Annotated in this window: 50 protein-coding genes and 9 pseudogenes; 26 read left to right on the forward strand and 33 right to left on the reverse strand. The window is 70.1% G+C overall.

What is annotated here, in order from left to right; genetic code table 11:
* The 17 genes and pseudogenes from AB0M97_RS26440 to AB0M97_RS26520 all read right to left on the reverse strand — a co-directional run.
* A partial coding sequence (locus tag AB0M97_RS26440) for an endo-1,4-beta-xylanase (RefSeq protein WP_365963481.1) occupies positions 1-518 on the reverse strand: 518 nt, incomplete at its 3' end.
* Positions 519-790: 272 nt separating this feature from the next.
* Positions 791-1,063 carry a pentapeptide repeat-containing protein gene (locus tag AB0M97_RS26445; protein ID WP_365963482.1) on the reverse strand — a complete coding sequence of 91 codons (273 nt, stop codon included), beginning with the start codon at positions 1,061-1,063 and terminating at the stop codon, positions 791-793.
* Complete coding sequence (locus AB0M97_RS26450) at positions 1,044-1,718, reverse strand: hypothetical protein (protein ID WP_365963483.1); 675 nt, start codon at positions 1,716-1,718, stop codon at positions 1,044-1,046. The genes AB0M97_RS26445 and AB0M97_RS26450 overlap by 20 nt, the downstream gene beginning before the upstream one ends.
* A 552-nt stretch (positions 1,719-2,270) precedes the next feature.
* On the reverse strand, positions 2,271-3,971 hold the full coding sequence (locus tag AB0M97_RS26455) for an alpha-amylase family protein (protein WP_365963484.1): 1,701 nt from the start codon (positions 3,969-3,971) through the stop codon (positions 2,271-2,273).
* Positions 3,962-4,966: a TIGR03885 family FMN-dependent LLM class oxidoreductase gene (locus tag AB0M97_RS26460; RefSeq protein ID WP_365963485.1), complete on the reverse strand. Its 1,005-nt coding sequence runs from the start codon at positions 4,964-4,966 to the stop codon at positions 3,962-3,964. Before AB0M97_RS26460 ends, AB0M97_RS26455 begins: the two co-directional genes overlap by 10 nt.
* Positions 4,967-5,554: 588 nt before the next feature.
* Positions 5,555-6,549, reverse strand: a pseudogene (locus AB0M97_RS26465) (IS256 family transposase); the annotation flags it as partial.
* A 510-nt stretch (positions 6,550-7,059) separates the two neighbouring features.
* A complete protein-coding gene (locus AB0M97_RS26470; protein WP_365963486.1) occupies positions 7,060-7,800 on the reverse strand; it encodes a hypothetical protein in 741 nt (246 codons plus the stop codon).
* A gap of 320 nt (positions 7,801-8,120) precedes the next feature.
* The gene (locus tag AB0M97_RS26475) at positions 8,121-8,447 is read right to left on the reverse strand and encodes a hypothetical protein (RefSeq protein ID WP_365963487.1); all 327 of its coding nucleotides are present in this window, start codon (positions 8,445-8,447) and stop codon (positions 8,121-8,123) included.
* Positions 8,448-8,965: 518 nt separating this feature from the next.
* Positions 8,966-9,459 (reverse strand): annotated as a pseudogene (locus AB0M97_RS26480) (IS701 family transposase); the annotation flags it as partial.
* Between the two features lie 522 nt (positions 9,460-9,981).
* Entirely contained in the window at positions 9,982-10,668 is a 687-nt protein-coding gene (locus AB0M97_RS26485; protein WP_365963529.1) for an MOSC domain-containing protein, read from the reverse strand.
* A 5-nt stretch (positions 10,669-10,673) separates the two neighbouring features.
* The gene (gene gntA, locus AB0M97_RS26490; protein ID WP_365963488.1) at positions 10,674-11,378 is read right to left on the reverse strand and encodes a guanitoxin biosynthesis heme-dependent pre-guanitoxin N-hydroxylase GntA; all 705 of its coding nucleotides are present in this window, start codon (positions 11,376-11,378) and stop codon (positions 10,674-10,676) included.
* Positions 11,379-11,476: 98 nt separating this feature from the next.
* Positions 11,477-13,351 (reverse strand): non-ribosomal peptide synthetase, encoded by a 1,875-nt coding sequence (locus tag AB0M97_RS26495; protein WP_365963489.1) that lies wholly within the window; start codon positions 13,349-13,351, stop codon positions 11,477-11,479.
* A complete protein-coding gene (locus AB0M97_RS26500; RefSeq protein ID WP_365963490.1) occupies positions 13,348-14,601 on the reverse strand; it encodes an MFS transporter in 1,254 nt (417 codons plus the stop codon). Before AB0M97_RS26500 ends, AB0M97_RS26495 begins: the two co-directional genes overlap by 4 nt.
* Entirely contained in the window at positions 14,598-15,473 is an 876-nt protein-coding gene (locus tag AB0M97_RS26505; protein WP_365963491.1) for an alpha/beta hydrolase, read from the reverse strand. The genes AB0M97_RS26500 and AB0M97_RS26505 overlap by 4 nt, the downstream gene beginning before the upstream one ends.
* Positions 15,470-15,889, reverse strand: coding sequence for a RidA family protein (locus AB0M97_RS26510; protein WP_365963492.1), 420 nt, complete (start codon positions 15,887-15,889; stop codon positions 15,470-15,472). Before AB0M97_RS26510 ends, AB0M97_RS26505 begins: the two co-directional genes overlap by 4 nt.
* A gap of 20 nt (positions 15,890-15,909) precedes the next feature.
* Positions 15,910-22,077 carry an amino acid adenylation domain-containing protein gene (locus AB0M97_RS26515; protein ID WP_365963493.1) on the reverse strand — a complete coding sequence of 2,056 codons (6,168 nt, stop codon included), beginning with the start codon at positions 22,075-22,077 and terminating at the stop codon, positions 15,910-15,912.
* Between the two features lie 287 nt (positions 22,078-22,364).
* A complete protein-coding gene (locus AB0M97_RS26520) occupies positions 22,365-23,663 on the reverse strand; it encodes an ATP-grasp domain-containing protein (protein WP_365963494.1) in 1,299 nt (432 codons plus the stop codon).
* Positions 23,664-24,312: 649 nt separating this feature from the next.
* Between AB0M97_RS26520 and AB0M97_RS26525 the strand changes: the two genes are divergently transcribed.
* Complete coding sequence (locus tag AB0M97_RS26525; protein WP_365963495.1) at positions 24,313-24,495, forward strand: hypothetical protein; 183 nt, start codon at positions 24,313-24,315, stop codon at positions 24,493-24,495.
* A gap of 37 nt (positions 24,496-24,532) precedes the next feature.
* On the opposite strand, the gene AB0M97_RS26530 is transcribed toward AB0M97_RS26525, so the two are convergent.
* From AB0M97_RS26530 to AB0M97_RS26555, 6 genes and pseudogenes are all read right to left on the reverse strand, one after another.
* Positions 24,533-24,826 carry a DUF4238 domain-containing protein gene (locus AB0M97_RS26530; protein WP_365963530.1) on the reverse strand — a complete coding sequence of 98 codons (294 nt, stop codon included), beginning with the start codon at positions 24,824-24,826 and terminating at the stop codon, positions 24,533-24,535.
* Positions 24,827-25,035: 209 nt separating this feature from the next.
* Positions 25,036-25,386: pseudogene (locus AB0M97_RS26535) on the reverse strand (DUF4238 domain-containing protein); the annotation flags it as partial.
* Between the two features lies 1 nt (position 25,387).
* Entirely contained in the window at positions 25,388-25,792 is a 405-nt protein-coding gene (locus AB0M97_RS26540) for a hypothetical protein (protein WP_365963496.1), read from the reverse strand.
* 54 nt (positions 25,793-25,846) lie between these two features.
* Positions 25,847-26,557 carry a hypothetical protein gene (locus tag AB0M97_RS26545; RefSeq protein ID WP_365963497.1) on the reverse strand — a complete coding sequence of 237 codons (711 nt, stop codon included), beginning with the start codon at positions 26,555-26,557 and terminating at the stop codon, positions 25,847-25,849.
* Positions 26,538-26,813, reverse strand: coding sequence for a hypothetical protein (locus AB0M97_RS26550; protein WP_365963498.1), 276 nt, complete (start codon positions 26,811-26,813; stop codon positions 26,538-26,540). Before AB0M97_RS26550 ends, AB0M97_RS26545 begins: the two co-directional genes overlap by 20 nt.
* Before the next feature lie 18 nt (positions 26,814-26,831).
* The gene (locus tag AB0M97_RS26555) at positions 26,832-27,452 is read right to left on the reverse strand and encodes a hypothetical protein (protein ID WP_365963499.1); all 621 of its coding nucleotides are present in this window, start codon (positions 27,450-27,452) and stop codon (positions 26,832-26,834) included.
* Between the two features lie 387 nt (positions 27,453-27,839).
* On the opposite strand from AB0M97_RS26555, the gene AB0M97_RS26560 reads away from it, so the two are divergent.
* Positions 27,840-28,058, forward strand: a complete 219-nt coding sequence (locus AB0M97_RS26560) for a hypothetical protein (RefSeq protein ID WP_365963500.1) — start codon at positions 27,840-27,842, stop codon at positions 28,056-28,058.
* Positions 28,059-28,273: 215 nt separating this feature from the next.
* Here the strand turns inward: AB0M97_RS26560 and AB0M97_RS26565 are convergent.
* A pseudogene (locus tag AB0M97_RS26565) lies at positions 28,274-29,091 on the reverse strand (IS5 family transposase).
* 235 nt (positions 29,092-29,326) lie between these two features.
* Here AB0M97_RS26565 and AB0M97_RS26570 point away from each other — a divergent pair.
* Entirely contained in the window at positions 29,327-29,632 is a 306-nt protein-coding gene (locus AB0M97_RS26570; RefSeq protein ID WP_365963501.1) for a hypothetical protein, read from the forward strand.
* Entirely contained in the window at positions 29,610-30,068 is a 459-nt protein-coding gene (locus tag AB0M97_RS26575; protein WP_365963502.1) for a hypothetical protein, read from the forward strand. The genes AB0M97_RS26570 and AB0M97_RS26575 overlap by 23 nt, the downstream gene beginning before the upstream one ends.
* Before the next feature lie 519 nt (positions 30,069-30,587).
* Here the strand turns inward: AB0M97_RS26575 and AB0M97_RS26580 are convergent.
* Positions 30,588-31,010 carry a pentapeptide repeat-containing protein gene (locus AB0M97_RS26580; protein ID WP_365963503.1) on the reverse strand — a complete coding sequence of 141 codons (423 nt, stop codon included), beginning with the start codon at positions 31,008-31,010 and terminating at the stop codon, positions 30,588-30,590.
* Between AB0M97_RS26580 and AB0M97_RS26585 the strand changes: the two are divergent.
* From AB0M97_RS26585 to AB0M97_RS26605, 5 genes and pseudogenes are all read left to right on the forward strand, one after another.
* Positions 30,900-31,134, forward strand: a pseudogene (locus AB0M97_RS26585) (hypothetical protein); the annotation flags it as partial. The gene AB0M97_RS26580 and the pseudogene AB0M97_RS26585 overlap by 111 nt on opposite strands.
* Positions 31,135-31,366: 232 nt before the next feature.
* Positions 31,367-31,753, forward strand: coding sequence for an ectoine synthase (locus tag AB0M97_RS26590; protein WP_365963504.1), 387 nt, complete (start codon positions 31,367-31,369; stop codon positions 31,751-31,753).
* Between the two features lie 8 nt (positions 31,754-31,761).
* Positions 31,762-34,389 carry a class I adenylate-forming enzyme family protein gene (locus AB0M97_RS26595; RefSeq protein ID WP_365963505.1) on the forward strand — a complete coding sequence of 876 codons (2,628 nt, stop codon included), beginning with the start codon at positions 31,762-31,764 and terminating at the stop codon, positions 34,387-34,389.
* Positions 34,386-35,588 carry an acyl-CoA dehydrogenase family protein gene (locus AB0M97_RS26600; protein WP_365963506.1) on the forward strand — a complete coding sequence of 401 codons (1,203 nt, stop codon included), beginning with the start codon at positions 34,386-34,388 and terminating at the stop codon, positions 35,586-35,588. The genes AB0M97_RS26595 and AB0M97_RS26600 overlap by 4 nt, the downstream gene beginning before the upstream one ends.
* Positions 35,589-35,697: 109 nt before the next feature.
* Positions 35,698-36,921: an MFS transporter gene (locus AB0M97_RS26605; protein WP_365963507.1), complete on the forward strand. Its 1,224-nt coding sequence runs from the start codon at positions 35,698-35,700 to the stop codon at positions 36,919-36,921.
* 82 nt (positions 36,922-37,003) lie between these two features.
* Here the strand turns inward: AB0M97_RS26605 and AB0M97_RS26610 are convergent, their stop codons facing one another.
* On the reverse strand, positions 37,004-37,336 hold the full coding sequence (locus tag AB0M97_RS26610; RefSeq protein WP_365963508.1) for a hypothetical protein: 333 nt from the start codon (positions 37,334-37,336) through the stop codon (positions 37,004-37,006).
* 337 nt (positions 37,337-37,673) lie between these two features.
* On the opposite strand from AB0M97_RS26610, the gene AB0M97_RS26615 reads away from it, so the two are divergent.
* Positions 37,674-38,177 (forward strand): hypothetical protein, encoded by a 504-nt coding sequence (locus AB0M97_RS26615; protein ID WP_365963509.1) that lies wholly within the window; start codon positions 37,674-37,676, stop codon positions 38,175-38,177.
* Positions 38,178-38,221: 44 nt separating this feature from the next.
* Here AB0M97_RS26615 and AB0M97_RS26620 read toward each other — a convergent pair.
* A pseudogene (locus AB0M97_RS26620) lies at positions 38,222-38,393 on the reverse strand (DUF2267 domain-containing protein); the annotation flags it as partial.
* Between the two features lie 448 nt (positions 38,394-38,841).
* Here AB0M97_RS26620 and AB0M97_RS26625 point away from each other — a divergent pair.
* The 5 genes and pseudogenes from AB0M97_RS26625 to AB0M97_RS26645 all read left to right on the forward strand — a co-directional run bounded on the left by AB0M97_RS26625 (position 38,842) and on the right by AB0M97_RS26645 (position 43,374).
* Positions 38,842-40,060 (forward strand): annotated as a pseudogene (locus tag AB0M97_RS26625) (IS110 family transposase).
* A gap of 61 nt (positions 40,061-40,121) precedes the next feature.
* Positions 40,122-40,325 (forward strand): annotated as a pseudogene (locus AB0M97_RS26630) (helicase associated domain-containing protein); the annotation flags it as partial.
* A 799-nt stretch (positions 40,326-41,124) separates the two neighbouring features.
* Positions 41,125-41,985, forward strand: coding sequence for a polysaccharide deacetylase family protein (locus AB0M97_RS26635; RefSeq protein WP_365963510.1), 861 nt, complete (start codon positions 41,125-41,127; stop codon positions 41,983-41,985).
* 262 nt (positions 41,986-42,247) lie between these two features.
* Positions 42,248-42,772, forward strand: coding sequence for a GNAT family N-acetyltransferase (locus tag AB0M97_RS26640; RefSeq protein ID WP_365963511.1), 525 nt, complete (start codon positions 42,248-42,250; stop codon positions 42,770-42,772).
* A gap of 56 nt (positions 42,773-42,828) precedes the next feature.
* On the forward strand, positions 42,829-43,374 hold the full coding sequence (locus AB0M97_RS26645) for a hypothetical protein (protein WP_365963512.1): 546 nt from the start codon (positions 42,829-42,831) through the stop codon (positions 43,372-43,374).
* Between the two features lie 102 nt (positions 43,375-43,476).
* Here AB0M97_RS26645 and AB0M97_RS26650 read toward each other — a convergent pair whose 3' ends face one another.
* The gene (locus tag AB0M97_RS26650; RefSeq protein WP_365963513.1) at positions 43,477-43,710 is read right to left on the reverse strand and encodes a NucA/NucB deoxyribonuclease domain-containing protein; all 234 of its coding nucleotides are present in this window, start codon (positions 43,708-43,710) and stop codon (positions 43,477-43,479) included.
* 289 nt (positions 43,711-43,999) lie between these two features.
* On the opposite strand from AB0M97_RS26650, the gene AB0M97_RS26655 reads away from it, so the two are divergent.
* The 6 genes and pseudogenes from AB0M97_RS26655 (at position 44,000) to AB0M97_RS26680 (ending at position 50,345) form a co-directional block, all read left to right on the forward strand.
* Positions 44,000-44,530: a hypothetical protein gene (locus AB0M97_RS26655; RefSeq protein WP_365963514.1), complete on the forward strand. Its 531-nt coding sequence runs from the start codon at positions 44,000-44,002 to the stop codon at positions 44,528-44,530.
* Positions 44,531-44,856: 326 nt separating this feature from the next.
* A pseudogene (locus tag AB0M97_RS26660) lies at positions 44,857-45,357 on the forward strand (transposase family protein); the annotation flags it as partial.
* 13 nt (positions 45,358-45,370) lie between these two features.
* Positions 45,371-45,733 (forward strand): tyrosine-type recombinase/integrase, encoded by a 363-nt coding sequence (locus AB0M97_RS26665; protein ID WP_365963515.1) that lies wholly within the window; start codon positions 45,371-45,373, stop codon positions 45,731-45,733.
* 564 nt (positions 45,734-46,297) lie between these two features.
* Positions 46,298-47,458 carry an acyl-CoA dehydrogenase family protein gene (locus AB0M97_RS26670; RefSeq protein ID WP_365963516.1) on the forward strand — a complete coding sequence of 387 codons (1,161 nt, stop codon included), beginning with the start codon at positions 46,298-46,300 and terminating at the stop codon, positions 47,456-47,458.
* Between the two features lie 41 nt (positions 47,459-47,499).
* The gene (locus tag AB0M97_RS26675; RefSeq protein WP_365963517.1) at positions 47,500-49,482 is read left to right on the forward strand and encodes a SpoIIE family protein phosphatase; all 1,983 of its coding nucleotides are present in this window, start codon (positions 47,500-47,502) and stop codon (positions 49,480-49,482) included.
* 446 nt (positions 49,483-49,928) lie between these two features.
* Positions 49,929-50,345: a DUF4259 domain-containing protein gene (locus tag AB0M97_RS26680; RefSeq protein ID WP_365963518.1), complete on the forward strand. Its 417-nt coding sequence runs from the start codon at positions 49,929-49,931 to the stop codon at positions 50,343-50,345.
* 3 nt (positions 50,346-50,348) lie between these two features.
* Here the strand turns inward: AB0M97_RS26680 and AB0M97_RS26685 are convergent, their stop codons facing one another.
* The 4 genes from AB0M97_RS26685 to AB0M97_RS26700 all read right to left on the reverse strand — a co-directional run bounded on the left by AB0M97_RS26685 (position 50,349) and on the right by AB0M97_RS26700 (position 52,897).
* Positions 50,349-50,759: a hypothetical protein gene (locus AB0M97_RS26685; protein WP_365963519.1), complete on the reverse strand. Its 411-nt coding sequence runs from the start codon at positions 50,757-50,759 to the stop codon at positions 50,349-50,351.
* Positions 50,711-51,079, reverse strand: a complete 369-nt coding sequence (locus AB0M97_RS26690; protein WP_365963520.1) for a hypothetical protein — start codon at positions 51,077-51,079, stop codon at positions 50,711-50,713. The genes AB0M97_RS26685 and AB0M97_RS26690 overlap by 49 nt, the downstream gene beginning before the upstream one ends.
* Complete coding sequence (locus tag AB0M97_RS26695) at positions 51,073-51,585, reverse strand: MMPL family transporter (RefSeq protein ID WP_365963521.1); 513 nt, start codon at positions 51,583-51,585, stop codon at positions 51,073-51,075. The genes AB0M97_RS26690 and AB0M97_RS26695 overlap by 7 nt, the downstream gene beginning before the upstream one ends.
* A gap of 265 nt (positions 51,586-51,850) precedes the next feature.
* On the reverse strand, positions 51,851-52,897 hold the full coding sequence (locus tag AB0M97_RS26700) for an MMPL family transporter (RefSeq protein ID WP_365963522.1): 1,047 nt from the start codon (positions 52,895-52,897) through the stop codon (positions 51,851-51,853).
* Between the two features lie 50 nt (positions 52,898-52,947).
* Here AB0M97_RS26700 and AB0M97_RS26705 point away from each other — a divergent pair, with 50 nt between their 5' ends.
* The 5 genes from AB0M97_RS26705 to AB0M97_RS26725 all read left to right on the forward strand — a co-directional run bounded on the left by AB0M97_RS26705 (position 52,948) and on the right by AB0M97_RS26725 (position 56,853).
* On the forward strand, positions 52,948-53,217 hold the full coding sequence (locus AB0M97_RS26705) for an acyl carrier protein (RefSeq protein ID WP_365963523.1): 270 nt from the start codon (positions 52,948-52,950) through the stop codon (positions 53,215-53,217).
* On the forward strand, positions 53,217-54,431 hold the full coding sequence (locus tag AB0M97_RS26710; RefSeq protein ID WP_365963524.1) for a beta-ketoacyl-[acyl-carrier-protein] synthase family protein: 1,215 nt from the start codon (positions 53,217-53,219) through the stop codon (positions 54,429-54,431). Before AB0M97_RS26705 ends, AB0M97_RS26710 begins: the two co-directional genes overlap by 1 nt.
* Positions 54,432-54,461: 30 nt before the next feature.
* A complete protein-coding gene (locus tag AB0M97_RS26715) occupies positions 54,462-55,415 on the forward strand; it encodes a hypothetical protein (protein WP_365963525.1) in 954 nt (317 codons plus the stop codon).
* Between the two features lie 7 nt (positions 55,416-55,422).
* Entirely contained in the window at positions 55,423-56,226 is an 804-nt protein-coding gene (locus tag AB0M97_RS26720; RefSeq protein ID WP_365963526.1) for an SDR family NAD(P)-dependent oxidoreductase, read from the forward strand.
* Between the two features lie 288 nt (positions 56,227-56,514).
* Positions 56,515-56,853 carry a hypothetical protein gene (locus AB0M97_RS26725; RefSeq protein ID WP_365963527.1) on the forward strand — a complete coding sequence of 113 codons (339 nt, stop codon included), beginning with the start codon at positions 56,515-56,517 and terminating at the stop codon, positions 56,851-56,853.
* Positions 56,854-56,943: 90 nt separating this feature from the next.
* Here the strand turns inward: AB0M97_RS26725 and AB0M97_RS26730 are convergent, their stop codons facing one another.
* Positions 56,944-57,153: a cold shock domain-containing protein gene (locus AB0M97_RS26730; RefSeq protein WP_365963528.1), complete on the reverse strand. Its 210-nt coding sequence runs from the start codon at positions 57,151-57,153 to the stop codon at positions 56,944-56,946.
* Positions 57,154-57,525 lie beyond the last annotated feature (372 nt).

Genomic DNA, 57,525 nt, shown 5'->3' on the forward strand with positions numbered 1-57,525 from the left:
TCGGCGAAGGCCTCGTTCACGACGTCCCACTGGGCGATCTTGCCCTTGTAGTGGGCCATCACGCCGTTGATGTGGTCGATCATCGCCTGGCGCAGGGTGCTGCCGCTGAGGCTCTGCATCCAGCCGGGCTGCTGGGAGTGCCAGGCCAAGGTGTGGCCGCGCACCTGCTTGCCGTTCTGCACCGCCCAGTTGTAGACGCGGTCGGCGGCGGTGAAGTTGAACTGACCGCGCTGCGGCTCGGTGGCGTCGATCTTCATCTCGTTCTCGGCCGTCACCGAGTTGAACTCACGGTTCGCGATCGTCGTGTACGCCGAGTCGCCCAGCTTGCCCGAGGCGATGGCGGTGCCGAAGTAGCGGCCGCTCTGCGCCGCCGCGGCGCCGAGCGTGCTCTCGGCGGCGTGTGCGGCCGGCGGCGCGACCAGTGCGCCGGCCCCGCCGAGGGCGCCGACGACCAGCGCTGACAGCAGGACGCCGATCTTTCGCCGGGCAACGGGTCTGTGAAGGGCATAAGAGCCCATGGCTGTGCCTCCAAGGCAGGAGTAGCGGGATCACCGGAACCCCGGTCATGGGAGCCGGCAGGATCCAACGGTGGGGGAATGCATTCGAAATCTCGATCTACGACCGGTTCGCCAGACAGGATGATTGAGGGGTTGACGGTGCCTCGTCAACCCTTCCGACGAGAAAAGTTTCGCATCTGTTTCGAACGTTTCGAAGATCCTGATTTCGAGGTGAACCACCCAATGATTTGGGGCAGATGGGCGACGACCCTTGACCGGAGGACCGCAACTACCTAGCTTGTGGCGTCACGCAACCCGGAATGCTTCGAAACATTCGAAGCCTCTCCGGGCAGTACGCACCACCACTGTCCCGCGCGGATGGCGTGGTGTACGGGCGTACGGCCGTGACCCGGCCGGACTGTCGCGGGTTCCCCCGGACAATCCCATCCGCCCAGCGCACACCAGCGGCCGAGACTGACCCAGCGCTCGAAAACCGCCGACTCGAACCGAGCGTTGCCCTGGAAGGTCGCTGACCCGAACCAGGCCTCACCCTGGAAGGTCGCCAAGTCGAACCGGCGTCGCCCTCGAAGGCCGCTGGTTGCAGCTCAGCCATGAGCGGTGAGCGCCTTGGGGAACTCGGTAGTGGTCTCCAATGAGGCGCAGGATCGTATGCCGGACCTTGCGGAGGGCCAGGTAGCAGTGGTGTTCCTCTTGTTGCGCGGGGTCGTCGCCGGGGCCGGGGGTCCAGGGGAGCTGAAGGTAGGCGCACAGGACGTCGATGCAGGTCTGGCGCAGGTTGTCGTCGGGGGCGTCGTCGGCGAGGCCGGCCAGGGCGTGGACGCCGCCGAGCTGCACGGCGGGGGATTCGGAGCCGAGTTTGTCAACGGCCTGGGAGAAGCGTTCGGTGTGGAGGCGGGTGGCTTCGCGGTGGGCGCCGGCCTCGTCGACGCGTTGGCGGCGGTAGGCGACGACCAGGGCGACGAGCGCACCGGCTCCGGCGACCACGCCGATGGAGAATTTCACCAGGTCGAAAAGCGTTTTGGCGTCGAGCTTCCTGGTGCTGTCGATCTCCTGGAAGTCCAGCAGGTGCACCAGGCCGTAGAAGGTACCGCCGGCCGCCAGGAGCGCGGCGACGAAGGTGACGGTCAGGGCCCTGCCAACCTTCCATAACCGCAGCTCCCGGTCGTCCGGCTCCGGTCGCGGCCGTCGATTCGCTGTCACGGAAGGGAAGATAGGCCTCGCGGATCTGCGGTTGCGGTGCTTTCGATGAGGTGCGGCCGTCGCAAACACCAGCGGCGTCGACTGGCAGGCGCTGCTATGGGACTGGCGGCGCCGCGCCCACGTCCGCCAGCTCGTCCGGACCACCGTGGTCAGCGACCTCGACCGCTGCCTGTCCTGCCACTGTGCCGGCGCCGACGACGGCCAGGAGCCGGACGAGGACGACGATAGCGGCGGCCAGGACCTGGCCGGCACGGGCGGCAACACCGCGGGCTGCCCCCTAGTCGCCCTCTACACTCCGCTCACCGCCCTCGCCCCGCTCTGCGATGACAGGCTGTGCTGGTGCGCCGTCGGGTCAAACCGATGGTCCTCCTTCCCGTGTCCGGAGGATGATGTGCGACTTCGGCACCGAGGTCAACGCCGAGGCGCCGCCGGCAGACCAGGTGGCCGACAGACGAACCAGGCCGTGCAGCAGGGCCAGCAGCAGAGCTGACCCCGGGCGCGGCACACCGGGGCGGCCCCGACGATGGCTCGGGGCCGCCGCTCATGGGCCGGTCAGCCGGACGCGATCCTTTCGGGGTCGTCCGCCGGGGTGCCGACGCGGAGCCACCGATAGCCGTACGGGGGCAGGTCGACGTGGAACGTGCCGTCCTCGCCTGCCTTGAGACCGGTGTGTCCCTCGTCGAGCAGGTCTGTCAACCGTCCGCCGGATCCGGCCTCGGCCAGTTCCAGCCGTACGGTGTGAGGCCGGTTTGCGAAGTTGTGTACGGCCAGCACGGCGCCGTCACCGTCACGGCAGACGTGCGCCAGCACGGCGTCCTCCCCCGTCGTGAGCAAACGGTACTCACCCCAGGCCAGTTCGGGGGCCTCCCGGTAGCGTTCGATGAACAGGCGCATGCGGCTCAGCAGGGAAGCAGGATCGCGGCTCTGCTCGTACACGTTGATGTTCTGGGGGCCGAACGCGCCGTCCACCAACGGGTTGGGGAAGGTGTCCGGCTCGGCGGTGGAAAACCCGGCGGCCTTCTGCGGCGTCCACTGCATCGGGGTGCGTACGGCCTGGCGTCCCTCCGCGGCCAGGTTCTCGCCCATGCCGAGTTCCTCGCCGTAGAAGAGCACGGGGGTGCCCGGCAGGGTGAACAACAGGCTGTAGGCCAGTTCGACGCGGCGTCGGTCGCCGTCGACCATGGGCGGGAGCCTGCGGCGCAGCCCTCGGTCGTACAGCTGCATGTCCTTGTCCGGGCCGAAGCACGCGAACACCTCGGCCCGTTCGTCGTCGCTGAGTTTGTCGAGGGTGAGTTCGTCGTGGTTGCGCACGAACACGGCCCACTGGGCGTCGCGCGGTGCCGTGGGGCGCTCGCGCAGAGCGGCGGCCAGCGGCCTGGCGTCGCGGCGTGCCATCGACAGGTACATCTGCTGCATCGCGACGAAGTCGAAGCACATGGTGAGTTCGTCGCCGCGGTCCGAGGAGGGGTCGCCGAAGAAGCGGGTGGTGCCGTCGTAGGGCAGGTTGACCTCGCCGAGCAGGACCGACTCGCCGTTGCGGCGGCCGAGGAAGGCGCGCAGGTCGGCGAGGTACTCGTGCGGGTCGGGCAGTTCCCCCGCGTCGCTCTGTCCGTCGGTCTCCAGCAGGAAGGGCACGGCGTCGACCCGGAAGCCGGACAGGCCGAGCTGGGTCCAGAAGCCCATGATGCGGGCGATCTCGTCACGGACCTCGGGGTTGGCGATGTTGAGGTCGGGCTGCTGCTTGTAGAAGCGGTGCAGGTAGTACTGGCCGCTGCTCTCGTCGTACTCCCACAGGCTGTCCTCCGCGTCGGGGAAGACCACGCCCTGAGGGCCGTCCTGTGGGGGCTCGTCCTTCCAGACGTACCAGTCGCGGTGGGCGGAGTTCCGGCCCGAGCGGGCGTCCTTGAACCAGGGGTGGTCCTCGGAGGTGTGGTTGACGACGAGATCGGCGATCACGCGGATGCCGCGGTCGCGCGCGGTGCGGACGAACTCGGTGAAGTCGCCGAGGGTGCCCAGGCGCGGGTCCACGCCGTAGAAGTCCGTGATGTCGTAGCCGTCGTCGCGCTCCCGCGTGGGGTAGAAGGGCATCAGCCACACGCAGGTCACGCCGAGGCGCACCAGGTGGTCGATGCGCTGGGTGAGCCCCGCGAAGTCTCCGATGCCGTCGCCGTTGCCGTCCTGGTACGTCTCGACGTCCAGGCAGTACACCACCGCGTTCTTCCACCACAGGTCGGACGTGCGTGTCAGACGCATCGGTACTCCTTGGCCGTGGCGGGGATCGGGCGGGTCACGTCGAGTCGCGGCAGTACCTCGGCGCCGAACGCGTCGATGAACGCGGCCTGTTCTCGACCCACGTGGTGCAGCATCACGGCCTCGAACCCCAGGTCGACGTACTCCTGGAGCCGGGCGGCGTGCCGGCCGAGGTCGCTGGAGACGTCGACCGTGCGCGCCACCTGCTCGGGGGTGACGTGTTCGCTGACGACGTCGAACAGTTCCGCGGAGTCGAGGTCCCAACTGACCGGCGGGGCGTGCACGTTGGTCCGCCACTGGTCGTGCGCGAGAGCGAGCGCCTCGGCCTCGTCGGGCGCCCAGCTCAGGTGCACCTGCAGGTGGAGGGGCCCACGGCCGCCCGCGTCACGGTACGCGCCGATGATCTCGCGCAGGCGTTCGCGCGGGGCGTTGACCGTGATCAGTCCGTCCGCCCATTCGGCGCACCAGGCCGCGGTGGCAGTGCTGCACGCGGCTCCTATCAGCGGCGGTTCCTCGGGCGGCAGCGTCCACAGCCGGGCCCGGTCCACGCTCACCAGCCCGTCGTGGCTGACCTCCTCGCCCCGCAGCAGCGCCCGGATGACGTCGACGCACTCCCGCAGGCGCGCGGAGCGGATGTCCTTGCGGGGCCAGCCCGCGCCGGTGATGTGTTCGTTGGAGGCCTCTCCGGTGCCCAGCGCGGTCCAGAACCGGCCCGGGTTCATGGACGCGAGGGTGGCGATCGCCTGGGCGACGACGGCGGGATGGTAGCGCTGGCCGGGCGCGTTCACCACACCGAACGGCACCTGGTCGGTGGCCTGGAGGGCGGCTCCGAGCCATGACCAGGCGAAGCCTGACTCGCCCTGACGCACGCTCCACGGCGAGAAGTGGTCCGAGCACATGGCGGCGGTGAAGCCTGCCTGCTCCGCGCGTACCACGGCGTCGAGCAGTTCCGCGGGTGGAATCTGCTCGTGCGAGGCGTGAAATCCGTAGACAGTCATGGCAAGCGACTACCCCCCGGACGGTCCCCCAACAGGCGCAGACCCCACGGGTGTCGGCGCCGTCAAAACTCCCGCGCCGCACGATGCGCGTGGTGGGGTTGAGGGGCGCGGGAGAGGGCCTCGTGAGATGCCCTCGCAGGACGACCACGCGGGAGCGACCTCGGGCGGCCTCACGAGGCCCGCTCCGGCGAGAGCCGTCTTGCGCCTTGCGTCGGCGACGTCGCCCTCAGCGCCGACGGCTTCGTGTCCGGCCGAGCGCCGCCACGGGTCCGGAGGCTTCGGGCTCACAGGTCCGTGTGTCAGGCGCTCGCGTGGCGACGGACGGCCGGCCTGCGTGGAGCCGCGTGGCGGGCGGGCCGGTCGGCGTCCTCAAGCCGGTGCTGCCGCAGCCACAGCCACAGGGTCGTCGCGGACAGCAGACCGGCGAAGACGACCAACAGGAGTACGGGCACCCACATCTGCCGAGTGCCGGGGTTCTGCCAGCCTGACCAGGCGGCGGTCGCCGCCCAGAGTAGAGCGCCCAGCGCGTAGAAGGCTCGGATGCGGCGCATCTGCCGTACCGCCCGGAGCTTGGGGTGATCGTTGTGTGACGATCGCCGGATACTTCCTGCCCCAGGCGTCGGCGAACTCGGCGAACCGCTCCGAGGCGGCCTCTGCGGTCGGTGCGGTGTAGACGGGCTTGAGAAACTTGGCGATCTTGTGCCAGTCCTGGCGGGCGGCATAGCGGAAAGAGTTCCGCAGCAGGTGCACCACACAGGTCTGCACGATCGTCTCGGCCAGACCGTCTCCACCGCCTCGGGCAGGCCCTTCAGCCCGTCGCAGACGAGCATCAGCACGTCACTCACGCCGCGGTTCTTGATCTCGGTGAGGATGTGCAGCCAGTGCTTGGCTCCCTCGCCGCCGTCGCCCGCCCACAGGCCCAGGATCTCCCGCCGGCCCTCGACGGTGACGGCCAGGGCCATCTGGATGGGCCGGTTGGCCACCGCACCGTCGCGGATCTCCACGTGGATGGCGTCGATGAAGACCACCGGACAGACCGGGTCGAGAGGCCGGCTCTGCCATTCGGCCATGCCCTCGAGCACCTTGTCAGTGATGGTGGAGATGGTCTGGCGGGAGACATCGGCGCCATAGACCTCAGCCAGGTGAGCCTGGACCTCACCGGTGGTCAAACCCTTCGCGGCCGGCGAGATGACCATCTCGTCGACGCCCGTCAGGCGCTTCTGCCGCTTCTTTACGATCTTCGGTTCGAAGGAGCCGTCGGGGTCGTGGGGCACAAATATCTCCACCGGGCCGTCATCGGTCAGCACGGTCTTGGAGCGTTGACCGTTGCGGGAATTGCCGCCGTCCTTGCCCGCCGGATCGTGCTTGTCACAGCCGAGGTGGTCGGTGATCTCACCCTCGAGACCGGACTCCAGCAGCCGCTTGGTCAGCGGCTGGAGCGGCCCGCCTTGGCCGGTCAGCTGCAGGCCCTCTGCCTGGGCCCGGCTCACCAGTTCGTCAATCAACTGGTCGTCCACGGCCTTCGCCGACACAGCCGCTGCCGACTCGACAGCCTCCTGCGCGGCTACGTTCTCACTGGTCATCGATGCATCTTCCATGATCGGGAGTTACACCGAACGTCTTACGGTCCCGAAGGTCGGCGATTCGAACCCGGCGTCGCCCTGGAAGGTCGCTGACCTGAATGTGGCGGTGCCGAGGCGAGGGTGTCCGGTGGCGGGGTCGCGGAGGGCTTTGAGCAAGGCGTTGAGAAGGGGTTCGGTGAACGGGGTGCCGCGGTGATCGATGTCGCTGCCGGGGGTCGGACCGGCCAGGTAGGTGTCGCGGTCGGCGTCGGGCAGGTGGGCGAGGCACGCGGTGTGGCCGGGGACGTGGATGCCGCGGCAGCCGACGAGGTCGGCAGCGGACCGCCACGATCCGCCCGCCTGCCGATGAGTGTCAAGGGGTCTGCTGTCGGCCGCCGTCTGCGGTCGTGTTCTGCCTGCGGGGATGGAGTGTGAGGCTCGCCGTGTCGGCGTCCTTGGGCGGGTCCAGGCGCTGCTTGCGCGGGTGCGGGAGCAGCACGTCCGGGCCGCCGGGCAGCAGGCCTTTGTTGCTCAGGACGTTGATGCGTCCGCGGCACCAGAGGTCTCCCGGGGGCGGCGGCCGGATGGCGGGCAGGGCTGGGTGCACACCAGGCAGTGGCCCGGATCGGCGACGGGTGCCAGGCGCCGTAGCAGCCTGCGGACGCGGTTCTCCTCTTCCTGGCCGTAGGGTTCGGCGTCGGCGGTGCAGCCTTCGAGGAGCTCGGTGAACGCGGCGCGGAAAACGGTGATTTCACGGCGGCAGGCTCCGAGCAGCTGGAGGTACTCTTCGACCGGCCAGCGGGCCGACGTGCCGGAGCGCGAGAGGTACAGGCCGACGGTGTCGATCCGGTACTGGTTGGCGGTGTCGAGCAGCAGGTAGCCGGTCAGCTGCCACGCCTCGATCTGGCTGAGCGTGCCGGTGTGCCGGGTGCTTTTGAAGTCGAGCAGCAGTCCGTCGACGGCGAGGTCGGCGTCCGCGCTGATCCGGCGGGTGGGGAACGTGGGTGCCGGGATGCAGTCCTGCGGCCGGGTGCGGGCCCGCAGGGCGTTGAGCGGGCCGTCTGCGGCCTTGTAGAGCTGGGCGACGACGTCGGCCACCATGTCGCGGTGTGGAAGCTCTGGGAGCCGTCCCAGGGTGAAGGCGGCGGGGTCCTCCCGGGCGGTGATGGCCAGCGGCGGGAAGGCGAACCCGATCGGGGTGCGGTAGTTGACCTGGTACCAGGCCGCGGCAATCAGCATCCGGGCCACCAGGACCAGGTTGCCGGTCGGCAACTTGCCCCCAGCCTCAGCAGCCCCAGAGGATCCGTTCCTTATCCTCACGGCCCGTCGGATCAGCTCGCTGCCAGGCACCCACCCGACCATCACGAAGTCCGTCTCCCGCCGCACCCGCAGGCCAGTGCTGCCATCAACGCCAGCCGACGCCACTTCAAAGCCAGCACGGGCCAGTGTCCTGCACATCAGCAAGCAGCTTCTCTACGGCAAATGTGGATGTCAGGCAGCGGCCCCGGTTCCGACTGGGGCCGCTGCCACCTCGGCATCCTGCTCGATCACCCTGCCCAGACCGAGGAACTCACTCGCCGCTCCTGAGACGCTCAGCCACCTCGGAGCCTCAGGACAAGGTGCAGGGTCGATTCCTTCTGGATGTTGGATTCGGCCAGGGTCCGGCTGTCCACGAGGATGTCGGGGTCGGTGCTGGCCGAAGCACAGCTCTTGGTGGATATGCCCACGCGGGTATCACTGTTGTTGAAGATCGAGGTGATCGAGCGCAGGGTGCTGCTCTGCACGGTGACGCACTCGTTCACGATAGGCGCGGCGGTGGCAAACGCCGGAAGACCGAGGTCGTCGAATCCGCATACCTGGCCTTCCAGGCAGGTGGCGCTCGTGGTCGCCTGAGCGGCTCCTGCGGCCGAGGTGGCCATACCGGCACTACACGCCAGGACCGCGGCAGCCAGTGCGATACGGCGTTTAAGGGATGGAGAACGTGAGGACATGCTGGTGCTCCTGCCTGGTGGATCTTCCACGGGAAGCGAGGGGCGAGCGAATCACTCTCCTCCCCTTTTTCGGGGAGGCTTGACCGCCTCCCCAATGTCGCTGGCCCTGTACCTGTGAAGCCATGGCCCAAAAGGAGGGGCGCACATCCGGAAGGAGGGGCGCGCACTTCCTTGAAACAACCGCCCCGCGGATTCCGGGATCGACGGATCGACAGCACCAATGAAAGCGCTGAACCCGATCACCCGGGTCTCGATGACGATGCCGCCGGACGTCACAGTGGCCACGAGCCCTGTTCAAACGCGTCAGCTGCCTGCCGACAGGGCATTGCTCGCCGACTGCCGGGAATTCAGAACGGCCTGTGATCTTAGCGGTCGTCCGCAGGTGGTGCAGGTGCCGGTCCAGCACCTCAGCAGGCCCTGAAGGATGTCGAGGATCTGGTAGAGGGTCAGGCCGGCGTGTGGGCTTTTGGGTCGTGCCGCCGCAGGGTGAGGAAGGCCTGGGCGGCGGTGACGAGGGTGACGTGGTGGTGCCGGCCGCGCCAGGTGCGGCCTTCGAAGTGGTCCCAGGCCCAGGCCGTGTTTGAGCTCGCGGTAGTCGTGCTCGATCCGCCGGCGCATCTTCGCCCACCGCACCAGGTCGGCGACCGGTGTGGTGGCGGGCAGGTTCGATATCCAGTAGCCGGTCGGAGCCCGTCTGGCCGTCCGGCCACTGCACCAGGAGCGTCCGGGCGGGCAGGACACGGTCCCACCGGTTGCGGCCGCCGCCCGCTGCCTGGGCCGAGGCCAGGGACTGCTTGCCCGCCGGCCGCACTGTCAGCACCGTGAATCGTGAGGTCATCGTCCCTTTGCTGCCCTGGCGCCAGGTCACTTCGGTGAACCGGCCGACACCCACCTGTGCGGTGAGGACGGAGACGGCCTGAGGCGGGCGGTAGCAGGGCCGCGTCGGTGGCCCCAGTCCGCCGTAAGCGGGCCGGTCCACGCGTCGGCATCGGCGAAGCAGCTCACATTGGCGTCGGAGCAACAGCGGATCTGCTCGCCCGGCTGAAGCCGGTCGATGTAAGAGGTACGTGAGCCCAGTGACATCGGTAGTTCGCACACCGGACCACGGAAGGTGACCGTGATCGGGTGAGCTCGCCGTGTTGCCGCCACTGCTGACGGCGGTGCCTGCGTACGCTACGGCCTCAGGGTGAGCAGGAACCGGGTCCGATCGGACGTGCGGGGAGGGGCGGGCTGCGTGGATGACGTGGACGGCGGCCCAGGGCCGTTTGTTGTAGCCGAGCAGCCCGGGCCGCTCGGTATCGCCGGCCGTCAGTGACAGCACCGGCGCATACAGATCACCGAGCCCGCCGGAGGCCTGCGTACGTGGACACGAAGCCACCCCTGCGGGCGCACGGACGACCGGAGCAGGCCGCCGAAGGTGCTCATGTGCTGGGAGCCACCCCCGCGAGCGCGGGGTGACGGGTCACCGGTCCCTGCCGGCCGTGTACTTGGCGGTGTACCGCTGGGCGATCTCCAGTTGCTCGCGCTCCATCCAGGGGGCCGCCACCAGTACGTCCGGCAACATCGCCCGTTCCGTGGTCACCGCGCGGAACAGGCGGGACACGGTGACGTCGTGGTCCGGGCGGTGCACGACAGCGATGCGGTCGCCCGCGCGGACGTCGCCTGCCTCGATGACGCGGAGCATGGCGCCCGGGGACGCCGCCCGAGTGAAACGGCGCACCCAGCCCTTCTCACCGAGCCAACCGGCGAAGGTGCGGCACGGGATGCGTCCGCCGGTCACCTCCAGGACGGTGGCGGGGCCGACCCGCCACCGTTCACCGATCAGCGCGCGGCGGAGGTCCATGCCGAGGACCGTCAGGTTCTCGCCGAAGGAACCGTTGTTCAGGACCCGGTCCAGATTCCGCTGCCATTCGTCCAGGTCCTCGCGGGCGAAGGCGTACACGGCGCGGTCGGTGCCGCCGTGGAAGCGCAGGTCGCAGACCGTGTCACCGCTGACTCCGCCGCCCCCGAGGCCGGGTGGCCCCGCGGGGGCCACCCGGACCGGCCCGTCGACCGGCCGCTTGTCGATTCCGGTCGCGCCGCCCGGGGCGTCGGTGAAGGTCACCGCGCGGGCCCGGCCGACGTTGATGCTGAGCACGGAGCCGTGCATACCGCTCACGCGTCGGGCCGCCGCGTGACCGCCTGCGCCCCCGCGGCCGAGCCGCCCTCGGGGGCGAACGGGCAGCGCCATTGCGCGTCCGTCCGCATCCCGGAGTACTGACGCGCCTCGGACGCCTCGCCGAACTCGGCGAGGTTCGGGTTGATGGAACCCTGCAGGCGCATGTCGCGCTCACGGATGCGGCGCTGCAGGCCCTGGTAGACGCCGTTGTCCACCAGGCGCTTGAACTGGTGGTGCGAGTTGAACGCCATCGCGGGGAACGGGAAGCGGCGCGTGATCCGCGACGCGTTCTCGTGCAGGCCCACGATGAAGAACGGGTGGCCGGCCACGCTGAAGCCGAACCTCGGAGAGGCGGGATCCGGATCCGCACCCTCCGCCCAGCCAAAACCGCGGTCGGCGTCCAGGGCGTGCAGATCGGTCAGCTGCTGCCACAGCAGTGCGTGGAAGTCCGGCTCCGCGAGCCCCAGCGGCCCCTCGAAGACCGCGACGACGGTGGCGAAGTTCTGCTCGGGGTTGAGGTCGCGCGAAACGAACTCGGTGAGGGCGTCGTGGAGCGCCGCCGTCGCACTCCCGGTGCCCATGACGCCCACGTGGACCTGGCGCATGCTCCCGCGGCGCAGGGCCGACTTGGCCCCCAGGCAGGAGAACTCCTCGCTCTCTATCCAGGCCGCCAACTGGTCATGGACGGACACGGCTGTCATCGAACCTCTCCCTCGGTGTATCGGCCAGGGTGCTGTGGTGTGCTGCTGCGCTGAGGTGCTCGTGCGTCCGCCGTTCGTCGCTTCGGCACCGCGTCCCCTCAGTTCCGCACGACACGGGCCGCCGCGGAGCGTGCGTCGCGCGCCGTCAGGAGGTCCGACGGCCGCAGGCGCCACCCGCGTTCGCGCATCGCGCCGCTCACCCGGAGGGCGGTGAGCGAGTCTCCGCCGTGCGCCAGGAAGTCGTCGTCGGGACCGAAGGCGGGGATGCGGAGCTGGGTGCGTACCAGGTCGAGGAGCAGAGCGAGTTCATCGGCCTGCTCCGCCGGGCCGGCGTCGGCCGCGGGCGTCGCGGCAGGCGCGGCCGCGTGATCCCCGGGCGCACCGGATCCCGATGCGGTGGCTTCCGGCACGGACACCACGTACTCCTGCGCGAGTACCGCTGCCACGGCACGGCGGTCGATCTTGCCGGAGCCGGTCAGCGGAAGCACGTCGTGGACCCGTATGAGACCGGGGACCAGGTGCGAGGGCAGGCGTCCGCGCAGGTCCTCGCGGATCTGCTCGGCCGTCGGGCCGCCCGCGGTCACCGAGAGCGCGGCGGCCAGGATGCGCCCGCCGGTCCCGGTCTCGTCGTCGAGGGCCACGGCAGCGGCGGCGGTGACGCCCGGCGTGGCGGTCAAGTGCCGGTCCACGTCGTCGAGTTCGATCCGGTAGCCACGGACCTTGACCTGATTGTCCAGACGGCCGAGGAACTCCAGGGCGCCGTCCGCGTGACGCACGACCAGGTCTCCGGTGCGGTACATCCGCGCGTCGGCCACCGTGGCGAACGGGTCGGGATGGAAACGCTCGGCCGTGCGCATCGGGTCGTCGAGGTACCCGTGGGCGAGCGGACTCCCGCCGACCCACAGCTCGCCGGGGCTGCCGTCCTCGGAGGGACGCCGATCGGCGTCGAGGACGTGGAGCCGGCGGTCGCCCACCGGGCCGCCGATGGGCAGGCCGGTCGTCGCCGGGACCGGCTCGTCCGGCCGCAGGACGAACGCCGTGCACGTCACCACCGTCTCGGTCGGCCCGTAGCCGTTGACCAGCGTGCAGTGGCCCAGCGGTCCGTTCCGGTGTACCCGGACGTCCTTCGTGACCGCCGCCTCACCGCCGATCACGACGGTGCGCACGCCGCCGAAGGAGAGGCCGGCGCCGTCCCTTCCCTGCATCTGGGCGCAGACCAGGCGCCAGTACGCGGTGGGAAGCTGGAGCACCGACACGCCCAGCTCCCGCACCCGCTGGGCGAGGTCCGCCGGGCTCAGGGCACGGTCCGGGGTGTCCAGGAAGGCCACCGTGCCGCCGACGGCGAGCGTCGGCCAGATCTCCTCCTGGGCGACGTCGAAGCCGAGCCCGGCGAACTGGAGCACGGTGTCGGTGTCACGCAGTTCCAGGAGGTCGCCGATGCCGGTGGCGTGCTCGGCGAAGGCGTCCTGGCCGACGAGCACGCCCTTGGGGGTGCCGGTCGATCCCGAGGTGTAGATGATGTAGGCCGCCTGGTCACCGGAGGGGCCGAGCGCCGGACGTGCGGGGGAAGCCGTGTCCGCGAGTGCCCGGGGGCCGTCGGCGTCGACCACGGCCCGGGCTCCCGAACGGCTCAGCAGCCGGTCCCGGTAGGCGTCGGGGGCCGCGGCGTCCATGGGCAGAAAGGCGGCGCCGAGGTGCCAGCACGCCAGCATGGCGACGACCACCCCGGGGCCGGAGGGCAGGCGCAGACCGACGACGTCGCCGGCGCCCACTCCGAGCGACGACAGTTCGGCGGCGGCCTTCTGCGCGTGCTCCGCCAACTCGGCGTAGGTGACTGCCCCGTCGGTGGTCCGCAGGGCGACGCGCTCGCGGACCGCCGCGTCCGGGTGCCCGGCCGTCGCGGCGATCCGGTCGGCCACCCGCGGGGAGGCGGTGGTAAGGGCAGCAGGACGGATGATGCTGATGGAGGTCATCGGATACCTGACTCGGTGGGAAGGTTCGGACGGTCGTCAGCGGCCGGGGCGGGCTCGGCGTGCGCGGGCCGCAGCCGGCGACCGCCGGACAGGGCGACCAGGAAGCCGACGCCACCGCAGAGGGCCGCGAAGGCGTAGGCGGCCTGCGCGCCGCGGGAGTCGGCGACGTGGCCGCTCACCGAGGACCCGATGGACACCCCGAGCCAGAGAGCCGTGGACTGCCAGGCCAGCGCCTCCGTGCGGTGCGAGGTGGGCACACCGTCCACGACCAGCATCATGGCGACGATCATGGCCGGGCAGGAGCTCGACCCGGCCAGCAGGAGCACGACGCCAGCCCCGGCGAAGTTGTCGACCACGAGCATCGGCAGGATCCCGACCGCCATGATCAGCGTCGAGACCCACAGGATCCGCGGCAGCGGAGCCGACCACTCCCGCGCGCCGTAGGCCACTCCCGCCACCGAGCTGCCGATCGCGTAGATCCCCAGCAGGACGCCCGTCATGAAGGGCTGCTGCTTCTCGTCGGAGAACGCCACGGTGGCGATGTCGATCGAGCCCCACATGCCGCCGAAACACAGGTTCAGTGCCGCCACGAGAGCGACCGGCCCCAGGAACAGGGCGCTTCTGCCGACCCTGGGCCCGGGCTTGCGCTGCGGCTCCGTGCGCCTGCTGAGCGCGAGCAGGACACTGCCACCGCACACCAGGACCAGCGCGCTGACCAGGCCCGCGGCCGGGCTCACCCCGACGGCGAGTGAGGTGGCGATGACCGGGCCGACGATGAAGACGATCTCGTCGACCAGGGACTCCAGCGCGAAGGCCGTCCCCTTCAGGGACGAGCCCTCCAGCAGGCCGCTCCAGCGCGCCCGCACCATCGAGCCGATGGCGGGAGTCGCCGCGCCCGTCAGCGCCGCCGTGACGAACAGGACCCACAGCGGTGTCCCGTCGCTGAGCGTGCTCACGACGAACGCGCCGCCGCTGACCGCGCACAGCACCGCGCAGGAGAGCAGGACCTTGTGCTGCCCCACCCGGTCGGCCACACGGGCCAGTTGCGGCGCGGCCACCGCGTACCCGACCGCGGAGACGGCCGACAGCGCACCCGCGGTGCCGTAGTCGTCCCGTGTCGCCGACACGAACAGCAGGATGCTGATGCCGGTCATGCCGAGCGGGAATCTGGCGAGCATGCCCGGCAGGAAGAACCCCCACGCCCCCGGGGTCGCCAGGACCGTGCGGTAGCGCGCGACTCCCGTGCTCATCGCTTCAGCTCGGCCACGAAGCCCGCGACCAGGCGCGTGAGTGCCTCCGTCTCCTCGAAGTGGACGGCGTGACCGGCGTCGAGGTCGTGTGTCTCCAGATCGGGGTGGCTGCGCAGGAAGTCGCGCACGCGGTCGTTGTCGACCAGCTTGTCACGGGTGCCGAACACCGCCCGCACCGGCAGCCGCCCGATGCGCCCGTAGTCCGTCTCGGACTTGACGGCGATGGCCTCCCAGGCGTCGATCGTGCCGACCGTCACGTGGGAGAGCTTCAGCTTGTCGTCCTCGATGGCCGCCAGCCACTCCGCACGATCGGTGAAGTCGGACGGGCGCAGCGGCACCCTGATGAAGGGGCGCGTCGCCTCGACGGTGATTCCGAGCTCCTCAACGACCTCCAAGGCGGCGTCGATCGAGCGGTCCAGCACGTCGGAGTAGCGGTCGTTGAAGAAGAAGCCGGGGCAGACCATGAGCAGGCTCGCGAGCACGTCGTGGTCGGCGAGCCCGGCCGCGACGACCGTCGCGACCTGGGCGCCGAAGCACCAGCCGGCCAGGTGGAGGCGGGTTTCGGGGCGGGTCTCCTTGAGACTGCGCAGCAGCAGTGCGATGTCCCGGACGGCCAGGTCGCCGTCCGGGATGTGTCCGCGCACGGCGTTGAGCCCCGAGCCGCGCAGGTCGACGGCGAGGAAGGCGACGTCGCCGCCGAGCCCGGCCAACCCGGCGCCGAGCGGCGCCTGCCAGCCCGCGTGACTCACGCCGCCGTGGAGCATCACCACGAGGTCGGCAGCGGTTTCCGAGCCCCACCGCCGGTAGTGCGTGACGTAGCCGTCCGGCTGCTCGAAGGTGTGGACGCCTTCCAGGGTGGTCTGGGTTATCACTGCTGCTCACTCCTCTGTGTCGCCGTGGTGTCCTCGGTGCACGCGAGCGCCTCTACCTCGACGCGCAGCGCGGGAGTGGCCAGTGCGGCCACCGTCATGACGGTCATGCAGGGGCGCAGGTCGCCCAGCCACTCGCCCATCCGCCGGCGCCGGCGCTGCAGGTCGACCTCGCCGGCGAAGTAGAACGTCAGCTTGACCAGGTCCTCATGACGCATGCCTGCCGCCTCGAGGTTCGCCGTGATGTTGTCCAGCGCGACGCCGAGCTGCTCGACCGGGTCGTCGGGCAGCTCCCCGGTGGGGGTCATGCCGATCTGGCCGGAGATCACGAGCCACCGGACCGGGCCGGTGATCTCGGCCTGGTGCGAGTACGCGGCCAGCGGCGCCGCGATCCCCTGGGGATTTCGGAAGGTGTTCACGAGGTTCTCTCTGTTCCCTTTCAGACGGACGGCTCGCGGCGCGCGCCGACGCCGTCCACAGACGTCTCGATCCGGTCGGTGGTGTCGCGGACGGAGCCGCCGGGGTCCTCGGCGATCTGCGCCAGGACCGCCTCGTACAGGCGCCCCAGCTCGTCGACCACGCTCTGTGGGAGGAGCCTGCCGTCGGCGTTGAGGGTGATCTCCAGTGCGGCACCGTCCGGGTCGCGGCCCACGGTCGCGAGGAACGGCGCGTCCGTGTGCTCGAACCACCGGACACCGGTGAGGTGCCCACCGCCGTGGGCGTCCGCGTACGCGGGGAAGTCCGTGTAGTTGAACAGCGCGGAGTAGCGGGGCCAGTCGTCCGGGCTGTCGCCGCTCGCGGCGCAGCGGCGGTGGGCGAGCGCGCGCATCTCGAACGCGAACACCTGGTCGATGAGCTCCGGCCACGTCTGGTCCCCGATCCGGACCCGGTGCGGCTGGAAGTTGAGGAACATCCCGACCAGATCCTGCGCGTCGTCGGTTTCGGGGCGGCCGTGTGTGAAGACCCCTGTCAGGACGTCCGGCTCACCCGTGACCAGGGCCAGCACCTTCAAGTGCGCTGCCAGCAGCAGGTACTTGAGTGGGTGGCCCGTTCCGCGCGCGACCTCGCGCAGCCGGGCCTCCCGGTCGGCCGGCAGGACGACGGTCGCCTCGGCCCAGCGGGATCCGCCGTCGGACGGGTGGTGGGGCAGCCGTGCTCCCGGGTGGCCCGCGAGGACGTCGCGCCAGAACGCGCGCGACTCGGCGGAGGTGCGGGCCGCCGCCTCGGCCAGGGCGTAGGAGCGGAACGAGCCGGCCGCTCCGCCGGACCGGACGGGCCCGGCCGCCGCTCCGGCGCCCGCTCCCGCGGCCTGGGAGGCGTACGAGAGGAGGAGGTCCCGGACGAGCAGGGAAAGGCTCCAGCCGTCGACGACCGCGTGGTGGAAGCTCATCGAGAGCACGAAGCGGTCCGGCGCCGTGCGGTGTGCCGCGAACCGTATGAGTCCGGGCCGCTCCCAGCGGAAGCCCGAACCGCGTTCCCTCTCGAACCACTCGTCGGGCGCCGAGGGGTCGTCCACGGAGTCCACCACGGTGAGATCGGGTTCGACCGAGGCGTACACGAGCTGCCGGGGAACGGGCGCCGCCAGGTCGACGGCGGCCCGCAGCGTCTCGCAGGACGCGGTCATCCGCCGCAGCGCGGCCCGCAGCAGGGCCGCGTCCAGGGGCAGCGCCACGGAGTAGGCGAAGACGTCGTGGTAGGCAGACTGCGCGGGGTCCCGCCCCGTCGCCCTGATCATCCGGAGCTGGGTGGCGGTGAGCGGATAAGCGTCGACGACTCCCGGCGGAAGCCCGTCGAGCGACGCGCCCGAGGCGTCCCCGGTGCTGCCCGCCGTCCCCGTGGTCCCGGGCTCGGGCGCCCGCGCCGCCAGCCTGCGGACGAGGGCCCGCACCGTGCGTGCCTCCATGACGTCGCGCAGTGCGGCACCGGGGTGGTTCCGGCGCAGCTTGGCGAGGATGCGGATGGAGCTGATCGAGTCCACCCCCGCGTCGAGGTAGTTCTCCTCCACCTCGATCGTCTCCCTGCCGACCACCTTCGCGATGATCGCGGCGACGGCACGCTCCGCTTCGACCGCGGCGCCGTCGGCCGGTTCCCGCCCCGCGTACCGTTCCAGGGCGGTGAAGAACTCGCCCGAGTACTGCTCCGCCGTCGAGGTCTTGACCCGCGCCCGGTCGTGGGACACGGCGAGCTGCGTCTCACCGGCGAAGTGGTCACGGTGCACATGGACGGTCATCGGGAAGCTGGTGAGCTCGAAGTACCGGGCGCTCTCGATCGACACCGCCTCCCGCGCGGGGGTGGCCGTGTCACCGGCCGGCGCGTAGGAGTGGAAGTCGGTGTAGTTGAAGACCACGTCGAAGAGCGCTCCCGCGTGCTGCCGCTCGATGTCGGCGAGGGGGAACCTCTGGAGCGGGACGAGTGCCCGCTCGCGCTCGAAGACCGAGGTCGGCAGACCCGCGTCGTCCGGCTCGCCCACCTCGACGGGCAGCGGAAGGGTGTTCAGGAACAGGCCGACCATCTCGCTGCCGCCGGGCACCTCCGGACGGCCGTTGCCGACCAGCCCGGTGATCACGCGCGACCGGCCGGTCAGGTCCGCCAGAGCGGCGCAGTGCGCTGCCAGGTACAGCGACTTGAGCGGCAGACCGAGGGCCGCGGCGCGCAGGCGCAGCCGCTCCTCCAGCTCGGCGGGAACGGCCCGCTCCAGTACCGCCGTCTCGATCGTCGACGGCGCAGCGGATCCGAGGTGGCCGGCCAGCAGCGTGGCGGAGAAGCCGTCGAGCATGCCGCGCCAGGCGTCCCGGTCCGCCGGACGCCGTGCGCTCTCGCGCTCCAGCGCCACGTAGGTGCCGTAGCCGGGATCCGGGGCGGCCCCGGCCGCCGGGCCGGCCGGGAGCCCGGCGCAGCGGCGCCGGATCTCCTCGACGACGAGGGCGACGCTCCACCCGTCCAGGATCAAGTGGTGGAACGAGAAGGCCAGGTTGACCCGGCCCTCGCCCCGCATGTGGACGCGGAAGCGCAGAGGCGGCCTGCCGAGGTCCAGCGGGCGGCGCTTCTCGGCCTCGATCCACTCCTCGACCGCCCTGTCCTGCGCGTCTGCGGGCAGCCCGGTGAGATCCACGACCTCCAGGGACGGCACGGCGTCGGCCGCGTCCGGGCGGAGCACGACCTGGAGCGGCTCGTCGTAGCGCTCCAGGTCGAAGCAGGACCGCAGCTGGGGGTGGTGTGCCACGGTCTCCCGCACGGCACGCGCCAGTTCGGCCGGATCGGCCACGCCGGTGAACTCGTAGTCGAAGATGTCGTGGTAGACGGGCGATGTCTCGTCGAGCAGCGAGTGGTAGATCATGCCCGACTGGAGCTTCGTCAGCGGCCAGGCGTCTTCCGCCACCGCCGGGAGCGCCTGCTTGTCGTCCTCCGACACCAGCCCGAACGCCTCGGGGACGGCCGGCCCGGACGACGCCGGGTCCTGGCGGGTCAGCGAGGCGGCGAGTTCCGCGATCGTCGTGTGGGCGAAGACCTCGCGCAGGTTGACCTCGTACCCTGCCGCGCGCAGCCGGGAACTGACGCGCAAGGCCATGATCGAGTCCCCGCCGAGGGCGAAGAAGTTGCTGTCCGCGCTGACCGGTGCCCGCAGTCCGAGGACGTCCGTCCAGGCTCGGGCCACGTCCTGTTCGGCCGTGGTGGCGAGCGGCCGGCCGGCTCGGTCGGCCGGTGCCGCGTGGGCCACCGGCGCCGGCAGCGCACGCCGGTCCAGCTTGCCGTTGGGCGTGGTGGGCAGCTGCGGGACCTCGATGAGGTACTGCGGCACGAGGAACTCGGGCAGCAGCTTGCGCAGCCGGGCCCGCAGGTCCTCCGGGTCGAACGCGGAGCTCACGACGTAGGCGGCCAGTGCCTGCGTGGGACCCGACGTGTCCACGATGACGGCCGCGTCCTGGACGGCGGGCAGGTCGCGCATGACCGCGGCGATCTCGTCCGGCTCGACCCGCAGGCCGCGCAGTTTGACCTGGTTGTCGATGCGCCCCAGGTACTGGATCTGACCGTCCGGCAGGAACCGGGCCAGGTCGCCGGTGCGGTAGAGGCGGGCTCCCGGGGCGGTTCCGTAGGGGTCGGGGACGAACATCCTCGCGTTGAGGTCGTCGCGCCGGTGGTACCCGGTCGCCACGGCGACGCCGCCGATGCACAGCTCGCCCGGAACGCCGACCGGCTGGAGCCGCAGGTCCCGGTCCAGGACGTAGAGCCGCACGTTGTCGATGGGCTTGCCGATGGGGACGAGCTCGCCGGGGTAGTCGGCCCGGCAGGGCCAGTGCGAGACGTCGATCGCGGCCTCGGTCGGGCCGTAGAGGTTGTGCAGTTCGCAGGAGGGGAGCGTGGCGGCGAAGACCTCGATGGTCTTGCGAGGGAGTGCCTCGCCGCTGCAGACGACCCGCTTGAGCGGACCGCAGTACCGGGCGAGTTCCTCCGCCTCCAGGAACACGTTCAGCATCGAGGGGACGAAGTGCACGGTCGTCACGCCCCGGGAGCGGATGAGTTCCTTGAGGTAGTCGGGGTCGCGGTGCCCGCCGGGCCGGGCCACGACGATGGCGGCCCCGGTCATCAGCGGCCAGAAGAACTCCCACACCGAGACGTCGAAGCTGTACGGGGTCTTCTGCAGTACCCGGTCCGCCCCGGCGCCGCCCGCCAGCGGGAAGGCCGACTGCATCCAGTGGAGCCGGTTGGCCAGCGCGTCATGGCGGTTGATCACACCCTTGGGCTGCCCGGTGGACCCGGAGGTGTAGATCATGTACGCGGGCGAGCCGGGGGCGAGGTCCCGGACGGGATCGGTGTCGTCCTCCTGGTCCAGGGACGCGTCCGGCAGGACGAGGAGCCGGGCGGCGGCGCCGCCGAGCGCGGCGCGGTGGCGCTCCTGGGTGAGGATCAGCGGGACGCCGGCGTCCTGGATCATGAACTCGATCCGGGCGGCCGGGTATTCGGGGTCGATGGGCACGTACGCGCACCCCGCCTTGACGATCGCGAGCAGCGCGATCACCATCTCCGCGGAGCGCTCCATGAACACCCCGACGAAGGGACCGGGCCCGGTCGTGCCGAGGGTGCTGCGGATGCGGTACGCCACCTGGTTGGCCCGCCGGTTCAGCTCGTCGTACGTGTACGACTGGCCTTCGAACTCGACGGCCAGGCTGCCGGGGCTCCGCCGGACCTGCTCCTCGATGACGTCGGCGACCGTGCCCTCCGGGTGGGCGACGCGGGTGTCGTTCCAGTCGCCGAGGATCAGGTCACGTTCCTCGTCGCGGGTCATCGACGGGGTGCCCACCGGTGTGTCGACGCCGGTGTCGGCCAGCGAGGCCAGCAGCCGGAGGTAGTTGCGCAGGATCCGCTCCGCGGTGTCCCGGGTGAACAGGTCCGTGTTGAACTCGAGCTCGAACTCGTACGCGTCGTCGGTCCGGTTGACGTACAGCATCAGGTCGAACTTGGCGGCGGTCCGGCGTACGGGGTGGTACGCGGAGGTCAGTCCGGGTCCGAGGTCGAGCGAGGGACGGCCGTCGAGCAGCGTGAGCATGGTCTGGAAGACCGGGTTGTGGTTCCGGGCCCGCTGGGCCCCGAGCGCCTCGAGGACCTTCGGAAGGGGCGCGTCGCCGTCGTCCAGCAGTCGCTCGGCGGCCTCCTGGGCGTGGGAGAGCAGGGTGCGGAAGGTGTCGTCCGGGTCCACCGGCACGAACAGGGGCAGGGTGTTGACGTAGCAGCCGACCTGCTCCAGGTCCTCGGGGCCCGGCCTGTTCAGCACCGTGGTGCCGACGGCGAAACCTTCCTGCCGGGTGTAGCGGTGCAGCAGTAGCGCATACGCGGCGAGGAACACCGGGAAGGCGGTGCTGCGGCAGGTGCGGGCGCACTCCTTCAGCAGTGGTTCGACGTCCGCGCCGGGCACGCGGACGGTCATGCTGTCGCCGCGGAACGTCTGCACCGCGGGTCGCGGGCGGTCCAGCGGCATGCCGAGCAGGTCCGGGGCGTCGGCCAGCGACCGGCGCCAGCGCTCGACCGCGGCCGACTGCCTCTCGTCCGCGGCCGCCGACCGGCTCTCCGTGACGAAGGCGCGGAACGCGGCGCCCGAGACGGGCCGTTGCGGCAGATACCCGGTGGCCACCAGGACCCGGTAGTTCTCCGCGATCTCGTCGAGGACCAGGCGGATGCTCCAGTCGTCGACGACGATGTGATGGGCCGTCAGGCCGAGCCTCCAGGTGCCACCCGGCAGCGCCACCACGACCGCCCGCAGCAAGGGTGCCGAGCCCAGGTCGAACGGCCGCCGGTGGTGTTCGGCGAGCAGCTCCTCCGCCCGGGACCGGGCCTCGGCGGCGGCCAGGTGCCGCAGGTCGACCACGGTCGTGGTGTCCGCGAGGACGTCCGCGTCGGCGTGGTGCACCCGGGCCCGCGGTCCACCGGGGGTCTCGTGGAACGACGTGCGCAGGGAGTCGTGCCGCAGGACGGTGGCGCGGATCGCGCGGCAGAACGCGTCCGGATCGAGGTCACCGGACGTCTCGAAGGCCACCGACTCGTTGTACGCGGGCTCGTCGGAGCCGGCGAGCTCGTGAAAGAGCCAGAGGCTTTCCTGGGTGTACGAGAGCATGCTTGCGTCTGTGTCCGGTTCCCCGGCCATACCGCACTCCAAACTCGGAATGAATGTCGGCTCGTTGACGTGACGAGTGATGTGGATGCAAGGGGATCGGCGTCCTGCCGCACGAGGTCCGGTGCGCCCTGTCCCGGACGCGCGCTCGGTGCGGTGCCGTGTCCGGTGGCAGGCGGAGTGTCGCCGTCCGCGTCCGGGCACGACGACCAGCCCGGCTCTCCCGGCGCTCGCGACGGTGGGAGCTGATCCGACGGGACCCGGCCGGAGGACCGGATCCCGGATCGTGGCTAGGACGCGGTCACGGCCCCGTGGAACGGGTCGAAGACCTCGTCGTACGGACGCAGGATCGAGCTGAGCGTGTCCGGTGCCACCGCGTCGGGGCCCGGACAGTCGTCCTTGAGGGGCTCGGTCTCTATCGAGATGTGCCCGGCGACCGTGCGGGCCAGGCGAACGGCGGTGTCGGCGTCGTCGGCACGGACGATGACGTGCCCGCAGCGATCGTCCGACCAGCGGAGTTCGGGCACCGTGGAACCGGCCTCCACGCTCACCGACACCTCGACCACGCCGTCGACGGCGCGCGCCGCCTCCAGGCCGGTGACGGAGGTGACGACCCCCGGGGCCGCGGTCAGGAAACGGATGGCGGCCGCGCCGCGCGCGGGGTGCAGGTGCCCGTCGAGCGGGGCACCCTCGCCGACGAGGCGGTAGGTGGCCTCCTCCATGTCGACCCCGTACACCATCCTGACGAGATCGTTGATCCGGTCGCCTCCACGGCGGGTGTGGGACTCGACGATCCGTGGTCCCTCGTCGGTCAGGATGATCTCCGTGTGCGACGGGCCGTCCTCGAGACCGACGGCGTCGAGGAGCCGTACCGTCAACTCCCGGATCCGGTCGAGCTGGTCCCCTTCCAGGGGCGCGGGAGTGACGTGCCCGAGCTCCACCGTGCCGCCGTCGGTCTCCTTGGCGGTCACCGCGATGATCGTGTGCCGCCCGGCCTCCGAGAAGGCCTCCACGCTCAGTTCGGGACCGACCAGGAGCTTCTCGACCTGGAATTCACCGAGTTCGAAGTCCTTGCACCAGGCCCACACCGCGTCGACGTCCTCGGCCGTCTCGATCCGGCGCACTCCGAGGCTGCCCGAGCCCTTGGTCGGCTTGACGATGGACGCCCCGTGGGAGGCGACGAACGCACGGAGTTCCGCCTGCGTGGGATTGACCGCGTAGGGAACGGGCCCGATGCCCTGCTCGTTCAGCAGTGCCCGCATCGCGGCCTTGTCGTGCAGCAGCCGGGCGCATCGTTCCGAGGTGCCGGGAATTCCCAGGGTGTCGGTGAGATGGCCGGCGACCAGTTGTGCCGCCTCGGTCTGCGTGACGATCCGTGTGATCGGCGCGATCCGGTGCAGTGCGGTGGCCATCGCGACGGCGCTGGGCACGTGCTGGTAATCCACCAGGGCAAGCTGCTCGCAGAGCGGAATCAGCGCCGGGTCGAATTGTGAAGGCTTTTGCAGATAGGCGACGGTCACACCGGCGGACTTCGCCTTCGAAACTAATCGGATGCTGTCCCCAATGACCAGCACACGCCCCCGTGCCACGATCATCCCCCGTTTCAGATCGCTCTCTCCTTTAGCCGTTGAGGAGGCTAGCACAGCCCCAGCGGCCGACCCAGGGATTGCGCCGAGATCAGCCGACGGTCAAGCCCGGGCCAGGCCTCCTGCCTGCTCGGAAGGCGAGGTGACGGTGGGAGATGTTCGCTTTGCCGACGGTCTTCCGCAACCGTTCACCGGCGACGTTCCGCTTCCGCCGCTGCCGGATGGAAATCAAGAAGCCCGGCAGGCGGCTATCCGATGCCTTTCAGCCAATTCCTCGAGAAGGGTTGCGGGCGCTATTCGGCCTTGTCCGCAGGCGGCCGACCGCGGACACCGGTCCGCTGATCGTTGGCTGAATTCGCTGTACCACCGAAGCCCTTCGCGGCGTCCGCGAAGCCCGTTGCGCGGTGGCAGGCGGCCGGTCCCGCGTGAAGACTCCCTGCCCGGCCGGAGGTGCCGGGGATGCCCTGAAGTGCCCACGTGTCGCGCCCCCGCCCGCGTCCGTGTGGGCAGGGGGCGACGCGGTGCTCTTCCCCGGGCCGGTCAGGTGCCCTGGAAGATCTCAATCTGCGCCCCGATGGAATTGAGCCGTTCCGCCTGAGGCGGAGCCCTCCCCTCGCCCTCCTGAAGCCGGCGTCCGGTGGCTCGGAGACGGATGCGCAGCACCCTGTGCGAAATCTGCCTGACCGCCCGCTTGCGCCTCGGGCTGGAACCCAAGGACGTCGGTGACCTCCTGCGACGGTCCCTCCACCTCGACAGCCAGTTGGACGGCGACACTGTCGACGCCCTGCTGGACCTGGCACTGCCCCCCTCCGCCACAGGAGCCGAGAACCGCTGAACGTGCACGCGGCGGACATGGACGAGGACGACGGCGGTCACGGCCAGGCGACGACCACCTGCTCGCAACTGTCCGTGAGGTCCTGGTTGCAGCTGATCACCCGGCTGAGCTTGACCTCTTCCGTGGATGTGCCTTGGCCCGGAATGAGTACAAGCTGAGCCGTAGGGCTGACCGGGAACCTGATCTCGTGAGCACCCTGCAGTCCGAACCCTCGATAGGCGTCCCTCGGAGTTTCCGGGCGCCAGAGTATGAGGGGGGCGTCGGAGGTGAGGAAGATCGGCTTGCGGCTGGTCTCAAGCCGCCAGTGCCGAGCACGGAACTGGGGATGCACACCTGGATAGAACTGAGCTGCAAGGCGACCGCTTCGTCCTGGGTGGGATCGTTGCCGCCGTTCACCGCTCGCGTTCCGTGGTAGTAATCCCAGGCACCCTGGACTTCGGCTGCCCGTGGCGGATGACCGAGATGCTTGCCGGTGAGGTACTCGGTCATCAGGGCCTTGTCGACCTCCCGGCCGTTCGCGTACGCGGTAACGTCGCGCCCGAAAAGCAGCGTCGTGCGCTTCCTGGGTGTCCTGACCATCTGCACGGCCAGGTAGATGCAGAGCAGTTCGCGATCGTCAGTACCGACGGCTGGTGGCGTTTCCGTCTCGTCTATTCGACGCAGGGCAGCAAGCCCTTGCCCTTCCAGACCGCTGAGCTCGCGCTCCATCGCCGTGGAGGGCATACCGTTCTTGTCCGTAATCGTATAGAAGCCCGTCTCGGCTGCAACGTTCTTGACGTTGGCGAGATGAGTCTTCGGCGGGCACCGACGCCTCACCCTAACCATGTCGCCTCTCCCAAATCGTGCCAGATAGCTCTGAGGCACGTAGTGGTGAAGCTTCGGATCCGACATCTCAGCCCCTGTCCGGCTCGTGGTGGCGGCCCATGTACCCACGGACTTCGGCAGCCAGCTGGCCAGTGGCTTTGAGTGCCTCCTGATGGCTATGACGAGCCTGGGCCAGGTGGTTCACTCGCTCAAGCACCGCGTCGTTGGTAAGCGTGGCCGCCCACTCGCTGATCGTGTCGCTCATGTCACTCCCCATCAGCGGGACGAGTATTTCCGTCAGGCCGGCGCGTGCGACCGCGGCCTGGATCCGCTGTTCGCCTCGTTCTGCGGCAGAGGCGGCTCCAGCCCTCGGCAGTTCGCTGCGCAGATCGTCGTATCCGGTGGAGATGTCCAACTGCGGCGGCAGAGGCGTGACCTCACGGCCGCCAGTGACGATGATCGGAATGGCTGTGGTGCGGACCCAGTCCTCCAAGTACTCCAGTTCTTTGACAGCGATGTTCCAGATTCCTGTGTGCGGACACTGCAGCTACACCGTCGTCCAGATCGAGAAGGGAATGTACGCGCCGCGCGGCGCCATCGCGATGATGTCGTTGACATGGATCGGCTGCCCACTACCTGGTTGTGGCCGCCGCTCAAAGGGCTGGGAGACCGCAAGCCCGGGGTTCGGTGCGTCGGGGTGGACAGCTCCCAGGCGGGCTGCTGCAACAGTCGGCCGCCGATGTTTGGCCATGTTGGTGTACTCAACGAGGATTTTGAGCGGGTGCTCGCCAGGCTCCCGGCGTTGGAAGGGCTGCAGAGTTCGGATGCGCTGAGCAAGAGGAGCACTGGGCTGCAACGGTGGAAGTCCGCGCCTGCGGCGGTGATTGAGCCAAGCCTCGAAGTCAGCAAGGCTCGTGCTGGCGGCCATCTCGATGCTGCGTTCTTCCTCTGCCGTGAGAGACCGTCGCAACATGTGCTGCACTTCGGCGTACACGGTGTGTTCAAGCACAGCACGCAGTTGGGTGACAGCGTCAGCGACAAGACGAGGAACCGCCTCAGGGAGTGGCGCAATCCCAGCCACGACTGCCTGCACTTGATCGCCGTCGACGACGGTTTTGAGGGAGAGTGGCTCTTGAGCGGTGTAGTCGTGAACCGTCCGTATGACTCGGTCGACCGTCTGATCGACATGAGCCAGGGTCGCCACAACATGCAGCTGGTGGTCCGGCACCCAGGCGTAGTCAGCAGCGGTAGTGCTCATGTCTGAACACCTGACCAACGGTGCGTAGGGCGGGGCGCTTCGGTGAACTGACCGCCGCTAGGGCAGTTCTTCCAGCCGGGCGAGCAGCCTGGCGGCGGTGGCGACGGCCGCGATGGCGTGCGTCGGCGCGGGTCCAGGTGAAGTTCTCGGTGGTACCGGAGTCGTCATGCGGTGCGCCGCTGAACAGCGCGTAGGCGCTCTGGGCGAGCATCGCCCAGCGCTCCTCCTGGTCCCGTTCCCCGGCCTTCTTCTGCACGGCCTGGTCGTGGACCCTTCAGGTGTTGCAGGCCTCCCGTACGGGATCGAGGGCCGCGCGGGCGAGGGCAACGGCGTGCTCGTACCGTCCGTCACGGATCGCGGTCTTCGCCTCGCGGATCCGTCGCGCGCCGGTGGCCCGGGCCTCCACGGTGGTGACCGGGACGAGGACGTCGACGAAGGCGCCGGCATCGAGCTGGGTGAGGGCGTTGCTCCACGTCGCGTGCGGGACGCGGATGACCTCCTGGTCGTCGGCGACGGGCCAGTGCTTCGTCTCTGCCAGTGCGGTCAGGGAAAGTTCGGCGCGCAGGGCCAGGTCGTTGCCCGCCCGCACCCTTTCCAGTCCGCGCAGCTGATGGTCGGTCACACTCGTCTCGAGCGTGAGGTTCGTGGCGAAGGACTTCAGCCCGACCGGCCGCGGTGTGTGAAGGACACCAATCCAGCTCGCGGGGCCTGGTGTCTCGTGCGCCCAGAGGGCGCCGGAAACAAGGAACGGCGCGTCCACGGTGAAGTCGCCGTGGGCAGTCACCTCAAAGGTCAGGGCGAGACGGTGTACGTCCCAGCCCTGGAAGAAGTTGACGTGCTGCTGCGCCCGGATATTGACGGTGTAGTCGTTCGATCCGAATCGGAAGCTGGCCATCGTTCCCTTGCCTGAATGAGCTCCTACCTGATGGTGGCAGGTCAACCATCCTGGGGGCAGCGAATATCTCGGGGAGCCCGACGGGGCAGCGCACGGTGGTGAACTGACCCAGGCGAGAACGGCACGGGGACGGTGCTGTGCGCGCTTGCAGGCGAGACAGCGTCCGGAGAACAGCGCGGGGGCTGGCAGACACCCGGGGCAACACCCGCACCGATCGCCGCTACGCTGAACACGCCACCCCGGGCCAGGGCCGAGACCCCACAGGGACGCTCTCAGGCAGAGAGCCGCAGCAGGACCGCCGACCGCGAGGCGCGCACCGCCCCCACGCGGACGACACCACAACAGGTGTCCGCTGTCCTCGATCCCTCTGCTCAAGGGAGCAGCATCATGACCTGGGACAACGTTCCCGCGCCCGTTCAGCCGCCCGTCCCCGCGCCCGTCCCGCAGCAGCCCGCCGTGGGTGCCGGCCTGACCGCCGCGATAGGCCAGGGCGTCGTTCAGGGCGCCGCCCGCTCCATCACCGACCGGCTGGTGGACAAGTTCCTCACCAACCCGCCCGACTGGCTCAGGTCCCTGTGGCACGCGCTACCGAAGCCCTGGGAGTAGCCATCACGGCCGGGCAGGTCGACCCTGCCCGGCCGCTGCCGCCGCTCGGTCGTCAGGCGGTACTGAACTCGTGGGCGGGGCCGCCGCGCCACTCCACCCACTGCGGGTCGTCCAGGACGGCCTCGGGTTCGGCGACATCTCAAGGGTGACTTGCCTCGCGCGCCTACTCACCCGCATTACCCCTCCACTGCGCGAACCGGTGGCCTTTAGAGGTCCTAACAAAGGCGTTGGACGTGTCGGTGGGTGATGAGGCAGGTGGCCAGTCCGAGGAAGGCTTCGTGGATGTCGGCGCGTCTTTCCCAGCGGGTGCGCAGGCGGCGGAAGCCGTGGAGCCAGGAGATGGTGCGCTCGACGACCCAGCGGAAGATGCCCAGACCGGAGCCGTGTGGCTGGCCGCGCTCGGCGATGACTGGCCGGATGCCGCGTTTCCACAGCAGCCGCCGGTACTTGTCGTGGTCGTAGCCGCGGTCGGCGAAGAGCATGTCCGGCCGTCTGCGTGGTCGCCCGACCACGCCGGCCACGGGTGGGACCTTGTCCAGCAGGGGCAGGAGCTGAGTGACGTCGTTGCGGTTCCCGCCGGTCAGCGACACCGCGAGCGGGATGCCCTGGCCATCGGTGAGGACGTGGTGCTTGCTGCCCGGCCGTGCGCGGTCGACCGGGCTGGGACCGCTTTTGGGCCCCGCCGGGCCGCCCGGACATGGGAGGAGTCGATCACCGCCCTCGACCAGTCCAGCTTCTTTGCCGACCGGAGCTTCCTCAGCAGTACCGAGTGCAGCTGGTCCCACACGCCGGCCTCGTTCCAGGCGGCCAACCGCCGCCAGCACGTCATACCCGAGCCGAAGCCCAGCTCCTGGGGCAGGTACTCCCACTGGATGCCGGTGTGCAGCAGGAACAGGATCCCGCACAACGCCTGGCGGTCCGGCACCCGCGGCCGGCCCGCCACCAGCTTCGGCCCCGGCTCAGGCAGCAACGGCTCGATCAGCGACCACAGTTCATCCGACACGATCCAAGGCCGCGGCTCACGCTTCCCCACGACCCGACCAACGAGCAGACAAGCCGACGGTCACTTGATCAACAACTTCTGTTAGGACCTCTTAGCCTGAGCGCATGCCCAAGCCGAGTTCAGCGCCGACGACTACGTCAACCCCGATGCTCCCGAAGACGAACTCCGTCTGAAGCCGGACCACCCTCGTGTCCGCGACCACTCCTACGACTGCGCACGCAGCATCCAGGAGCTGGACCTGTGGAAAGGTTCGCTCATCTCCACCGTGATGGAACCCTGGGATGGCTACCCCGACCTGGCGGAGGTCCCCGAGGACGCCGTACCGGGCCCGGAGCTCACGCTGTTCATCAAAGAGCGGAAGCGCGGTCCTGGTTACGTCGCCGATTTCCTCTACAAGGCAGCCGATCTGCCGGTCGCCGTGCACGGCATCCTGGCGAACCAAGGATCCGGCATCGGGGTGGTCGAACTCGAGCTCTGGCGGCCGGAGGGGGCTACTGGGACGACTGGGGAGACTTCGTCGGCCCCCCGAAGAGGAAGCCGTTACGGCGATGCCCGCGCCGATCACCAGTGATGTGTTGCGTCGCATCCCGCTGGGTCAGATCGTTGCACGGGCCCAGGCCGAGCTGGCCGACCAGTCAGGGAAAGAGGAAGGAGTCATTGTCCTGGGTCGATCGCGGGCTGCAGAAACAGACCTCGAACCGGCATCCCAACAAGCTCTGCAGAACGCGAACGCGCTCGCACAGCCAGCGCAGCGGGGTCGCCCCCCGCTCGATGGTGCACTCCTGCACGTCGTGGCCCACGCCTATCTGCGTGAAGCCATCAACGGCGCCGGCCTCCATCGCCGCCTGGCTGACTTGTTCAGCCGCCCGGAACCGACCATCAAGGACTGGATCAAAGCAGCCCGGGACCGCGGCTACCTCTCCCCCGCCGTCCTGGGCCGCCGGGCCGCCGGCCCCGGCCCGCTCCTCACTCAGCGTGAGGACGACCTGTGTACACCACGGATCTGACCGTCAAATCCCAAGCTCGTGGTAGGCAGCAGGGCCTCCATCCGGCACAGGCCGCCCGACCTCGTCCGGCCAGACCACCAGGCACGGAGTAGCGGCTGGGGAACAGCATGTGAGTAGCCGCCTCTGCGACGGCCGGCCAACCCGATGACGACCGAACGACAGCAGCCACCTGGTCACTTCACGACAGCAGACCGCCCCTCATATACGCCCCGCCATCAGGCAGCCAGCGCTCCACGCTGCTGACACTCACCTGTTGCTATCAGCACGCCCACTCACAGCCACGTACGGCGCCCTCTTCACCTGGCTCGCCTACTGGGCTCCGCTCAGTCCGCCCGCAACGACGCCCTGTGGACCTGCGCCGCGAGGCCGAACGCGACGCCGGGCCTCCACCCAGCTGACGCCAGCGACGCCGTAGGGGCCGTGGCCGCGGCGGGGTGGTCCTAGACCCGGGGCCACTCGCCGACGGGAGCCGCTGCGGTGCGAGGCATGCCGACGAAACGACTGATTGCGCCCTCCGGATCACTGGAGTGAAGGAACCGCACCCGTCGCGTTGTCGAAGGACACCCGGTCGCCGGAGAACGTCGCGCCGTTGAAGGACATCCGGCCGCCCGAGAACTCCGCACCGTTGAAATTCAGATCACCGTCGATGGTGACCCCGGTGAAATCAAGGTTGCAGCTCTGCCATGAGCGGTGAGCGCCTTGGGGAACGCGGTAGTGGTCTCCAATGAGGCGCAGGATCGTATGCCGGACCTTGCGGAGGGCCAGGTAGCGGTGGTGTTCCTCTTGATGGGCGGGGTCGTCGCCGGGGTCGGGGGTGTAGGGGAGCTGGAGTTCACGCCGCTCGGTGAGCCGGAAACCGTCGAGAACCCGAAGCCCGGCGAGGTCGTCTACGCGGACGGGGCCGGGATCCTCACCCGCCACTGGAACCACCGCGACGCCCACCGCACCCGTGCTGCAGCGGGCCGTCAAGGCGGCCGCCCACGAACTGCTGGCCCTGTTCGCCCCGCACGCCGAGGCAACGGCCGTGCACCACCTCTCGCCGGAGCAGCCGGAGGTCACCGTGTGAGAGGGCGGACCTCACCAGAACGCCGTGGCCTCGCGCCTTCCGGTCCCGCACCGCACACTCTGCGAGCGAAGGCTGTCACGCACAATGGCCGGAATCACAGCGGTGTTCGTTCCGTGCTCTGTCAACGCCCCGAGGACTCGGCTAAGTTCACTGCGTCGGCATATCGGGGGGTGCACGGCCCAACGCCTCTCATCGGTCTGCGCCGGCAAGGGCGCACAGGAGGGGGACAGAAGTGCTCATCAGGTCGTTGGCTCAGTTGGCGGGGACCGAGCTGGACGTGGACTGGGGCAACGGCACCAGCACCCGACTGCTCACCGCGGCCGACGGGATGGGGTTCACGGTCTGCCACACCGTGGTCCGGGCCGGCACCAGCTCCCTGCTCGAATACCGTTCGCACCTGGAGGCGTGCTTCTGCATCGCCGGCTCCGGTGAGGTCGAGGGCGACGACGGCATCGTGCACCGCATCACCCCGGGCGTACTCTACGGACTCGACCGGCACGACCGGCACTGGCTGCGCGCCGACGACGGACGCGATCTGGTACTGATCAGCGTCTTCAACCCGGCGCTGGCCGGGACGGAGAGGCATTCCCTGGACCGCCTGGAAGCCTCCTCGTACTGATGGCCGGGGTGACGACGCACGTCGGGGGCGCGGGCACGCCCACCCGGTTCCACGCCTACTTCGAGGCGAACGCCGCCGGGTTCCCGGAGCGCCTCGCCGTCTCGCTCGACGGCGACCGGCTCACCTACGGCGGACTCGACGAGCGGGCCGAGCGGTACGCCCGGCGACTGCGGGAGGCCGGGGCGCGGCCCGGCGACCGCGTCGTCGTGCACGCGCGGCTGTCGCTGGACGTCGTCGCCGCGGTCCTCGGGGTGCTGAAGGCCGGGTGCTGTCTGGTCACGACCCATCCGACGTTCGGCACGCGCAAGCTCGTGCACCAGATCGAGCAGACCGACGCGGTGGTGCTGGTCACCGACGCGGAGCGGTCGAGCGAGGGCCGTGGCGAGGAACTCCTGCGGTCCACGGACCTTTCCGCCGTCGTGGTCCTCGGATGCGACGGCCCGCCGGACCGGTCCGTTCTGCGGCGGGCGGATGCCGTGCGGCGACCGCGGCGGGGCGCGGGAATCCCGCTGGACGAGGAGCCGTCCGCGATCTTCTTCACGTCGGGGTCGAGCGCGGCGCCGAAGGGCGTCACGGTCACTCACCGCATCATGGTCTCCGCGTTCCGGGCGGTGACCTCGCGGCTGCGCAACACCCGGGACGGCGTGATCCTCAGCGCGACCCCCATCGGCTCCGACTTCGGCTTCTACAACATCATGATGCCGCTGAGCTTCGGAGGCCGCGTCGTACTCCTCGACGGCCTCCCCGCCGAGCCGGACGACCTGGTCGACGTCATCACGCGAGAGGGCGTGACCGGCGTCCACGCCTTCCCGTCCCTCCTGGCGCTGCTGGCCGGGGCGGACGACGACGGGGCCGCGCCGCGGGCGCTGCCCACCCTGCGCTACTGGTCCAGCACCGGGCAGCGCCTGCCGGTGGAGCACATCCGCAGGCTCCGCTCGGCGTATCCCGGCGTCGCGCTCCATTCGATGTACGGCCTCACCGAGTGCAAGCGGGTGCTGATGCTCGATCCGGACGATCTCGACGGCCACGTCGAGTCGGTGGGCAAGCCGCTGCCGGAGGTCCGCGTCTTCCTGGTGGCCGAGGACGGTTCGCCGGTCACCGAGCCGGGCGCGGCCGGTGAACTGGCCGTGGGCGGGGATCTCGTCATGCAGGGCTACTGGAACGACCCGGAGGGCACCGCGCGGTCCCTACGCCGCCGGGTGTTCGGCTGTGATCGCGTGTTCTTCACCGGCGACCTCTTCACCCGTGACGCGGACGGCTTCCACTACTGGACGTCGCGCCGGGACGACGTCTTCAGCCGTGCCATGTTCAAGGTCAATCCACACGAGATCGAAGCGGTACTGCGCCGGCACCCCGGGGTGGCCGACGCCGCGGTGGTCGCCGTGCCCGACGAGGAGGCGGGACACGTACCGGTGGCGATCGTGGCGGCGCGCCCACCGGTCCGCCCCTCGCCTGCCGAACTGCGCGCCCACTGCGAGCGGTTGCTCGACTGGCACATGGTCCCTGCCCGCATCGTCCTCCACGACGGCGCGGTCCTCCCCCGGTCCGCCTCCGGAAAGACGGACCGGCGGACGCTCCAGCATCAACTGCTCCAGGGCCGGTCAGCGCGGCCCGTGAAGGGAACCCCGCCCGTGCAGACGACCGGCGCACCGTCCACGCACTCCGCCGACTCCTCCATGTTCCGGCTGGTGGACCGGTTCGACGCCATCGCCCGGGGCGCCGACCAGGTGCCCCGGGCTGCCGTGCAGTCCACGATCCGCGACCGGATCGGCAGCCGGCGGGAACTGGACTACCAGGACCGGCTGGTCGAGCGGGCCGGACCGCTCTACCACCACTTCCTGGCGAGCGTCCCCGCCGTGCTGGAGGAACTGGCCCGGGTGGGCGTCGCGCTGGCCCGCCTCGCCGAGCGAAGGGCCGCCGAGGGAGAGGGACCCTTCACCTTCTACGAGGCCGACGCCTTCGACGGCACCCAGGGCCGCACGCTGGCCGAGGCAGCGGGCGACAGCGTGCGCACGCTCACCAGCTCGCCGAACCGCGCCAACGAGCCGTGGTTCCACCGGGACGCCGACCCGTCGCTGTCCTCCTTCTTCTCCGGCTCCCTGTTCGAGCTGGACAGGAACAGCCTGAAGGGCCATCCGGCGCACGCCCTTTTCGGCGACGGCGCCGACGCCGTGTACGAGACCGCCGCGTTCCAGTTCTACGGCACGGACCGCCGGGCCCAGATCGCTCATCTCGCCGGGATGCTCCGTCCCGGAGGGCTGGCTTTCTTCCTGGAGAAGCTCGACCACCCGGACCCGGAGGAGTACCGCAGACGGGAGGAGGCCAAGGACCGGATCCACAAGGCGAGGTACTTCTCCGCGGCTGAGATCGCGCGCAAGCAGCAGGAGATGCTGTCCTCCATGCGCCAGGGCCAGGTGGACTTCGACACCCTGGCCGGCGCGCTCTGCGAACGGTTCCGCCACGTCCATCTCCTGTGGAGCGCCACGAACTTCTACGAGTTCGTGGCGTGCGACGACGAGGAGACGCTGACGGAGTTCCTGGAGCTGGCCGGCAGCCCGCACGTACCGGAGGAGTTCTGCTTCGACCGGCCGACGACGCGTCGACTGGTCGGGGCCGCGGCGAGGGAGGGGCGGTGACGGTGGCCGGGTTCGGCGTTCCCCGCCCGGCGTCGGGGCTGGACGCCAAGGTCGTCGCCCGGGTGGACGGGTTCGCGGACGTGTGGCGGGAGGGCGCGGCCGTCGCGGAGCGGGACCGGGTACTGCCGGCCGAGTCCATTGCCGAACTGGCGTCCGCCGGGCTGCTGGAGATCGTCGCCCCCGCCGGGTTCGGCGGGCTCGGCCGGGACTGGCCGACGCTGGCCGAGGCGGCCCGCCGTGCGGCGAGGAGCTGCGCCTCCACGGGCTGGATCATCGGGGTCGTGGGGGCTCATGCGGCACTCGCCGCACGGCTGTCCCCGGACGTCGCCGAGGAGCTGTTCGCCACTCCGGGGCCCCGGCTGTTCGCCACGGCGTCCGTAGCGGCGGGGGGCCGGATCACCGAGGCCGACGGCGGGGTCCGGCTCTCCGGCCGCTGGCGGTTCAGCTCCGGTGTGGACCACGCGGGCTGGGTCGTCGTCCACGGCCCCGATCCGGCGGGCGGGGCGGAGTCCGGACGGCGGCTGCTCGTCCCCGTCGGCCGCGACCGGGTGACCGTGCAGGACGACTGGCACGTCTCGGGCATGGCCGGCACCGGCTCCCGGAGCATCCTGCTCGACGACGTCTTCGTACCCCGGTCCCGGCTGACCCCGTTCGACGCCTGCTTCGACGGCAGGGGGCACGACGGGCCGGCCGATCGGCACTACCTCGAAGAGGCACCCCTTCACCCCTACCTGACGACGACGGCGGTGGGACCGATCCTCGGCTGCGCGGAAGGCGCCCTGTCGGCGGTGACCGCGTCGCTGTCGCAACCCGGCGGGGCCTCGCCGCGCCCGGCGGCACGCCCCCTCGCGCAGGACCGTCTGGCCGAGAGCAGCGCGGACATCGCGTGTGCCCAGCACCTGTTCGTCGCCCTGTGCTCGACCCTGCACACAGCGGGCGTGCAACGCCGAGGGCTGAGCCCGCAGGAGCGGGCGACCGTCCACAGGGACCGCGCCCACCTGGCCCGCCTGTGCGTCAGGTCGGTCGGCAGACTCGTGGAACTCCTCGGCACGGACGGGCACTTCGCCGCGCATCCCCTGTCCAGGCACTGGCGCGACCTGCAGTTCATGGCCGCCCACCGGGACGTGAACTGGGAGCGCGCGGCCGTCGACTACACGGCCGTGCTGCTCGGAGGCGGCCGCGCTCCGGCGGGTGTCTAGCGCCTCCGGGGCCGCGGGCGCTCGTGCCCCGGCCGGTGGTGAGCGAGGTGACGGCCCGGGGCGCCGTGGTCCGGCGGGCCGGGGTTTCCATCGGGCCAACGCCCGGTGGTTGGTCGGAGGGCTGCTGCTGTTCCTGCTGTCCTCCTTCGGGCAGACCTTCTTCGTCTCGTTGTTCGCCGACGGCATCCGGGCCGACGCCGGGCTGTCGCTCGGGGAGTTCGCGGGGCTCTACACGGCGGCGACCCTCTGTGCCGCGGTCGGGCTCGCGGTGGCGGGGCCGGCGGCCGATCGTGTGCCGCCCCGGTTCGCCGTGCCGGGAGCGGTCACGCTGCTCGCCCTAGGGTGCCTGCTGATGGCCGTGCGTCCGCAGGGGCCCGGCCTGCTCTTCGTGGCGCTGCTGCTGCTCCGGCTCGCCGGGCAGGGCATGTTGACGCATCTGGGGTTCACGCTGGTGGGCCGGTGGTTCACCGCGGAGCGAGGGCGGGCGGTCTCGGCCACCTCGGTCGGGCTGAACCTCGGCGAGGCGCTGCTGCCGCTGGCCGCCGTCCCCCTTGCCGCCGAGATCGGGCGGCGGGGCGTCTGGGCGACCGCCGTGGCCGTGCTCGTGGCCCTGGGCGGCGCGGCGACGCTGCTGCTCGCCCGGGAGCGCATCCCGGCGCCCGGAGAGCGCGCCGCTCCCCTGAGCCGGCCGGGGACGGCGGCCGACCCCTCCCGGCGTGAGGTCCTGCGCACCGCCTGCTTCTATCTGGTGCTCCCCGCCATGGCGGCCCCGGCCCTCATCGGCAACACGGTCTTCTTCCACCAGTCCCACCTCGCCGACCTGCGTGACTGGCCGCTGACCGCGGTCGCCTCCGCCTACTCCGTGTACGCGGTATCCACGGTGGTGTTCAACTTCGCCGGGGGCCACCTCCTCGACCGCACCGGCGCCCTGGCCCTGGTCCCGTACTTCCTGATCCCGCTGGCCACGGGGCTGTGGCTGCTCGGCACACTGGAGCAGCAGGCCGCGCTGTACGCGTTCATGGCGCTGTACGGCGTCACGAACGGCATGTCGCTCAGTCTGTTCGGCGCCGTGTGGCCCGAGTTGTACGGGGTGACGCACCTCGGGGCGATCCGGTCGGCGGTGGTGGCCGTGCTGGTCGTCGCGTCGGCCGTGGGGCCGGGCGCGGTCGGCGTCCTGCTCGACCTCGGGGCAGGCCTTCCCACGCTGCTGTGGACCATGGGCGCGTACTGCCTCGCCGCCTCCGTCACCGCAGGGGCGGCGATCCGGCGGCGTACCGCCACGACGACCTCACGCCGACGGCCTCGCGGAGGAAGCCCGTCTGCGGGACGGTGACGCGGGCGGTGACGGCACAACGCCGCCCTCCCGGAGGCGGTGGCAAGGCGAGGTGCGGGTCAGCAGCCGAGGGCGGCAGCGGTCACGGGGACGGGGGTCGACTCGCGGGGCGGAGGTCGGGCCGATCACCCGCATCGTGATGTCGTGCAGGGTCAGGGTGTAGGTCCCCGTCCCCGCGCCCCTCGCAGGTCCAGCTGTTCAGGGAGACGGTCTCGCCCGTGCGGTGGTCGGTCCGCAGGGCGCGGGGCTCGGTCCACAGGCGGTGGCCGTCCTTGGCGAGGGTGACGTCGGCGCTGAACTCGCAGTTCCGCTCGTTCCGGTCCCAGCCCCAGAGGGTGTCCCTGGTCCAGCAGCGGGCCTCGACCGACGTGGCCGGCCTCGGCATCTCGTGGCCGAGGAGGGAGACGTAGATCATCGTTTCGGTGAGGCGGACGGTCGGTTCGCCCGCGTGGTGGCCGTCGGTCGAGTAGCCGGGTCGTGGCGCACGCCTTCGGCGGGGCGGGGTCGGCGGTGGCCGGCGCGGTGGGCACAGTGGTCAGGGCCGGGGCGGCGAGCAGCGCGCCGCTGAGGCGTCGTCGGGGAGTGAGCATGCCCTGCTGAACGATGGTCCTTTGGGCTGGTTGTCACTCCCGGGTTGTGACGGCGACGTGGGCGCCCGTCGGGCGGTGCGGGAACCGCCGGGGCGGGGCGGGGCATCTCCGTCCCAGGGGGCGGGTGGGAGGGTCGTCGACCGGGGTGTCGTGGAGGCCGTGGTGGCGTTGTGGGTCCTGGGCGGTCTCGTCGTCCTCGTCGTGGTCACCGGGGTGCTCGCCGGGCGGGACGACGGGACGTACGCCGGGCGGCCGGTGGTCGTGCGCGGCGGGGGTCGGGGCGGCCGCTGGAGCGGGGCGGACCGGCTGCGTGGCGCCGCCGTCGTGGCGGGGCTCGTCGCGGGGGGCTCGTATCTGCTGGGGCTGGCCGCCGTGGGGCTCGCCGTGCTCGACGCGGCGGACGGGGGGACCGACTCGGCGCCGTACCGGCCCTGCCGTACGGAGGGGTGGCTGGAGCGGTCCGCGCGGGGGATCGAAATCGTCGACTACTCGGTGCGGTATCTGCCGCTCGCCTTCCGGTGCGAGACCAGCGACGGCGGAAGGTACGACAGCGGTGAAGTGCCGGGGTGGGTCAATCCGGTCGCGGTGGGGGGCGCGCTGCTCGCCGCGGGGTGCAGGGGCGCGGCCGTGTTCGCCGCCAGCGGGCCGGGGGCCGGGGAATCCTGAGCCCTCGGTCCATCGGAGTGGTCAGTCCGCCGGGGCGAGTTCCGCCTGCCGAACAGCAGGGCGTAGCCGCACGGGAGTTGGGCGAGGATGCGGGTCGCCAGGTCGTCGCCGACCAGCTGGGGGCAGGGCGCTCACGACCGAGCTGACGTCCCAGCGGTCCGTCGCCGGGGTCGCGCCCTCGATGCGGGCGGCCACCTGGTCCAGGAACTCCGCGGCGTGGTCGACTGTCCGCCGGTAGTAACGGTGACGTCAGTGGAGGTGTTGTTGGTGATGAGAGTGATCCCGGAGGCGACGGTGCTGCCTCCGACTGGAACGCAGGCGGTACCGCTGAGCGAGCTGACTTCACGTCGGCGCACACGGCGGCAGCTTGCCGGGGAAGCCGCGAAACCGAGAGCCGGTGCGGCCAGGAGAACAGCTGCGGCCGCGAGGCGACCGACGGTATGACGACAAGTCATAGCGGGTCCTACCTTTCAAGTGGGTCTGATCTGGTCGTTCGTAAGATCGGAGGGCCCAAGGGCTCTGGGTATGGCTGTCATGGCGGAGACCGCTCGATGGCTCAAGGAACTTGGCCGCCCGGAGTCCCGCGACGACTCGACCGCCAATGGGGAGATGCGACTTCGATCGCTGCTGTAGGACAACGTCGGCGAGGTCGTCTGTGGGATCGATGTACGACGAGCTGGTGGAGGGGAACGTGCCCGAGATCTGGGCCGGGGTGGACATCGGCAAGACGCATCACCACGCGGTGGTGATCAACGCGGAGGGCAAGCGCCTGCTGTCCCGCCGAGTCGCGAACGACGAGACCGAGCTCCTCGCCCTGATCGGCGACGCCCTGGAGATATCCCAGGATGTGCTGTGGGCGGTGGACCTCAACCATGGTGGTGCCGCGCTGCTGATCGGCCTGCTGGACAGCCACGGCCAGCCGGTCGCCTACCTCACCGGCCTGGCGGTTCACCGCGCTTCGGCCACCTACCGGGGCGAGGGGAAGACGGACGCCAAGGACGCCTTCGTCATCGCCGACCAGGCCCGCGTTCGCCGTGACCTCGGTCTGCTGCGGCCGGGTGACCAGATCGCTGTCGACCTGCGAACCTTGACCACCCGTCGTTTGGACCTGGTCTTCGACCGCACCCGCCAGATCAACCGCCTGCGAGCTCAACTCCTGGAGATCTTCCCCGCGTTGGAGCGAACTCTGGAGCTGACGAACCACGGTCCGGTGGTGCTGCTGACCGGCTTCCAGACCCCCGCGGCGATCCGTCGTGCTGGCGTGAGCCGGATCGAGACGTGGCTGAAGAACCGCAAGGTCCGGGGCGCCGCCACACTGGCGAAGACGGCGGTGGAGGCCGCTCAGGCCCAGCACACCGCTCTGCCCGGCGAGAAGCTGGCCGCCGCCATGGTGGTCCGCCTCGCGAAGGGGGTGATGGCCCTCGATGAGGAGATCGCCGAGCTCGACGCCCTGATTGAGGCCCGGTTTCGCGAGCATCCGCATGCCGAGGTGATCCGCAGCCTGCCCGGCATGGGCGCCAAACTCGGCGCGGAGTTCATCGCCGCGACCGGCGGCGACATGGACGCCTTCGGCAGCTCCGACCGCCTGGCCGGCTTCGCCGGCCTGGCCCCCAGGCCCCGCGACTCCGGCCGGATCAGCGGCAACATGCGCAGACCCCCGGCGCTACCACCGCGGCCTGCTGCGAACGATGTACCTGTCCGCGATGGTCAGCCTGCGGTGCTGTCCCGCCTCGAAGGCGTACTACGACCGGAAGCGGAGTGAGGGCAAGGGGCACAAGCAGGCGCTGCTGGCACTCGCGCGCCGACGCCTCAACGTCCTGTGGGCGATGATCCGTGACGGAGAGTGCTTTCACACCTCATCCCCCGTCACGGGAGCTGCTTGACAACACGATTGGGAAGTTCCTTCACGTAGAGGACGGCCCACTCGGGGGCCCGGCGGGGCCAGAGGAGCTGGGCATGGTGTGGTCGCACTTCGACGTCGCGTGGGAGGAGGGTCTGGCCGCCGCGCGTGGGTGGGCCAAGGAGAACGGGCATCTGCTGGAGCCACCCACCAGGGGCTACCGGGTGGGCATCTGGCTGAAGAACCAGCGGGCCGCCGCCCGCAAGGCCGCCGAGATCGAGCAGCGGCGTGCCGAAGGCCTGCCGGTCTGAGGACTGCTAGTGGCACCTTCCGAAAGCGGCAAGACTCACATCGCCTACGTCACCTGCGACGGATTCGACCCCGATCTGGCATGGAGTGGGCGTGGCAGAGGCGCCCGGCACGCCCGCAACACACCGTTGACAGCCGAACGGGACTCCGGCCATGCCCAGACATGAAACATCCCCGGACGTATGCACGCCCGAGGGTGTTCCACAGCGGCCCGCATGTGGACGGCCCGCTTCTGCTGAAGCTGTGGGGTCATGCAGAGCTGCTACCGCCCACGGGGTAGCCGCCGATGATGGGCAGTTGGCCGACGGGGAGGTCGGGGATCGGGGGAGCGGGGGGCATACCGCCGCCCATGAAGCCAGAGAGGGAGGGAAGGAGCAGTTCAAGGTTTCCGCCCTTGCCTCCCGGAGCGGCTGTGGTGCGGTTGTCTGCACCCTCGGCGCCCGTCGCGGCGTGGGCCGTCCCGGTCATAGCCAGTGCGGCCCCCGCGAGGGCGAGGGCGGCAAGTACACGCTTGGTGTTGTTCATACACAGTGAACGCGCTGACCCGCCCTCGGGTTACCGGGTCGAGCGTGAAGGGGCTCGGCCCCCTCCTGCATATCGGCAGAAGGCGCCGTCGACGCGTCGATTCGCCTCCGCGTCGGCGCGGGAGGCCGGGCGGCGGAGGGCGTCGCCGTCGGGGTTGTCGAGCGATGCCGTCAGGGTCTGATCGCCGGTGACGAGGACGGGAGCGGCCTGGTTGTACTCCTTGCGGTGAAATAGAGGCTCACGGACGAGGGCCGGTAGGCCGAAGACTGTCGTATGGAAACGCGTTCTCCAGTCACCGCATGTCGTTTTGTGTTCCGCCGTCTCGGCCTGGTGGCCGTCGGAGTGTTCGCTGTGCTGTGGGCGGTACAGCCCGGAGGCACGGCCGCGCCGCTCACGGCTGCCGCGCCTCCGGGGGCGGCGGCTGCGAATGGGGAGGGCCTACAGGCGCTGTTCGGATCGGACAACCGCGTGATCCGCTCACACGAGCGGATTGTCGCGGTGACGTTCAACGCGGCCTGGAACGACGCCGGCCTGGATCGCATCCTTGGTGAGCTCGACCGCCGACACACGCCTGCCACGTTCTTCCTGACCGGAGACTTTGCCGACCGGCATCCCGAGGTGGTCAAGAAGATCGCAGCGGCGGGGCACGGGGTGGGCAACCACTCCTACAGCCACCCACATTTCAAGGACCTGACCGCGTCCGGACGAACCCATGAGGTCCAGGCAGCGGACCAGTCCCTGCGCGCGGCTGGGGCGGGTACGGCCCTGACCCCGTTCTTCCGCTTCCCCTACAGCGAAACGAGCCCCGCCCACATCGCGGAGGTCAACAGCCTCGGATTCGCGGACATCGAATTCACCACCGACACCAACGGATGGATGGGCACCGAGGGCGGCATGAGCGTGGACCGCGCCGTGAGCCGGGCAGTGAAGGCCCTGCGTCCGGGAGCCATCCTGCAAATGCACCTCGGCGCGCCCAACAACCGCACCGAGGTCATCGACGCCCAGGCCCTGCCACAGATCCTCGAAGCATTCACCGCCCGCGGCTACCGCGTCATCGACCTCCGCACCCTCCTCACGCCCCAACACGCCCCACATCCGCATCCCGATGAGAGCCGCCGGCCCCTCACGAGGTGAACCGCTCCCCCACCGCCAGCTCTGACCCCACCGACATCAAACCGAGAGATCGCACATCGGACGTGCCCGGGTTTTCCGAATGACCTGGCGGGTCTGGGCGAGCCGGGGGAAGTACTTGACTGGGCCGCGATCACGCTCATGACCCGCCGTGTCACCCGAAATCCCACCCGCCGATCAAGGCCGTCGGCCGCCCAGGGCCGACTCACACAAGCCGCCTGAATCCACCTCGGCCCATGTCAGAGACCGCTGCGATGATTCCGGGATGACTACCGACTCCCTCGTCTTTGAGCAGCTCACCTCGTCTGGCGACGCCACCCCCAAGCTCCGACGCGCTCTCACCGAGTGCTGGGTCGAGGTCACCAACGCAGGCGGTGCAGCAGGTTTCCCGTTCCCGCCCGTCGACGCGGCCACAGTGATGCCAACCCTCGGTCGCATAGTCGATCAGCTCGCCCCCGACACCAACCGAATCCTTACGGCGACCACGAACGGGGAACTCGCAGGCTGGCTCAACGTCCGCCGCGACCGGTTCGAGCTGATCGCGCACTGGGGAACCCTCCACCACGTCCAGACCCGCACTGCCCTGCGAGGACTGGGCATCGGACGGGCTCTCATGGAGGAAGCGCGCAGAGTCGCCAGGGACGAGATGGGCCTGGAGCAACTGCACCTCGCCGCCCGCGGCGGCGTAGGCCTGGAGGGCTTCTACGGGCGGCTCGGCTGGAAAGAAATCGGCCGATGCCCGGCGCCCTCCGGCTCAGCACGGGAAACGATCGCGACGAGATCCTTATGATCCTCGCCCCGCTCTGAGTAGTTCCCCCTTCAAAAGTAACTTCTTGGGGTGGCTACATGCCTGATGACGTTCGAAAAACAGTGACGGTCCACATCGAGCGGTCCTTGTTCGGCCTGTCGGCTGAAGGCAGTTCCGTGGTATGGACGGATCTGCCGATGGGACCGACCGGTGCCGTACATGTCACTGACGGCACCGCCCTGTTCATCAGTAATGCGCAGGAGCACGACGCGACGCTCACCCTTGTGATCAGCGACCAGAGAACCGAGTTCGCGGGCGAAGGGTTCGTGCTGATCGGCAGCTGGCCCTTCAGCAGTCACTTGGGGACTGCGGTTCTCGACACGGTGAGCGCGGGCGGGGATATCGGTTTCCGTCTGGAGCCGAACACCGTCTACACCATGCACGCATGGCGCAGAGGCGGGGAAACCGCCCCGGAGCTTTTCTACGGTGAGCTGCGTGGGGTCACCCCGAAGACCGGGCTTGAGGACTACCTGGTCGAGTTTGTGCCCAGCGGTCTACAGGATCCAGTAGTTGAAGGCCGGCGCTCCCGGTCCCTTCCTCCGGTGGACGAGACCGGGCAGCGCCCCGCGAACTGGGTGGAGTGACCGGGGGCACGCATGGCGTGCCCCCGGTCGGGTTGGTCAGCTGACGACGATGCCGTACGGGTCGCCGTCCAGGATGCGGTCCTTGCTGTACCAGGCGGAGAGCTATCCCCCGGCGCTGCGGTTCTCGGTGGAGGGGACCATGGGGACGGAAAAGTTTCCGTCACCCACGCCTGCGCCTTCCTTGGTGGAGGCGAAGGAGAACTCGTCGCAGTCGTGGTCTGCCGGACGTGTCAGGCTGGCGCATGCGCTGTTCTTGGCGCTTTCGTTGGCCGCGGCGACGGCGTCGGAGTCCGGTGAGAAGGTGCCCCAGGTCCCAGTGGGAACGTTTCGGTGCAAGGGCTGCCACTCGCCATTCCAGATGTTGCCGGGGATGTCTTTGTCGGTCTTCTGCAGGTAGGTCAGCTACGGGGCGTAGAGGGCGTCGAATATGTGCTCCGCGACGCCCTTCACGCTGGTGTCGGCCCGGTCGTAGGAGAAGACGGGCGTGCCTCAACGGGTCTCACCCGCTCACGAGAACCTGTCAGATGCTCACAGAGAATCAGCCATCCAGCTATTCGAACGCTGGTCCACTGATTACGTGTACGGCAGACCGCACGGCACACCACATGCTGCAGGGGGACCTTTCATGAAGATCGGCACGACGAAACGCACGCGGGGCAGGACCCTGATTCTGCTTCCGCTGCTCGCCACCTCACTCGCACTGCCAGCAGGACCGGTGAGAGCGGACAGCACCTCCGTCCAGACGGTCGAGACCCATGTGCTGCCCATCGGGCAGTACACGTTGGGCACCATCACCAAACAGGGCGCCGCCGCCCTGAGGACGGTTCGTACGCGCGCCGCCGAGGATGATGGTGCCCACGTCGCGCTGGAGAACGTCGGCCCCGCCGCCCGGTTCGCGAAGGTCGAACGAGTTCTTCCTCAAGTCGCGGTTCGCCGTGTGCTCCGGCGCATAGTTCCTGCAGACCTGGCTCCAGGACGGCAGGCCGTCGGAGAGAGCATGTTCAACGTGATGGCGGTGGGGACCATCGCGGAGAACACCCGACAGATCCAGTTCGCCTACCACGTCACCGAACGGGTCAGCACCGGGAACACCGGCGTGACCGGCATGCAGATCACCCTCGACGGGAAGATCGCCCAGAGCTGGCCTCGGCTGTGAAGTACACCCCCAGCGGAACGGCCCTACCTGTCACGAAGACCTGGACGCAGTTCGCTACCGCCAGCAGCGTTACGACCGCAGTCACCGCCGCCAACGGCGTCGGCAGCAACGGCTCCACCGAGAGCATCTTCGCCGTCTACCAGCCCTCCATGAAGATCCAGGCGCCCGCCCCCTGGAAACTGGGCGGCTCCACCGGCGGGAACCTGTTCATGCTCGCCCCCGGTGGGACAAGGCCAGCTACCTCGCCAACTCCACCAACGGCGGCGCTGCCACCTTCAGCTACCTCGGCACGCTGTACTACAGCAAGGCCGAAGGAGCTCCGGAGCGCGCCGTAGCGCTCCACATCGAGAAGGCGTGCAAGTTCCCCGGCCAGACGCAGCCGCCCACCACCAAGAGGCTTCGGGCCAGACAGCGGACGAAGCCCTCACCCGCCTCCCGGGATGAACGTGCAGGTCCTCGCCGATCCCTTCGGTCGGCAGTTGTGGGCCTCACCGGCCCTTCCCGGCGCCGTCCACGACATCCGCGCGGCCCGCGAACACGGCATCGTCGACGCCCTCGCCGAGGCCGACATCCCCTGCTGGGCCGACAAGGGCTGTCGGGGTGCCGGTGGCACGGTCCGCACCCCGTGCTGGGGACGGTGGGAGACCCTTTCCACCGGTCAGCAGGCGGTGAACCGGTCCCACGCGAAGATCCGCGCACTCGTCGAGCAGGCCATGGCCACCCTCAAGTCCTGGCGGCTCCTTCGCAAGCTCCGCTGCTCGACCACCCGGATCACCTGCCTCGTCCAGGCCGTCCTCACCCTGCATCTGACCAGCTCGGACCGATGATGGAAAAGCCTCAGTGTGGTGGATCCTCCGGAGACCTTGGCGCCGGCTGAATTACCACGCTGCACGCGCGATGTTCGTCCGGGCGAACAAGCTGCTGGGTTGGAACTGGACCCTCCACGACCTGCGGCACACAGCCACATTCCGGATAACGCAGGACCCGGAGCTGTCCATGGCCTACGTCCAGCACATCCTGGGCCACAAGTACCAGACCACCCTGCAGAAATACATCAACCCCAGCACCGACGAGGTCGTCGAAGCCGGGCTCGCCCATCACGCTCGCCAGGAGCACAAGAGGTCCCAATCGTCTCCCCCTCCGTCGGCACCCGCCTACAACCCCGAGTCCCTCGGCATCCTGTTCGGAGGGACCCTCGCATGACGACGTCGAGTTTTCACCCGCGCCACTTCTGTCCCGGCACCACCGAACCGGGTGCTGGGGGGAGCCGAGGCGGTCGCGTTCCTGAAGCGATCCCCCCCCCGCACCCGGCTGACCAGCTGGCCTGAGACGGCCGCGACCCGGGACGAGGTCATGGCTCGTCTCAGGCAGCCGCCGCTCAGGGTCAAGGGCCACTCCACGCAGGACAGCCGGATGGTCGGGGTGCGCATCCTGCTCTCCTGGCTGGAGAGTTTCCCCGGCGATACGACACCAACAGTAAACCCCACTATCGGGCATACGGCTGTGCACCCCAGAGAGTCCGGAGAACCGTCGAACTTGGCCTCGAACGCCAGGCAGCCAGGCAGGACGCCCGGTTCGGGCACCGTCTCATCGGAGATCCAAGAAGGCCGCCGTACGGACTCACCCGCTCGCCACTGTGGGCGGGGACCGTTGGGGCCGATCCCTTCGTCGGTAGGCTAGTGCCCGGCTGTCGACGTCCTTGACGGCCCAGGAGGCCCGCCGATGCACTCTTCGAACGGGTAGGAGTCAGAGAAGTGGAGCACAGCGGTGGCGCGGACTGGACTGGGCAAGGCGGTGTACCTGGCTCGGGAGATCGCCGAGGACGTTCTCGCCCCCCGAGCGGCGGCGGTGGACGCGGAGCAGCGGTGGCCGCAGGAGGGCATTTCGGCGCTGCAGTCCCGGTTGGGTGGGCTGGTGGTGCCCGAGAGCTGCGGCGGGATGGGCCACGGGTTGCTCGCGGTGGCGCAGGTCGGGGAGGCAACAGGGCGGGCGTGCGCGTCGACGTCGATTTGTTTCGGCATGCATCTGGTCGCCTCGGCGGTGATCGCTGCGAAGGCTAGCGATCAGCAGCAGGAGCGGTACCTGGTGCCGATCGCGGCTGGCGAGCACCTGACGACGCTGGCACTGTCGGAGCCGGCCACCGGGGGTGAGTTCTGGCTGCCGCAGACGCGAATGGAGCACAGCGGGCCTGACCGGCTGCGGCTGAGGGGAACCAAAAGTTTCGTCACCAACGCCGGGCATGCCGACTCCTATGTCGTGTCAACCGTGGCAGCCGACCCTGGCACGCCGCCGGGCCAGTTCTCGTGCACGGTGGTCGACGCCAATACGCCGAATCTGGTGTGGGGGGCGCCGTGGCAGGGTTTCGGCATGCGCGGCAACGCTTCGTGCACCCTTGAACTGCGCGACGTGATGATCCCCCGCTCCCGCCTGCTGGGTGAGGAGGGCGATGAGATCTGGTACGTGTTCAACGTCGTCGCCCCCTACTTCCTGATGGCCATGGCCGGCACCTATCTCGGGGTGGCCGCCGCGGCGTTTGAGGAAGCCCGCAGGCATCTGCTGCGGCGCCGGCACGCGCACAGCAACCGGTCCTTGGCCTCGCAGCCCATCGTGCAGCACCGTCTGGGAACGATGTGGGCACGCGTCGAGCGCACCCGGCGGTTGATCTACCACGCGGCTGCGGAAGCCGAGTCCGGCGGCGCCGAGGCTCTGGCGGGATTGGCGTCGTCCAAGGCCGAGGTTGCCGAAGCCGCCGAAGCGGTCGTCAATGACGCGCTGTCCCTTGTTGGAGGGATCGGTTACAGCGAAAACTCGCCGTTGCACCGGCTGCTGCGCGACGCGCGTGCCGCGCATGTGATGTCCCCCGTCACCGATGTGCTGCGCATCTGGACGGGGCGGACCCTGCTGGATCAACCGCTGCTGGGGGAATGACGGTGACCGGCATGCCACGGCCCCGTGTACTGGTGGTGGGAGTGGTCCCCGAGATCGCAGGAGTTCTGCGGGCAGAGCTCGCCCCTGTAGCCGACCTGCAAGAGGTCGCCGCCGAAGAGGTCGTCTCCTATACGCGGGGTGTGCCTGGTGAGCGGCACCCGACTCTGGTGGTGCTCGGTCGGCAGCTGTCAGCGCCGGTGGGGCTGGTGCACGCGGTGCGCCCGCATCCGGGCGACCTGACGGTGATCGCTGTCGCTACGCCCCTCACCGCCGCGAAACTGGCCACACTGCCCCTGCTGTTCTCTCCCGATCAGGCGCGGCAACTGCCGGCCACCCAGGTCGACCAGTTGCCCGACTTGGCACGGGAAATGCTCCAGGCCATGGCTCGTCGGCGTACCTACAGCGCGGGGCTGGCCGCAGCCCAACGCCAGCTCACCTCGGGCGCAGGACTCAGCCGGCAGCTCGGTGACCACCTGTTCGGGGAGTTCCTCACCCAGGCGCCGGTGGGCGCGCTCATGCTGGACGACGCGGGTGCGCTGGCCGCCTGGAATCACAAGGCCGCCGACATCCTGTCCCTGAACGATTCGGGTTCGCTGGGCCGCCCGCTGGCCGCCTTCTTCCCTTCCAGTGTCCACGCCGATGTGGCGCGCCACATCTCCGCCCCGAGCCGGCAGCGCCCCGTCGCCCCGGACACCGTCTTCGAACGCCTGCGCCCCGACGGCAGCGATCAGGCCCTGCGCCTGGCGCCGCAGCAGGTGCTCGACGCCGAAGGGCGAGAGCGCACGCTGCTCCTCGTCGAGGACATCACCGCCCGCCTGCACGCCGAACGCATGCTGGCCGAACGCACCAACCAGGCCCTGCTCAGCGCGGAAGTCGCCGCCGCCATCACCGCCCCCGGCTCCCTCGACGAACGCCTGCACCGGTGCATGCAAGCCGCCGTGAACCGGCTGCACGCCATGTTCGTCTGCGTGTGGACCGTGGAGTCCCCCAGCGGCAGGCTTCAGCACGTGGCCTGTGCCGCAGCGGACGCTGGCCAGGACGACCCGCAGGACCACGTAGTCGCCGTTCAATCGCAGGTTCACGACATCGCCGCACAGCGTCGCCGCCGCCTCGGGACGCTCGGTGACGGGGAAGCCGGGTTCATCGGTTACCCCTTGATTTCGGGTGGCGAACTGATAGGCGTCCTTTCCTTGGCCACCTCACCGACAGCGCCGGGCACTACAGCAGAGGCCCTGGGGAACATCGCCGACCAGATTGCCGTGGGCATCCAGCAGGACCGCCTCCTCAACCATCTGCGCTCCACCGCCCGCGCCCTGGAAAAGCCCTTGCTACCTCCGCACCTGCCCAAGTTGCCAGGCTTCGACGTCGCTGCCCGCTACCGCCCCTTCGGCAGTGGCCTGCAGATCGGCGGCGACTTCTACGATGTCTTCACCGCCCCCGACGGCCGCCACGTCCTGGTCCTGGGAGACGTCTGTGGCAAAGGCCCCACGGCAGCCGCCATCACCGGCCTGGTCCGCCACACCCTGTGGACCGCCGCCCAGCACACCCCCGACCCCGCCCACGTCCTCACCCTCGTCGACCGCGCCCTCAGACGCGAGAACACCCCCTTCTGCACGCTCATCTACGCCCTCCTCGACCCCGGCCCCACACCCGCCCGCCTCCACCTCGCTGCCGCCGGCCACCCCCCACCCGTGCTGCGCCACGCGGATGGCACCACCGGGCTCCTGAACGTGCGTGGCCCACTGCTGGGCGCGTTCGACGACGTGCGTCACCCGGTGACAGAAATCGATCTGTGTCCCGGGGACACCCTGATCCTCTACACCGATGGCTTCACCGAAGGAGCGGGCCCCCACAACCGGCGTGAACCCGAAGACCTCGCCGCCATCGTCGCCAAGCATCAGCTGCCCACAGGAACGGAGCGTCCTGCCGACCATGTCGCCGCAGCCCTCATGGACGACGCCCACACCTGGTGGGGCCCGCACCTGCGCGACGACCTGGCCGTCCTGGCGCTCACCGCTGTGTGACCACGTTGAACCGCCTTCGATTCGCTCAGCCTGGCAGACGCTGACCGAGATCGAACAGCTCCGGCTCAAGGCCGTCCTGCCAACTGCCCTGCACTCGACGCCCTGACCGGTCACGTCCGATCCCTTGCCCAGATGCTCGCCGAGCGCCAGGGCGAACGACTCCCGCAGTGGCTCGGCGCCGTCCGCCAGGACGACCTTCCCAGCCTCCACACTCTCACGGCCGGCATAGACGGAGACCGCGACGCGGTCATCGCCGGCCTGACCCTGCCCTGGAACTCCGGCGTCGTCGAGGGACACGTCAACCCGAGCAAGATGCTCAAGCGCCAGATGCTCGGACGCGCCGGCTTCGCACTGCTCCGCAGGCGGGTCCTCCCCCGCACCGTGACCGATGTCAGTGGCTCCTGGAACCATGCCTCCGTCCAAGACAGCCCTATCAGGAGCCATGCATGGGAACGTGGGGAACCGGCCCGTTCGACAGCGACCTGGCCGCAGACTTCGTCGATGAACTTGAGGGACTCACCCACCAGCAGGTCATCGACGTGCTGGAGCGGGCATTCCAGCGCGTCACCGACTCGGCAGAACGCCTCGATGGCGGAGACGGGGCCGAGGCCATTGCCGCCGGCGCCCTCGTCGCCAGCACCCTGCCGGACAGCCCCATCGTGATTGACCCCGACGACGGCCCCAGACCACCGCTGCCCGCACTGCCGGCGTCCCTTCGCGCGTCGGCGAGACTCGCACTGGACCGGGTTCTCCGGGACGGATCAGAAAGGGTCGCCGGCTGGGTGGACAGGACCGACGCCGACCAGTGGCACCAGGAAGTGCGACAGATCCTCCAAGCACTCGAAACACCCACTGATCACTAACCGTCACCGCAGCACGGAAATCGTGCCAGAACCGAAACTCGGTCCGTCGTGGTCGAGCCATGCGCCCCGGCGGGTCAGCCGCGAGTGCAACCGGTCCCACGCCTGCGCGGTGGCCTTCCCGTAGAGCCGGGTGTCCCAGCCCAGCACCACCGCCGCGCGCCGGGCACCCAGCCCATCGCCTCCCGCATCGGCCGCCGCGGCCGTCAACGCCTGATAGTCCGGCGACAGTTCCTTCACCCCGGTCGCGTGCCGCCGGTGAGGCACCGCACGGCGCGGCCCGACCGGCTTCTTCCGTGAAACTTCATCCACCACGTCGGCGGGTGGCTCCTCCTCGGCCAGCGCCTCCAGATACTGCACCGAGCCGATCACCCGGCGCCGGTGCAACTCTTCCGCATCCGCCAGAGCCAGCCGCACCCGTTCCAGCTCAGCCTCAAGCTGGCTGCACCTGCGCGGCTGCGGCCCTCCGCCGCGTTTCCAGAACCGCCCGCATCGACGGCATCCGCCACCTCCACGACATCTCGCCCGGCAAACAAGCCCAGGCTCCCGAGGAAGCCGCTACTGCATGCCTGACCAGCAAAGACCTCACACGAGGTTCGGAAAGAGAACGGCCACTGGGATGTCCCCATCGGCACGTTGTGTTGCAGCATTGCGGGCGCCCACCAGTTGGCCCTGCCCAGCAGGCACATGGAGGCCCGCACCAGGATGGTGCGCACGAGCGTCGCGTCGATCAGCACGCCGACCGTAGGCCGAAACCGAGGATCTTCAGCAAGGTGATGCCGGAGGTGGCCAGCCCCGCCATCGCCGCGGCGACGGCGAAGGCGGCGACGGTGACCAGTCGGCCCGTGTGCGCGATGCCGGTGGCGACGGCCGCGTGGTTGTCGCCGCTGCGCCGGTACTCCTCGTGGATGCGGGCCAGCAGGTAGGTCTCGTAGTCCATGGACAGGCCGAAGGCGACGCAGAACAGCAGCAGGATGCTGGGGTTGACGTCGCCGGTGACGGTGAAGCCGCCCAGCGCATCGGCGAGGTGGCCGTCCTGGAAGGCCCAGGTGACGGCGCCGAAGCAGGCCGACATGCTGAGCGCGGCGACCCCCACCGCTTCGAGGGGCGGGAAGACGCTTCCGGTGAACGACAGGAACAGCAGGAGGCTCGTCCGGCGGTGATGGCAGCGAGCGAGGTCGGCAGGTTCGCCCGCAGGGCGTTTCGGGTGTCCAGAATCGCGCGGCCTGCCCTCCGATTCCACGCCTGGCCGGGCATGTCGAGCGCGCGGGCGTCCCGGACCGCGGCGTCGGAGGACCGCGTGCCTGGTGGGTGGGCCAGCTGGACGTGCAGCCAGGTGCCGACTGCGCGGTGCAGCGCGGGGTCGCCCGGGCCGAGGGCCCGCCCTGCCCGGTAGCGTGCCCCGGGTGTCGTGACGGCTGCCTCCGGGTGCGCGCGGGACCAGGTCCGGACGTAGCGCTCACACGCCGTGCGCTCGCCCGCGTATGAACGGCCGGGGATGAAGACGCTCATGTCGTGGGCCCGGAAGGCGGGGACGGTGGAGCGCAGGCGGTCGGCGACGGAGTGAGCCTGCGCCGACGAGGGCAGGATGCGCTCGTCGGCGGTCCCGGTCGCAGGTGCGACGCTGGCAGGAGCAGGACGGTCAGCGCCAGCAGCGCGCCGCCGGCCCACAGGGCGGGCCGTTTGGTCACCGGGGCCGCGGTGGTGTGCCAGAACGGGCCCACGCGCCACGGATCGCGCAGGCGAGGGCTGGTCAGGCGGTGTCCCAGCACGGTGGGCAGGGGGCGCAGCAGCAGACAGCTGCTGGCCGTCGCGCACAGTGCCACGACGAGTCCGGCGCAAGCCATAGACCGCAGGACGGGAACGGGGAAGCAGAGCAGGGTGGCCATGGTGGCCGCGATGGTGACCGAGGAGTGCCCGGCGGCGCGGCCTGCCGTACGCATCGCAGCGCGGACGGCCTGTTCGCCCGTCGCGCCCGTCGAGATCTCGTACCGGTAGCGCGTGATGAGGAACAGGCAGTAGTCGACGGTGAGTCCGAAGCCGAGGGCGGCTGTCAGGTTGGTGGAGAACACGGACAGCGGCATGAACGCCGCCAGGGGCCGCAGCAGAGCCAACGTCGTCAGGGCCGCGACGGCTGCTGCGACCGTGAGCGGGATGAGCGCGTCGAGGAAGGAACGGAAGACCAGCACCAGCAGCACCACGGGAGCGCTGAGCAGTTCGGCCTTGAGCAGGTCCCTCTTGGCTGTCGTCGGTGGCCTACGCTCCCGTCCAGGCGGGTCCCGCCGCCGCGACGTCGACCCTTCCGTGCGGGCCAGTGGCCTCAGGCACGAGGTCGTGCCACCGCGTCGGTCACCGTAAGTAATGCCCTGTCGCCTGCCGTCGCAGGCGGAGCCCCGGCGCGTCGGCGGCGGCGCTGTGGCCCGCCGCGCGTCCCGAGCGCCGTGCGAGCTGCGCCGACAGGCGGGCGCTTGGGCCATGTGTGGAAATCCGGGCCTTCGCGGCTGCGTCTCCTGCGGTCTCGGGGTCCTGCAGCTGATATCACTCTCGGTAGACATCTGGAGCGTCCTCGACGTGTCCGGTCCACCGATCTCAGGGAGGCATTTCCTTGACGACCGCCACCTACGACATGCTCGTCACCAAGCTTTCCGGGGACCTGGGCGTCGATGAGACGCTGATCCGTCCGGACGCGACGTTCGCCCAGCTCGAGGTCGACTCGCTGGCCGTGCTCGAACTCGGGGTCATCCTGGAGGAGGACTTCCGGATCACATTCGACCTGGAGGAGTTCAAGCGCGAGGACATGACGCTCGAACAGTTCGCCGGACACGTCCAGGCGCTGCTGGACGCGCGCCCGTCCGCGGCGGCGGGAGCGGTGTGATGGATGCGGCGATCACCGGTCTGGGCCTGCTCACCCCGGCCGGACTGGGCGTCGAGGCGACCTGGCAGGGGCTGTGCGCCGGACGGCCCACCGCCCGGCGCCACGCGGTGCTCGACGGGCTGCCGGTGGACTTCTGCTGCCGGCTGCCCGACTTCGACGCCGAAGCGGTGCTGGGCCGCCGGCTGACCTGGCGCCTGGACCTGTTCACCGAGATGGCCCTGGTCGCCGCCACGGAGGCCGTACGGGACGCGGGCCTCGACCCCGCCGTCTGGGACGGCGCCCGCGTCGGCGTCGTCATCGGCAACGGCAGCGGCGGCAACGTCGGCCTGGAGAAGGAGTACGGCAAGCTCCAGGAGGGCCGGGTCACCGCGATCTCGCCGCTGACCATCCCGCGTTCGGTGCCCAACATGGTCGCCGGTGAGATCGCCCTGGCCCTGCGGGCACTGGGTCCGAACTTCGTCACCGCCACGGCGTGCGCCTCCGGCGCGACGGCCCTGGGAACGGCACGCGACCTGCTGCGCCTGGACCGCTGCGACGTGGTGATCGCCGGCGGCAGCGAAAGCGTCTGCTCGCGCATCGCCAGCGCCGGGTTCAGCCAGGCGGGTGTCCTGTCCAGGCGCACCCACGACCCCGCCGGCGCCTCCCGCCCCTTCGACGCGGACCGCGACGGCTTCGTCCTCGGTGAGGGCGCCGCCGTCCTGGTGATGGAGCGCGCCGCGCACGCCCGCGCCCGGGGCGCCCGCGTCCACGGATACCTCTCCGGCTACGGCGCCACCGCCGACGGCCACCACCCCACCGCACCCGACCCCAGTGGCCAAGGGGTGGAGCGGGCTACCGAGATGGCCCTGTCCGACGCCGGGCTGCGCCCCGAGGAGATCGGGCACATCAACGCGCACGGCACCTCGACGCAGAAGAACGATCTCGCCGAGGCGCTGGTGATGCAGCGCATGTTCCCGTCCCGGCCGCCCGTCACCGCCACCAAGAGCGTCATCGGACACGGAGTGGGCGCCGCCGGCGCGATCGAGGCGGCGGTGACCGTACTGGCGCTGCGCGAACAGCTCGTTCCGCCCACGGCCAACCTCGACCGGATGGACGAGCGCATCGACCTCGACGTCGTCACCAAGACGCCGCGCCCGCACGGTATGAGCGCCGCCGTCTCCAACTCCTTCGCCTTCGGCGGGCAGAACGCCGTGCTGGCCTTCCGCGCCCCCTGAACCACCGGCCACCCCAGAAAGCGATCGTTCATGCTCAGCCAGGACATCCTGCCCACCACCGACACCACCGCGGGCGCTCCCTATGACGTCACCGGCCGGATCTGTGTGACAGCCCCCTACTTCGCGCTGCGCGACCTGCGGCAGATCGCGCCGGGGGAGGTCACGGCGACCGTCCCGGTGGAATCGGGCCGCGGTCGGCAGGCAGCCGTCATGGGCATCGGCGAGGTCGGCCGCCACCTGGCCATCCTCGGACTGTGCGCGGCGTCCTCCGTCAACCCCCGGCCCGGCCGGCACGCCTATCTCGCCCGCACCGCCGAGGTGCGGTGGGTCGCCGCCCCGACCCTGGCCCCGCCCGTGGGCGCGCTCACCGGCCGGGCACACGCGCAGACGACGAAGGACCGCCGCGCGACGGCGCACACCCTGCTCGTCGACAGCGGCTCGGGCCAGGTGCTGGCGCACATGCGCATCGGCTACGACGTCCTGCCGCACCGCCTGCTCGCCCGGCTCCTCGAGGACGAGGGCACCGCAGCGGCCGCCACACCCACGTCGGCGGACGGCGCCTCGCCCTACGCCCGGCCGCTGCCCATGCGCGACCTCGCCTACGACGAGCGCACCGGTAAGGCCCGGGGCAGCCTGCTCATCACACCGGACCTGTGCCCCGGCCACTTCGACGGTCACCCCGTGCTGCCGGTCGCGATCGCGGCGACGGCCATGAGCAACCTCGTCGACCACGCCATCGCGCAGCGCCACCCCCACGCCCACTGGCTCGCCGGTCCGCTCACCCTCAGCGCCGACCGGTTCGCCTGCGCCGGACAGACCGTCACCTTCACGGCCCGTCCCGAGGGCACCATGGGCTACCACTGCACGGCGGAAATCGACGGCCTGCCCATCGCCGCCGTCACCGTGCAACTCGTTCTCGTGGACGCCCTCCTGCTCCCGGGCCCCGAAGCAGGACACGGCACACCGCACCAGCGGGAGCGGTGACCAGCGCATGCCGCACGCCGTCATCACCGGAGCCACGTCCGGTATCGGCCTGGCCTTCGCCCGGCAACTCGCCGCCGAGGGCTACGACCTCACGCTGGTCGCCGGCACCCGCAGCGTGCTCGAAGACGTCGCATCCGATCTGCGCCGTACCGGAACCGGCCGGACAACCCCACTGGCCGCGGACCTCGCCTCCCCGGCCGGCAGCGCCGAGGTCGCCGACCACCTGCGCGCACAGGCACCGGACCTGCTCGTCAACAACGCCGGTACCCTCCTCGCCGAGCCGTTCCCCGACCATCCGCTGGAGGCGGAGGAGCATCTGCTCGACCTCAACGTGCGGGCCGTGCTGCGGCTCACCCACGCCGTCCTGCCCGCGATGCTGGGGCGCGGCAGCGGGCAGATCATCAATGTCTCGTCGTTCTGCTCCGTGGGGCTCAGCGCCATGGGGAGCACCTATCCGGCCAGCAAGGCCTGGCTCAACGCCTTCGGCCAGTCCCTGACCCACGCCCACCGGCTGCGCGCCGGCAACGTCCGGATCATGACGCTGCTGCCCGGGTTCACCCGCACCGAGCTGTTCGCGCGCACCCAGTGGGAGACCTCCCACCTGCCGGACTGGATGTGGCTGGACAGCGACCGCGTCACCACCGTGGCCCTGCGCGACCTCCGGCGCGGCAAGACGGTCAGCGTTCCGGGCCGGCGCTACCGCGTCGTCACCTGGGGCCTGCGCCACCTGCCCCCCGCCCTGCTCCGGCACGCGGGTTGGGACTGCAGCGCACCGCGCCACCTTTGGCGCACCCCGCCCGCCGTCGAATGACGGTGACCCGGACCTGACTCGTGAAAACGCCGGGGCCGTGCCGGGCAGAATGTGCGAGAAGAAAACGGCCGGCAGGAAGCCGCGCCGCAGCGCCTTGTGTCCGCCGTCCCCCGGACCGCGGCGGACCTGCTGCCTGCCCTGGATGGCTCACTCTGTCTCGACCAAGAAGTGGCCGCCCCGCCCACCACGAGAACACCGAACCGCAGTGCGCCGGGGAGCGGCAAACTTGACGGCCTGGGCCCTGTGCAGCGGGCACGAGGCCAGAGGGCTTCACGGGGTGTGCGGGTGGTGCCCGCCGCGATCCGCGACCGCGGCAGCTCCATCCGCGACAACTCCGACCGCACCGCCCGCGTCTACGGGAAACGCCACCGCGCCGGCCGCTGGGTCTGCGTCACCCGCAGCGGCGGCTCCATCCACTACCTGCGCAGCTACAGCCTCAACCACCAGACCCCGCTCCCTGAGAATCAACCGCAACGACTGCGGCTGAACAATCGCCTGTGGGGCGGAAGCCGGGACCGGGGTCGGGCCTTGCGTCTGCGCCCGGCCGGTTTCGGCCCCGGGACGCCGCGCGCCACGCCCGGCCACTGCTCCCCCTCCCCCGCGTGTCGGCCCGGGGCGTTCGTCTGACTTCGCGCTCCGGCGGCTGAACACCGCCCCGAAGGCGGGGTGTCCACCAGGAAAGAAAGCAGCCGTCTTAAGGCTTTGTTGTTGCTCAGGTCAGGGGCGAATGTTCTTGGCCTGAAAGCGCCCGATACCGAGAGTGAGGGTGAAGGTGACCTGCTGGTCCTGGGAGAGGCCGGTGCAGGTGTGGTCGATGTCTTCGCGCTCGAAGTACACAGGTTCGGTCCCGCCTAGAGGCACGAGGAAACCGTAGCCCTTTGTGCGGTCATAGTGCTGGACGAAACCGGTGCAGCGTTGTTCCATCATTGCCTCCCACCATCGGCTGGTGCGTCGTCCTTGAGGCCGGCCCTCACGGACGGCTCTCGGAGGTCGCACGGCGGGCGAGGAAAGCCTCCCGCCTCAACGGAAGCTGCGGCATGGTCCGCGTATCCGGCCAGGGACCGGCCACACTGCAAACCCCCCTGTCGGGTGACACCCCGAGCACCAGGAAACGGCTGGGGAGTGTCCGTCACCTTGAAGGTCGGAGATCAGGAGGCTGGCGTGCCCCGTCTTACATTGACGAGCCCAGGACAGGCTGCGCTCTCGCACCCTACCCAGTGGAGCGGAGGTACAGGTGGCGGCGAGAGGGAACGGCCACTGCCGCAGCACGCCGGTCAAAGGCGAATCCGCATCGTAAAC

The organism is Streptomyces sp. NPDC051207, from assembly GCF_040682395.1.
GTDB lineage: Bacteria > Actinomycetota > Actinomycetes > Streptomycetales > Streptomycetaceae > Streptomyces.

Excerpts from the sequence above, each read along its gene's own strand:
- AB0M97_RS26555 (WP_365963499.1), bottom strand. The coding sequence starts at position 27,452 with ATGGCCAGCTTCCGATTCGGATCGAACGACTACACCGTCAATATCCGG.
- AB0M97_RS26730 (WP_365963528.1), bottom strand. The coding sequence starts at position 57,153 with ATGATGGAACAACGCTGCACCGGTTTCGTCCAGCACTATGACCGCACA.
- AB0M97_RS26455 (WP_365963484.1), bottom strand. The coding sequence starts at position 3,971 with ATGCGTCTGACACGCACGTCCGACCTGTGGTGGAAGAACGCGGTGGTG.
- AB0M97_RS26655 (WP_365963514.1), top strand. The coding sequence starts at position 44,000 with ATGAAGATCGGCACGACGAAACGCACGCGGGGCAGGACCCTGATTCTG.
- AB0M97_RS26495 (WP_365963489.1), bottom strand. The coding sequence starts at position 13,351 with ATGACCTCCATCAGCATCATCCGTCCTGCTGCCCTTACCACCGCCTCC.
- AB0M97_RS26485 (WP_365963529.1), bottom strand. The coding sequence starts at position 10,668 with ATGCACGGCTCCGTGCTCAGCATCAACGTCGGCCGGGCCCGCGCGGTG.
- AB0M97_RS26545 (WP_365963497.1), bottom strand. The coding sequence starts at position 26,557 with ATGAGCACTACCGCTGCTGACTACGCCTGGGTGCCGGACCACCAGCTG.
- AB0M97_RS26720 (WP_365963526.1), top strand. The coding sequence starts at position 55,423 with ATGCCGCACGCCGTCATCACCGGAGCCACGTCCGGTATCGGCCTGGCC.
- AB0M97_RS26500 (WP_365963490.1), bottom strand. The coding sequence starts at position 14,601 with ATGAGCACGGGAGTCGCGCGCTACCGCACGGTCCTGGCGACCCCGGGG.
- AB0M97_RS26645 (WP_365963512.1), top strand. The coding sequence starts at position 42,829 with ATGCCTGATGACGTTCGAAAAACAGTGACGGTCCACATCGAGCGGTCC.
- AB0M97_RS26560 (WP_365963500.1), top strand. The coding sequence starts at position 27,840 with ATGACCTGGGACAACGTTCCCGCGCCCGTTCAGCCGCCCGTCCCCGCG.
- AB0M97_RS26635 (WP_365963510.1), top strand. The coding sequence starts at position 41,125 with ATGGAAACGCGTTCTCCAGTCACCGCATGTCGTTTTGTGTTCCGCCGT.
- AB0M97_RS26610 (WP_365963508.1), bottom strand. The coding sequence starts at position 37,336 with ATGATCTACGTCTCCCTCCTCGGCCACGAGATGCCGAGGCCGGCCACG.
- AB0M97_RS26515 (WP_365963493.1), bottom strand. The coding sequence starts at position 22,077 with ATGCTCTCGTACACCCAGGAAAGCCTCTGGCTCTTTCACGAGCTCGCC.
- AB0M97_RS26460 (WP_365963485.1), bottom strand. The coding sequence starts at position 4,966 with ATGACTGTCTACGGATTTCACGCCTCGCACGAGCAGATTCCACCCGCG.
- AB0M97_RS26715 (WP_365963525.1), top strand. The coding sequence starts at position 54,462 with ATGCTCAGCCAGGACATCCTGCCCACCACCGACACCACCGCGGGCGCT.
- AB0M97_RS26640 (WP_365963511.1), top strand. The coding sequence starts at position 42,248 with ATGACTACCGACTCCCTCGTCTTTGAGCAGCTCACCTCGTCTGGCGAC.
- gntA (WP_365963488.1), bottom strand. The coding sequence starts at position 11,378 with ATGACAGCCGTGTCCGTCCATGACCAGTTGGCGGCCTGGATAGAGAGC.
- AB0M97_RS26710 (WP_365963524.1), top strand. The coding sequence starts at position 53,217 with ATGGATGCGGCGATCACCGGTCTGGGCCTGCTCACCCCGGCCGGACTG.
- AB0M97_RS26475 (WP_365963487.1), bottom strand. The coding sequence starts at position 8,447 with ATGGCCACCTCGGCCGCAGGAGCCGCTCAGGCGACCACGAGCGCCACC.
- AB0M97_RS26525 (WP_365963495.1), top strand. The coding sequence starts at position 24,313 with ATGCGCAGCACCCTGTGCGAAATCTGCCTGACCGCCCGCTTGCGCCTC.
- AB0M97_RS26700 (WP_365963522.1), bottom strand. The coding sequence starts at position 52,897 with ATGTCTACCGAGAGTGATATCAGCTGCAGGACCCCGAGACCGCAGGAG.
- AB0M97_RS26680 (WP_365963518.1), top strand. The coding sequence starts at position 49,929 with ATGGGAACGTGGGGAACCGGCCCGTTCGACAGCGACCTGGCCGCAGAC.
- AB0M97_RS26575 (WP_365963502.1), top strand. The coding sequence starts at position 29,610 with ATGCCCGCGCCGATCACCAGTGATGTGTTGCGTCGCATCCCGCTGGGT.